Origin of the sequence: Streptomyces sp. NPDC088762 (assembly GCF_044750905.1) — a bacterium.
Classification (GTDB): Bacteria; Actinomycetota; Actinomycetes; order Streptomycetales; family Streptomycetaceae; genus Streptomyces.
Genome location: NZ_JBIVKT010000023.1, coordinates 1 through 57,671 on the forward strand (window position 1 = coordinate 1; position 57,671 = coordinate 57,671).

42 protein-coding genes, 2 pseudogenes and 1 CRISPR repeat array are annotated in these 57,671 nt (G+C 69.0%); of the genes and pseudogenes, 19 read left to right on the forward strand and 25 right to left on the reverse strand.

What is annotated here, in order from left to right; translation table 11 throughout:
• The 3 genes from ACIP5M_RS33660 to ACIP5M_RS33670 all read right to left on the reverse strand — a co-directional run.
• On the reverse strand, positions 1 to 586 hold a 586-nt coding region (locus ACIP5M_RS33660), incomplete at its 3' end, for an NAD-dependent epimerase/dehydratase family protein (protein WP_401204178.1).
• Between the two features lie 83 nt (positions 587 to 669).
• Complete coding sequence (locus ACIP5M_RS33665; RefSeq protein ID WP_401204181.1) at positions 670 to 894, reverse strand: hypothetical protein; 225 nt, start codon at positions 892 to 894, stop codon at positions 670 to 672.
• Entirely contained in the window at positions 891 to 1,061 is a 171-nt protein-coding gene (locus ACIP5M_RS33670; protein ID WP_401204184.1) for a hypothetical protein, read from the reverse strand. Before ACIP5M_RS33670 ends, ACIP5M_RS33665 begins: the two co-directional genes overlap by 4 nt.
• A gap of 244 nt (positions 1,062 to 1,305) precedes the next feature.
• On the opposite strand from ACIP5M_RS33670, the gene ACIP5M_RS33675 reads away from it, so the two are divergent.
• From ACIP5M_RS33675 to ACIP5M_RS33690, 4 genes are all read left to right on the forward strand, one after another.
• Entirely contained in the window at positions 1,306 to 2,667 is a 1,362-nt protein-coding gene (locus ACIP5M_RS33675; protein WP_401204186.1) for a tetratricopeptide repeat protein, read from the forward strand.
• Positions 2,664 to 3,557: a glycosyltransferase family 2 protein gene (locus ACIP5M_RS33680; protein ID WP_401204189.1), complete on the forward strand. Its 894-nt coding sequence runs from the start codon at positions 2,664 to 2,666 to the stop codon at positions 3,555 to 3,557. Before ACIP5M_RS33675 ends, ACIP5M_RS33680 begins: the two co-directional genes overlap by 4 nt.
• Positions 3,558 to 4,275: 718 nt before the next feature.
• Entirely contained in the window at positions 4,276 to 4,446 is a 171-nt protein-coding gene (locus ACIP5M_RS33685) for a hypothetical protein (RefSeq protein WP_401204192.1), read from the forward strand.
• Between the two features lie 2 nt (positions 4,447 to 4,448).
• Positions 4,449 to 5,492: a hypothetical protein gene (locus tag ACIP5M_RS33690; protein ID WP_401204195.1), complete on the forward strand. Its 1,044-nt coding sequence runs from the start codon at positions 4,449 to 4,451 to the stop codon at positions 5,490 to 5,492.
• A 644-nt stretch (positions 5,493 to 6,136) separates the two neighbouring features.
• Here the strand turns inward: ACIP5M_RS33690 and ACIP5M_RS33695 are convergent.
• On the reverse strand, positions 6,137 to 10,036 hold the full coding sequence (locus ACIP5M_RS33695) for a HEAT repeat domain-containing protein (protein WP_401204198.1): 3,900 nt from the start codon (positions 10,034 to 10,036) through the stop codon (positions 6,137 to 6,139).
• Positions 10,037 to 10,259: 223 nt separating this feature from the next.
• On the opposite strand from ACIP5M_RS33695, the gene ACIP5M_RS33700 reads away from it, so the two are divergent.
• Together ACIP5M_RS33700 and ACIP5M_RS33705 are read left to right on the forward strand one after the other, a co-directional pair.
• Positions 10,260 to 10,466: a hypothetical protein gene (locus tag ACIP5M_RS33700; protein WP_401204201.1), complete on the forward strand. Its 207-nt coding sequence runs from the start codon at positions 10,260 to 10,262 to the stop codon at positions 10,464 to 10,466.
• A gap of 659 nt (positions 10,467 to 11,125) precedes the next feature.
• Positions 11,126 to 11,725: a hypothetical protein gene (locus tag ACIP5M_RS33705; protein WP_401204204.1), complete on the forward strand. Its 600-nt coding sequence runs from the start codon at positions 11,126 to 11,128 to the stop codon at positions 11,723 to 11,725.
• Positions 11,726 to 11,826: 101 nt separating this feature from the next.
• Positions 11,827 to 12,162: a CRISPR direct-repeat array (repeat unit 29 nt; unit sequence CTGCTCCCCGCGCACGCGGGGATGACCCC).
• Positions 12,163 to 12,221: 59 nt separating this feature from the next.
• Here the strand turns inward: ACIP5M_RS33705 and ACIP5M_RS33710 are convergent.
• The 6 genes from ACIP5M_RS33710 to ACIP5M_RS33735 all read right to left on the reverse strand — a co-directional run bounded on the left by ACIP5M_RS33710 (position 12,222) and on the right by ACIP5M_RS33735 (position 17,212).
• The gene (locus ACIP5M_RS33710; RefSeq protein ID WP_401204207.1) at positions 12,222 to 12,434 is read right to left on the reverse strand and encodes a hypothetical protein; all 213 of its coding nucleotides are present in this window, start codon (positions 12,432 to 12,434) and stop codon (positions 12,222 to 12,224) included.
• A gap of 216 nt (positions 12,435 to 12,650) precedes the next feature.
• Positions 12,651 to 13,562 (reverse strand): hypothetical protein, encoded by a 912-nt coding sequence (locus ACIP5M_RS33715; RefSeq protein WP_401204210.1) that lies wholly within the window; start codon positions 13,560 to 13,562, stop codon positions 12,651 to 12,653.
• Between the two features lie 369 nt (positions 13,563 to 13,931).
• Positions 13,932 to 15,029, reverse strand: coding sequence for a hypothetical protein (locus ACIP5M_RS33720; protein WP_401204212.1), 1,098 nt, complete (start codon positions 15,027 to 15,029; stop codon positions 13,932 to 13,934).
• A 135-nt stretch (positions 15,030 to 15,164) separates the two neighbouring features.
• On the reverse strand, positions 15,165 to 15,833 hold the full coding sequence (locus ACIP5M_RS33725; RefSeq protein ID WP_401204215.1) for a nucleotidyl transferase AbiEii/AbiGii toxin family protein: 669 nt from the start codon (positions 15,831 to 15,833) through the stop codon (positions 15,165 to 15,167).
• On the reverse strand, positions 15,830 to 16,216 hold the full coding sequence (locus tag ACIP5M_RS33730; RefSeq protein ID WP_401204381.1) for a hypothetical protein: 387 nt from the start codon (positions 16,214 to 16,216) through the stop codon (positions 15,830 to 15,832). Before ACIP5M_RS33730 ends, ACIP5M_RS33725 begins: the two co-directional genes overlap by 4 nt.
• A gap of 126 nt (positions 16,217 to 16,342) precedes the next feature.
• Positions 16,343 to 17,212, reverse strand: coding sequence for a hypothetical protein (locus tag ACIP5M_RS33735; RefSeq protein ID WP_401204217.1), 870 nt, complete (start codon positions 17,210 to 17,212; stop codon positions 16,343 to 16,345).
• Positions 17,213 to 17,557: 345 nt separating this feature from the next.
• Between ACIP5M_RS33735 and ACIP5M_RS33740 the strand changes: the two are divergent.
• A pseudogene (locus ACIP5M_RS33740) lies at positions 17,558 to 18,273 on the forward strand (Tn3 family transposase); the annotation flags it as partial.
• Positions 18,274 to 18,415: 142 nt separating this feature from the next.
• Here ACIP5M_RS33740 and ACIP5M_RS33745 read toward each other — a convergent pair.
• Entirely contained in the window at positions 18,416 to 19,408 is a 993-nt protein-coding gene (locus ACIP5M_RS33745) for a quinone oxidoreductase family protein (protein WP_401204220.1), read from the reverse strand.
• 255 nt (positions 19,409 to 19,663) lie between these two features.
• On the opposite strand from ACIP5M_RS33745, the gene ACIP5M_RS33750 reads away from it, so the two are divergent.
• Complete coding sequence (locus ACIP5M_RS33750) at positions 19,664 to 20,596, forward strand: recombinase family protein (RefSeq protein WP_401204223.1); 933 nt, start codon at positions 19,664 to 19,666, stop codon at positions 20,594 to 20,596.
• Positions 20,597 to 20,645: 49 nt separating this feature from the next.
• Here ACIP5M_RS33750 and ACIP5M_RS33755 read toward each other — a convergent pair whose 3' ends face one another.
• Positions 20,646 to 21,293, reverse strand: coding sequence for a hypothetical protein (locus tag ACIP5M_RS33755; protein ID WP_401204226.1), 648 nt, complete (start codon positions 21,291 to 21,293; stop codon positions 20,646 to 20,648).
• Between the two features lie 166 nt (positions 21,294 to 21,459).
• Here ACIP5M_RS33755 and ACIP5M_RS33760 point away from each other — a divergent pair, with 166 nt between their 5' ends.
• The 4 genes and pseudogenes from ACIP5M_RS33760 (at position 21,460) to ACIP5M_RS33775 (ending at position 28,306) form a co-directional block, all read left to right on the forward strand.
• Positions 21,460 to 21,798 (forward strand): hypothetical protein, encoded by a 339-nt coding sequence (locus ACIP5M_RS33760; protein ID WP_401204228.1) that lies wholly within the window; start codon positions 21,460 to 21,462, stop codon positions 21,796 to 21,798.
• 67 nt (positions 21,799 to 21,865) lie between these two features.
• Positions 21,866 to 22,120, forward strand: a pseudogene (locus ACIP5M_RS33765) (recombinase family protein); the annotation flags it as partial.
• 363 nt (positions 22,121 to 22,483) lie between these two features.
• Complete coding sequence (locus ACIP5M_RS33770) at positions 22,484 to 27,286, forward strand: RHS repeat-associated core domain-containing protein (RefSeq protein ID WP_401204230.1); 4,803 nt, start codon at positions 22,484 to 22,486, stop codon at positions 27,284 to 27,286.
• Between the two features lie 9 nt (positions 27,287 to 27,295).
• The gene (locus ACIP5M_RS33775; RefSeq protein WP_401204233.1) at positions 27,296 to 28,306 is read left to right on the forward strand and encodes a hypothetical protein; all 1,011 of its coding nucleotides are present in this window, start codon (positions 27,296 to 27,298) and stop codon (positions 28,304 to 28,306) included.
• A gap of 164 nt (positions 28,307 to 28,470) precedes the next feature.
• Here ACIP5M_RS33775 and ACIP5M_RS33780 read toward each other — a convergent pair whose 3' ends face one another.
• From ACIP5M_RS33780 to ACIP5M_RS33800, 5 genes are all read right to left on the reverse strand, one after another.
• The gene (locus ACIP5M_RS33780; RefSeq protein ID WP_401204236.1) at positions 28,471 to 29,568 is read right to left on the reverse strand and encodes a tyrosine-type recombinase/integrase; all 1,098 of its coding nucleotides are present in this window, start codon (positions 29,566 to 29,568) and stop codon (positions 28,471 to 28,473) included.
• On the reverse strand, positions 29,565 to 29,810 hold the full coding sequence (locus ACIP5M_RS33785) for a hypothetical protein (protein WP_401204239.1): 246 nt from the start codon (positions 29,808 to 29,810) through the stop codon (positions 29,565 to 29,567). The genes ACIP5M_RS33780 and ACIP5M_RS33785 overlap by 4 nt, the downstream gene beginning before the upstream one ends.
• Positions 29,807 to 30,235, reverse strand: a complete 429-nt coding sequence (locus tag ACIP5M_RS33790; RefSeq protein WP_401204242.1) for a hypothetical protein — start codon at positions 30,233 to 30,235, stop codon at positions 29,807 to 29,809. The genes ACIP5M_RS33785 and ACIP5M_RS33790 overlap by 4 nt, the downstream gene beginning before the upstream one ends.
• Before the next feature lie 482 nt (positions 30,236 to 30,717).
• On the reverse strand, positions 30,718 to 31,134 hold the full coding sequence (locus ACIP5M_RS33795; protein WP_401204245.1) for an SUKH-3 domain-containing protein: 417 nt from the start codon (positions 31,132 to 31,134) through the stop codon (positions 30,718 to 30,720).
• 13 nt (positions 31,135 to 31,147) lie between these two features.
• Positions 31,148 to 38,365 carry an RHS repeat-associated core domain-containing protein gene (locus ACIP5M_RS33800; protein WP_401204248.1) on the reverse strand — a complete coding sequence of 2,406 codons (7,218 nt, stop codon included), beginning with the start codon at positions 38,363 to 38,365 and terminating at the stop codon, positions 31,148 to 31,150.
• A 397-nt stretch (positions 38,366 to 38,762) separates the two neighbouring features.
• Between ACIP5M_RS33800 and ACIP5M_RS33805 the strand changes: the two genes are divergently transcribed.
• The 3 genes from ACIP5M_RS33805 to ACIP5M_RS33815 all read left to right on the forward strand — a co-directional run bounded on the left by ACIP5M_RS33805 (position 38,763) and on the right by ACIP5M_RS33815 (position 45,306).
• On the forward strand, positions 38,763 to 43,019 hold the full coding sequence (locus tag ACIP5M_RS33805; RefSeq protein WP_401204251.1) for a ricin-type beta-trefoil lectin domain protein: 4,257 nt from the start codon (positions 38,763 to 38,765) through the stop codon (positions 43,017 to 43,019).
• A gap of 270 nt (positions 43,020 to 43,289) precedes the next feature.
• Positions 43,290 to 43,703 carry a hypothetical protein gene (locus ACIP5M_RS33810; RefSeq protein ID WP_401204254.1) on the forward strand — a complete coding sequence of 138 codons (414 nt, stop codon included), beginning with the start codon at positions 43,290 to 43,292 and terminating at the stop codon, positions 43,701 to 43,703.
• A gap of 1 nt (position 43,704) precedes the next feature.
• Positions 43,705 to 45,306 (forward strand): hypothetical protein, encoded by a 1,602-nt coding sequence (locus ACIP5M_RS33815; protein ID WP_401204257.1) that lies wholly within the window; start codon positions 43,705 to 43,707, stop codon positions 45,304 to 45,306.
• 360 nt (positions 45,307 to 45,666) lie between these two features.
• Here the strand turns inward: ACIP5M_RS33815 and ACIP5M_RS33820 are convergent, their stop codons facing one another.
• Together ACIP5M_RS33820 and ACIP5M_RS33825 are read right to left on the reverse strand one after the other, a co-directional pair.
• Positions 45,667 to 46,182: a hypothetical protein gene (locus ACIP5M_RS33820; RefSeq protein WP_401204260.1), complete on the reverse strand. Its 516-nt coding sequence runs from the start codon at positions 46,180 to 46,182 to the stop codon at positions 45,667 to 45,669.
• A gap of 22 nt (positions 46,183 to 46,204) precedes the next feature.
• Positions 46,205 to 47,896 carry a type IV secretory system conjugative DNA transfer family protein gene (locus ACIP5M_RS33825; protein ID WP_401204263.1) on the reverse strand — a complete coding sequence of 564 codons (1,692 nt, stop codon included), beginning with the start codon at positions 47,894 to 47,896 and terminating at the stop codon, positions 46,205 to 46,207.
• Between ACIP5M_RS33825 and ACIP5M_RS33830 the strand changes: the two genes are divergently transcribed.
• Positions 47,883 to 48,155, forward strand: coding sequence for a tyrosine-type recombinase/integrase (locus tag ACIP5M_RS33830; protein WP_401204266.1), 273 nt, complete (start codon positions 47,883 to 47,885; stop codon positions 48,153 to 48,155). The two genes, ACIP5M_RS33825 and ACIP5M_RS33830, sit on opposite strands and share 14 nt — an antisense overlap.
• A gap of 40 nt (positions 48,156 to 48,195) precedes the next feature.
• On the forward strand, positions 48,196 to 48,516 hold the full coding sequence (locus ACIP5M_RS33835; RefSeq protein WP_401204269.1) for a hypothetical protein: 321 nt from the start codon (positions 48,196 to 48,198) through the stop codon (positions 48,514 to 48,516).
• A 145-nt stretch (positions 48,517 to 48,661) separates the two neighbouring features.
• On the opposite strand, the gene ACIP5M_RS33840 is transcribed toward ACIP5M_RS33835, so the two are convergent.
• From ACIP5M_RS33840 to ACIP5M_RS33865, 6 genes are read right to left on the reverse strand one after another with little or no spacing between them, the layout of a single operon-like run.
• Positions 48,662 to 50,215 carry a type VI secretion protein gene (locus tag ACIP5M_RS33840; protein WP_401204272.1) on the reverse strand — a complete coding sequence of 518 codons (1,554 nt, stop codon included), beginning with the start codon at positions 50,213 to 50,215 and terminating at the stop codon, positions 48,662 to 48,664.
• Complete coding sequence (locus ACIP5M_RS33845) at positions 50,215 to 51,735, reverse strand: SCO6880 family protein (protein WP_401204275.1); 1,521 nt, start codon at positions 51,733 to 51,735, stop codon at positions 50,215 to 50,217. The genes ACIP5M_RS33840 and ACIP5M_RS33845 overlap by 1 nt, the downstream gene beginning before the upstream one ends.
• A gap of 1 nt (position 51,736) precedes the next feature.
• Positions 51,737 to 53,590, reverse strand: coding sequence for a hypothetical protein (locus ACIP5M_RS33850; protein WP_401204278.1), 1,854 nt, complete (start codon positions 53,588 to 53,590; stop codon positions 51,737 to 51,739).
• Positions 53,580 to 54,365 (reverse strand): hypothetical protein, encoded by a 786-nt coding sequence (locus ACIP5M_RS33855; protein WP_401204281.1) that lies wholly within the window; start codon positions 54,363 to 54,365, stop codon positions 53,580 to 53,582. Before ACIP5M_RS33855 ends, ACIP5M_RS33850 begins: the two co-directional genes overlap by 11 nt.
• Positions 54,362 to 54,703: a hypothetical protein gene (locus ACIP5M_RS33860; RefSeq protein WP_401204284.1), complete on the reverse strand. Its 342-nt coding sequence runs from the start codon at positions 54,701 to 54,703 to the stop codon at positions 54,362 to 54,364. The genes ACIP5M_RS33855 and ACIP5M_RS33860 overlap by 4 nt, the downstream gene beginning before the upstream one ends.
• 16 nt (positions 54,704 to 54,719) lie before the next feature.
• Entirely contained in the window at positions 54,720 to 55,547 is an 828-nt protein-coding gene (locus tag ACIP5M_RS33865) for a hypothetical protein (RefSeq protein ID WP_401204287.1), read from the reverse strand.
• 399 nt (positions 55,548 to 55,946) lie between these two features.
• On the opposite strand from ACIP5M_RS33865, the gene ACIP5M_RS33870 reads away from it, so the two are divergent.
• Positions 55,947 to 56,987: an NlpC/P60 family protein gene (locus ACIP5M_RS33870; RefSeq protein WP_401204290.1), complete on the forward strand. Its 1,041-nt coding sequence runs from the start codon at positions 55,947 to 55,949 to the stop codon at positions 56,985 to 56,987.
• Positions 56,988 to 57,025: 38 nt separating this feature from the next.
• Positions 57,026 to 57,595: a hypothetical protein gene (locus ACIP5M_RS33875; protein WP_401204293.1), complete on the forward strand. Its 570-nt coding sequence runs from the start codon at positions 57,026 to 57,028 to the stop codon at positions 57,593 to 57,595.
• Positions 57,596 to 57,671 lie beyond the last annotated feature (76 nt).

Sequence of the window (57,671 nt, forward strand, 5' to 3'; positions counted from 1 at the left end):
CGAGCGCGGTCTGCTCCTCGCCCCACGCCTTGGTGTTCCCGTACACCGACACCGGCCGCATGCGGTCGCCCTCGTGGAACTGGGGCGGGATCCGCCCGTGAACGGCCTCCAGCAGTTGGCGCATCGTCAGCAGCTCCCGGCTGTGGGTCTCCTCGGGGCTGCCGTCGCCGTAGACGCTCGCGGAGGACACGAACACCATCCGCCGGATGCGGGCACTGGCCGCGACGGCGTCCAGGACGGCCTGGGTCCCCGCGATGTTCGTGTCGATCGCGGCGAGCGGCTCGCGGGTGCAGGCGGCGACGTCCGCGAGGGCGGCCGCGTGGATGACGTAGTCGCACTCCGCCACGAGCTTGCGTACGAGCGGGGCGTCGCGGATGTCGCCGGCGACGACGTCCGGGTCGGTGGGGTCGACACCGAAGAAGTCGGTGTACACGTGCGCGGGGTAGGCGTTCATGCTGCACAGCGAGAGGGGGCGGGCGCCGATGGCGCGCAGCCGGGCGGTGATGCGGGAGCCGATGAGGCCCGCGCCGCCGGTCACCAGGACGGTGGCGCCGGTCAGGGCGGCGAGGGGAGAGCGGTCGTACACGATGCCTCCGTGAGGTGTCGGGCAAGCCTTGGTCGGTGGTGGCCGCGGGCCGGCTGGGAGGCCGGCCGTGCGGGGGGAGCGGCTCAGGCGGCCGCGAGGGGGTGGACGTTGCCCACGGCGGTCGCCAGCTCGGTGCCTCCTGCCGCGGGGCGGATATAGGCGCGGCGGGTCCAGCGGGGGCCCACGAGGGTGTCGACCTCCTCGAGGACGACGGCCATCAGCCGCCCTTCGGTGCCGGAGGCGAGGTCGCGGACCAGGTGGCCGAGCAGCGGGTGTGCTTCGTGTCCGAAGCCGAGGTGGGTGCTCAAGTGTGGTCGTCCCCTCCGCCGGCCTCCTGGCGCGCGAGGTCGTAGCCGCGCAGGAAGCGGGCCAGGCCCCGGCCGGCGCGCGCCAGGAGTTCGGGCGACGGATGGCCCTCCGGCAAGCGGCTGACGGGGGTGTTCGGAGAGTCGTCTGCGTCTACTGGTCCGTTCACTGGCGGCCTCCTCACGTCGGGCCTGTGCGCTCTGGTCAGCCGGGTTCGGTCTGCCGGTCCGGCGACGGGCGCCGGCGCTGCAGGGGGGGTGGGGGCGGCCCGTACCGCTTATCCGGGTCGTCCCCGCGCCCGTCCGACTTCGGCGAGTGCGTGCATTCAGTGAACCCGCGGTCACACAGCGCCGGTACGGTGAAGGTGCCGGAAACCCGTTCAATCCGTTCAAGATCGCTCCAGGGGGCCGAAGATGACGGAGAGCCGGACACCGAACCACGAGCTGGCGGCCGTCATCGCCGAGGCCGGAGTCACGTACTACGCGCTCGCGCGCGAGATCCGGGCGGTGGCGGCCGAAGCCGGGGAGAGGCTGGGCACCGCTCCGTCGGCCATTGCCTACTGGGTCGCCGGAGGGACACCGAACGGTCGGACCCGCTCATACCTCGCCGAAGCCCTGTCACGAAAGATCAGGCGGAACGTGACCGTCGCCGAACTCGGTCTAGGCTGCGCAGACATCGGGGAGGCCCTGAGCGCCGATCCCCTGGCAACTGCCGCCGACCTCGGGAGATCAGCGATGCTCCGCCGCAGGGAATTCCTCAATGCCGCCTTCGCCACGGCCGCCGTCGCTCTGCCCCTCACCTACGACCACGAGGCCGTGGCCGCCACCTTGAAGGCCGCCGGGAACGGCGCCACCGTCGGCCCGGAAGAGGTCGCCGTCGTCCGCCAGCTGACCGAGATGTTCCGGAGCGCGGACGACAAACTCGGCGGCGGCCACGGCCTGACGACGGTCACCGCGTACCTCACCGACACCGTCACCCCCATGCTGCGGGCCCGCTTCCCGGCGGAGGCCGTGCGCAAGGACGCCTTCGGGGCGGCCGCGCAGTTGGCGTGCCTGGTCGGCTGGAAGCACCACGATCTCGGCCGCGAGGGCGCGGCCCAGCAGTACTACCTGCTCGGATACCAACTGGCGTGCGAAAGCGACCCGGCCGGCCACGCCGCGTGGCTCATGCGGGCCATGACACACCAGGCCCTCGACCTCGGCCACGCGGGCTCGTGCGCAGAACTCGCGCAGGAGGCACTGCGCCGGGCTACGGGCAAGATCGACCGGCAGACGGAGGCACTGCTCCTGGTCACCTGCGCGAGGGCGTACGGGACCGTCGGAAAGCGCGCGAAGGCGGCGCAGGCACTTCTGGCCGCCGAGGATGCGCTGTCGGACACCGGGGAGCCGGTCCCCTCGTACGCCGCGGCTTCCGGACCGGTCGCGGCGACGGTCGCCTCGCACACGGGCAGGACGCTGACCGCGATGAAGGACTACTCCGCCGCCGAACGGCACTACCGCACGGCGATGGTGGCCCGCAGGCCGGGCACGTACCAGCGCGGTCATGCCCTGACCATGGTCAACCTCGGAAAGTCGGTCGCCGCGCAGCGCCGCCACGAGGAAGCCGTCGGACTGTGGAACCGCTCGCTCGACTTCATGAACGGCGTGGTGTCCGACCGCGGCCGCAAGGAAGTACTGACCATCCGCACGGTGGCGGCCGGCTACCGCGGGCGCGGAGTGCCGGGCGCGGCGAGCCTGGAACAGCGCGCCACCGAACTCCTGCGGGTCCAGGCATGACGGCTGGGGGCGGCGCGGACGCCGCCGCGGTGGGCGTGGTCGTACTGACCATGGGGGACCGGGAGGCGGAACTGCGCGCCCTCCTCCACTCGGTGGCCTCGCAGGAGGGCGAGGCGGCGAGGATCGTGGTGCTCGGCCAGGGGGTGAAGCTCCCTCCGCTTCCCGACGGGGTGGCCACCGTCGAGCTGCCGGAGAACCTGGGGATCCCGGGAGGCCGGAACGCGGGCGTGCGGTGGCTGCGCGAACACTGCGGAGTCGACATCGTCCTGGTCCTGGACGACGACGGCCTGCTGCCGCGGGCCGACAGCGTGCGGCTCGTACGGGAAGCGTTCGCCGAGAATCCCCGCCTCGGGGTGGTGAGCTTCCGCATCGTCGACGAGGAGGGCCGCACCCAGCGTCGCCACGTACCCCGCCTCGGCGGCGCGGACCCGGCACAGTCGGGGCCGGTCACCACCTACCTTGGGGGCGCGCACGCCATCCGGATGAGCGTGATCGACCAGGTTGGGGCGTTCCCGGCGGAGTTCTTCTACGCGCACGAGGAGACGGACTTCGCGTGGCGGGCGCTGGACGCGGGGTGGGAGATTGACTACAGGGCGGACCTGGTGCTCCGGCACCCGCGCACCGAGGCGACCCGGCATGCCGCCTACTACCGCAACACGGGCCGCAACCGCGTCTGGCTGGCGAAGCGCCACCTGCCGGCCGTACTCGTACCGGTCTACCTCGCCACGTGGGCGGCGTACACGGTGGCGCAGAGACCGCCGCTGCAGGGGCTCAGGTCGTGGTGGGCCGGCTTCTTCGAGGGCATCCGGGTCCCGTGCCCGCCCAGGCGGCCCATGCGGTGGCGGACGGTGTGGCGGATGACGCGCTTGGGCCGGCCGCCGGTGATCTGAACGGGCGCCCGGAACCAATCTGCTTCCCGCGCAGGCGAGGATGACCCCGAGTGGCGCGTAACGAGGGGGGACCCGGTCGTCTGCTCCCCGCGCACGCGGGGATGAACCCGTGACGCTCGACGTGGTCTCGCCGGAGGAGGGCTGTTTCCCGCGCACGCGGGGATGAACCCGCGGACGGGAGCGTCGGCGCGATGTGCGGCAACTGCTCCCTGCGCACGCGGGGATGAACCCCAGTGCCGGGGCGAGTCGGGGTTCGTGGTGCCCTGCTCCCCGCGCACGCGGGGATGACCCTTCATCGCGCTGGCGCAGAAGATTCCTTGCTCTCTGCTCCCCGCGGACGCGGGGATGACCCTTCCTATCGTGCGTCGTCGCGGGGAGATACAGCCCGGCTCCGCACGAATGAGCGGATGACTCCGGGCGGAAGGACAGCGTTCTCGCTGGCTCGACCTGGTGCCCGCTTCTCGTTGCGGATTCCCCGCTCCTGAACCACCAAGCCCGGGGCCGTCCTCACAAGATGGCCGCCCCAGGCCACATTTTGCGGGTTCCGGTACTTCTCAGCTTGAACGGCTTCAGCCCTGGTCTAGCCCCTACCGAAGAAGCAGCCGCAGCCCTCAGCTGCGAACAACCCCGCGAGGTTTCCCCCGGTACGCCTGAGAGGGCATGGCGCCATGGGGATGACTCCGGGAAGACCGGACGAGCACACGGAAGGAACCCGAACGTGAACATCAACCAGCCCGCCCCCGACGGCAGCCCGCACTGGCCTGTGCTGCTCCTGGTGTCGGCCGTCGCCATCGCGGCCGCGCAGAACGAGGTGTGGACAAGCGCCCTGGGAAGTGCGGCTGCCCTCTACTCCGTCCTTGCCACCGCCCACCAGGACCGAAGGAGCTGACCATGGCGCGTACGAAGCCGTCCACTGCCCACCTTGCCCTGGTCCGCGAGATCGAGGAGCACGGGGAGACAGCCACGACGACACAGGTCGAACGCTGGCAACAACAGGGATGGCTGCCCAGGGCATCGGCCTGGTTCGAGTCAGGCTCCTCCGCGTTCCGACCCACAATCGTCTCCCGGGCCGTATGGCTGGCGCACACCGCTCGAGCCGGCCGCAGCATCGGATGGCTCGGCTGGGTCTTCTGGGCAATCGACGACACCCCAGACAGCGCCAAGAGGCTGCGAACCGCCCTGGTCACCACCCTCAAGCGCCCATTGGCCCGGGCAGGCATCGAGCAGATCCCCGCAGGGAACTCCAACAAGGCCTTTCAGGCCCGCCAGGACGCCGCTGCCAGGATGCTGACGAACCGACGCTCACCCCGCCGCGACCTTGACGGAACACTGCGCGATCACGCTGCCGCCGCAGGCATCGAACTGCCCCGCTCGCCGGCGGCCGCCGTCCCGAACATCTTTCACCGGGCGCTCCTGGATCCCGGCGCCCGGCTGATGCTCGGCGGCGCATCCGACGTCGGGTTCGAGGAGCTGCTGGAGAGCTGGGAACGGGCCTGGCCGGACCACGCGGAGGCGATCGAGCACATTCGTGAGGTACACCGGCAGGCCGAGCTCGCCGGAACTGACCTGATGGCGCAGTCCCCCATGGCCGAAGGCCTGACCGGGATGGTGCGCACCATCGAGACGGCCGACGACCCGGACTTGTGCGGTGCGGTGCGCACCTGCACGAAGGCGTCCGGGGCTCTTGCGGTGTTGATGCAGCGCGCGGCGGACGAGCCGGAAATCCTGGCTCAGCTGATGAACGACGTGATGTGGGACCAGTGGGCCCGGGTCGGCGGCATCGCACCGGACGGGGCGGCCGGCGCGGCCGCCGTTGCGATCACCACGTTCCAGTACTTGGCGATGCCTGACTGGGCCGCGGACCTGGAGCGCTACCTGTCCTTCATGGCCAGCCTGCTCGCCTCCTACCCGGAGACAGCAGCCTCGCCAGGCTAAAGAAGACTCGGCAAAGACCCCGGCGGACGCGACCCTCTCCATGACTTCCCTGGAGTTGCAGCAGACCTACCGGCGCTGATTGGTCCTGCCGGACGGAGCCTTGCTGGTGAGAAATGAGTCGATTGCCGGATTCAGTGAAAGTGCTCGAGAACCACGCGATGCCCGCATAGAGTCCCAGGTCAATAAGCCTGCTTCCCGCACACGCGGGGATGACCCCAACGTGACCGCCGGGATGTTCGGCAGGTCCTCCTGCTTCCCGCACACGCGGGGATGACCCCGGTGGTCACGTCGCCGTCCGTCTCGGCGAGGGCTGCTTCCCGCACACGCGGGGATGACCCCGGCAAGCGCCACATCACCACATGGAGGCCGATCTGCTCCCCGCGAACGCGGGGATGACCCCGCGGACGCGGCCAGGCCGGCAATGACCAGCGTCTGCTCCCCGCGCACGCGGGGATGACCCCACCACCCACAGCAGGGTGAGGGCGGCGTGGCCCTGCTCCCCGCGCACGCGGGGATGACCCCTGCTGCTGCCGATCCCGGAGGAGACCTTGGGAATGCTCCCCGCTCACCTGCTCCCCCGCGCACGTGGGGCCTGCCGATCGACAAGTGGATCACCTGCTCCGCCGACGTCGTGATCCGCACCGTTAGGCGGTCCGGTCGCCAGAGGCGGCGGCGAGGAACGCCAAGAGCGGGGAGGTCACCCCGTGCATCCCGGGCGGTTCCATTTGCCGTGCCCGTTCGACGGCCCGGAGGGTTTCCTGATGCTGCGGCCATACCAAGGTGAGCAGCCGCAAGGCGTTCCTCCGTACCGGGCCGTCGAGGCAGCGCTCCACCGCGGAGCGGGTCTCGGGGTCGTCCGGCCACCGCTGTGCCAGTAGACGGAGTGCAGTCAGGACGACCCCGGGCTCCGCGTCGTTCGTGGCCCTGAGCGCGGCTACCCGGACCTGTTCGTTCCGCGGCCAATAGTCGCCCGACAACCTGAGGGCGGTGCCTCGGACGTCGGGGTCGGTATCCTCGAGCGCCTTGAGCACGGCCCGCTGCACTTCCGCATGCTCGGGCCACTGCTCTGCCAGTGCCGCCACGACCGTGCCCCGTACCGCGGCGTCGTCGTCGTCGACGGCGGCGAGCACGATCCGTCGCACGTCGTCATCCTGAGGCCACTGCTGGGCGAGGCTCTCTACGGCGAACCACCGCACCTCTGGGTCGCTGTCCCCTACCCCCGCAATCAGCACGGCGCGCAGCTCGAGATCCCCAGGCCACTCGTATCCGGCAAATTCGAGTGCCGCTTGGCGAACCACAGCCACAGCGTCGGCCGTGGCGGCGAGCGTTGCCCGGCGTACCTCGTCATCGGCCGGCCAGGACTGCTGCAGCACGTCCAGCACCTGCCACCGGACTTCGGGGTCCGCATGGCGGGTGAGCCCGAACAACAGCTGCCGGACCTCGGGGTCTTCCGGCCACTGGGTTCCCAGCACCCACCAGGCACCTCTGAGGTCCTGTGCATGCAGGGAGCCGGCACGAGCGACCTCAAGCAGTGTCTGTCGGACCTCGCTGTCCCTGGGCCACCGTTGCCCCAAGGTGAAAAACACCCAGCTGTCTCCTGTCGTGCCCACAGCAGCGAATACGGCCGACCGGACATCGTCGTCCTGCGGCCAGTGGGCCCCGAGAAAATTCCCTGCGGCCCGGCGTACGGATCGGTCGTGGTCGCCCACGGCCGCCACTGCCAGCGGTCGGAACTCAGCCTCGGCCGGCCAATGCTCCGCCAGTGCGTTCCATGCGGCATAGCGCACGCGCGGGCTCTGGTCTCCGACCGCACCGACCAGGGAGCGTCGTGCCTCCGGGTCCGCCACCCAGTAGCGACCGAGAGCTTCCACCACCACCGTACGCACCCCCTCCCCAGCGCCCGCATCGCCGGCGACACCCAGCACGACCCGTCGTGCCTCCGGGTCAGAGGGCCAGTGCTGTGCGAGGAGGTGCAGCGCCGTGCCCCGGCTGTCCAGGGTCGCTTCGGTGTCGCAGGCGATGCCGAGCAGGAAGGCTCGTGCGTCGGCGTCGGCCCCGTAGCACTCCGTCAGGGTGCGCATCGCTTGGGCACGGACCTCCGCGATCGCGGAAGTGTCTCCTGCGAGGGCGAACACCGTCTCTCTGACCCCGGGCTCATGGGGCCATCGCTCCCCGAGGGCGCGTACGGCGACAGCCCCGGTTTCGTTCCAGGTGATCCGGGCGAATGGCAAGGCCTCCCTGGCGTCGCGACACATCGCCAGCGCGATTCGGGGCCCATTGCGGCTGGCATCGGGCTGGGGCCACAGCCAGCGCCGGAAACGCTCGCGGCCGCTCCACGAACCCGGGAAGCTCGGCAGGGCGGCCATCCCGCGGGGGAAACCCACGCCGGGGAACATGGCGAGCTCCGCCGTGATCGCGTCGATGACCGCGTCGCTCTGCACGGCGAGCGACGACTCGGCCTGCTCCGGCGAGGAGGGCGGTCCGACGGGCGCCCGGCCGATGCGGTGCGCCTCGGCGAGGGCCTGGAGCGCGAAGTCGAGGAACTCTGTGTTCCCGTGGGAACGGAAGAGCGGCGCCCCGCCGCAGTGCCGGTGCAGCCGCAGCACGCGGGCGATGAACTTCGCGTGCAAGGGCTCGGCGTCACGGCTGACCATGCCGAGGAACAACAGCACGACCTCCCGCCAGCTGGGGTCGACCACCCGCTCCATCAACAGGTCGAGCAGCTCCTCCTCGTTCCACTGCCGGTAGCGGTGCGCGAGGTCGCGGGCCGCCAGGTACTCCAGAAGGGTCCGGTGGACGAAGCCGTAGGCCTCCGCGCCGAACGGGTGGATGAGGAAGGCGCGCTCGTGCAGACGCTCGATCATCGCGCGTGAGACCGTACGGGCTACGGGCGTGGCATAGCCCAGCTCGGAGACGAAGTCCCTGATCACCTGCTCGAGATCCTCGACGGTGATGAGCGGGCTGCCCCCGCCGGATCGACCGTCGGCCCCTTGCTGGATGCGGGCGGCGATGCATTCCAGCAGGTCCTGGAGGGTCCGGCCGTCGAGTTCGTCGATGGCGTGCGCGACGTCCGGGTGTGCGGGGCGTGGCAGGCGCAGGTTCTTGGCGTCCCGGTCCCAGCGGCCGGCCAGCACCACCACGGCGTGCTCGTAGACGTCCTTGCGATCGCGGGGGATCGAGGCGCCGAGACCGATGGCCGCGAGGATCGCCAGCAGCAGCGGGTTTCCGGCGAGTTCGGCGACGGAGGGGAAGTCGCGTACGGCGTCCGTCAGGCGGCGGGTGAGCCGGGCCGCCTCGGTCGGGCTTTCGGGGTGGGCGGTCGCGTACCACCGGCCGATGAAGGACTCGACCTGCGCCCGGGAAAGGTCCTCCAGCTTGGCGATCCCGAAATCGGCGCGGGTGAAGTCCCCGGACCGAAACCCGACGAGACGGGAGGTGACGATGACGCGGGTGTGCGGGTGGCTCTGGGCGAAGGCCGCGATCTGTCGGGTGATGTCGGCGCGCCGGGCGGGGTCGAAGACCTCGTCGAGTCCGTCGAACACCATGACCACCGTGCGCTGTCCGCCGGCCAGGAGGTCCTCGAGGACCTCGCGGGGCAGGGCCATGCGTTCGGCGGCGTTGTGCTCCGCCCAGTAGTCCTCGACGGTCGCCCCGATCCAGCGCTCGTCGGCGAGCCGACGCAGTTCCACGACCACCGGAACCGCGTCCTTGAGCGCCTCCAATCCCTGAGGGACGGTGTCCAGGCCCCCGGCGAGGGCAAGCGCCAGGTACTTCGACAGCGTCGTCTTTCCGGCGCCGGGGTCGCCGAGCACCACCAGGCGGCGGCCGTGCTCGGAGCCGAGGACGTCGAGGACGGGTTGCGGCGGCCGTTCGGGCCGTCCGCGGCGCCTCCTGGCGTCGGCCTCCCGCACGGCGTCCTGCCTCACGTCCCCTTCGTCGAGCTCGCCGCGGTCGAGCAGGTCCCGTACCAGCCGCTCCGGGAGCTGCTGACGCGGCCAGTCCCAGGCCAGGAGCGGTGCCTCGAACACCTCGCCCAGGCCGATCTGCGGTTGCTCGCCGGCTCTTCCAGCCTCGCCGAGCACATCCATGTTCAGCCGGCTGTGCGTCTGGACCAGCCGTAGGAAGTATTCGGCGACCGCGGCGTCCGTACGGCCGCTGAGGCCGCCCCTGCGTTCCCGGGACCGCCGATCGTCGTTCGCCTCGGCGGCGGCCGCCTCGTAGCGAACGCGCCAGGACCGGCACTCGGCATGCGCCAGCCATTGCCGCCGCACCCGGCCGTCCGGCTCCAGGGTCGGCCGGCCCAGCCAGGACGACCAGACGGCGACGACTGCCACGAGGACGTCTGCGTTCTTCGGCAGCCGGAAGTCCTTGGCATCGGCGGCCGCCCACTCACTGACCCGCTGCCCGTGGAAGCGCTCGGTCCCGGGGAGCCCCGTGCCGCGGACCTGCCGCTGCAATTCGGCCTGGGTCCGCTCGGACCCCTTCTGGGCGGCTTCCTGTAAATCCCGCAGCGCTCGGCGCAGTTCTTCGCGAGCGAACCCCATGACTCGACCCCCCGGTCCGGTCCTTCCCGCCCTCGCCTGGCTTCCGACGGCGGGACGCCCGAGGCGGGCGATCCGGGAGGCGGCTCTCGGGGGCGCTGAACAGGCAGGATATCCGTCATCCTGCCCGCCCCGCCCGGGTGTCGGGACACAGCGTGCGGTCGAGGCGCACAGTCGGACAGAGCCGAATCCGGCCCGTCATCCACCGCAACGACAGGAGACCGCCATGTCCCGTGCCCGCAAGTCCGCGACCCGCGCCCCCCAGGTGAACCGCCCCCGCCGCGGCCGCCGTCGGCCCCGGCCCACGCCCGTGACCTCGCCGTGGCGTGAGACCTGGCGCCAGGCCGGTCACTGCGTCGCCCTCAGCCTCGCCGGCTCCGTGGGTGGGACCGCAACCGTCGTGCTGGACTGGTGGTTGCGTAGTTACCTGTAGCAGACCAGACCCACCATCCACTCACCTGAGTGGCTCGGCCCCGCCCGCGCGCCGGACCTCTGGAGACGGACCTTGGTACGCCGGGAGGGTCGTGGATGTGATGAGGTCTTGCTCCGCAGTCGTCGCATCTGGTGCCAGGTGGCGAAGAATGAGGGTGGCGATCTGGGCGACCCGGGCGGCGTGGACCGTGCTTGCGCGGGGCTCCTCGTCGTCCTCCGCGCCTCCATACCGAGGGGGTCGGTCGTCCGCAGTAGGTGATGCTCGAGTTCGTCACGAACCTGCAGTTCATGGATGAAGCGGGCAACAACGGACCCCCGACACCTTGCTTCGAGTCCGCCTGACCCAGCGTCCACGTCCATGAGTGGCAAGAGCCGTAACCATCAGGAAGCGCGGTCGCGGCTGTGAAAGTACTCGTCAACAGCCCACGGTCCACCTAGAGTCTCAGGTCACGAAGCCTGCATCCCGCGTACGCGGGGATGGTCCCCTGGAGAACGGCGTCGATCTGACCGGCCCGCTCTGCTCCCCGCATCTGCGGGGATGAACCAGCGAAGTGGTTCTCGCCATCGACTAACACGGCCTGCTCCTCGCGCACGCGGGGATGCTGGCATCGGGGCGGCCCGCCCATCCGGGGCGAGGTGGGAGCGAGACATGATGGGTGCATGAGTAGTCATCAGGCCCTTGTTGTCGCTGCCGCGCAGGCGGCCGGTCCTTGTGTCGCGGGGGAGGAGTCGGCCTGGCAGGCGCGGGTACGGGCGCTGGCCGTCGATCTCTTCGTATTGGGTGACGTGGTGGCCCGCGACATTCAGCGGTTGGGGGCGGCGACCAGGTTTCCCGCGACGCTGCTGGGCGTGGTGATGGAGGAGTCGAGTACGCGAGGTGTGCTGTTGCTGCGCAACGTCTCGGGTGAGGTGGAGCCGGCCATCCGTACGGACCGGGGCGACACGGAGGCTGGAGCGGCGATGATCGCGCGGGCTCAGTCGTTGGTGGGGCGCCGGGTGCTGGTCTACAAGGAGATGGAGGCGCTGGCGTCGAATCCGATGCACAAGGTGCGGGTGGTGGTGCACCTGATGGATCTGGGGCCGGAGACGGAGTCCATCGGTGAGGACGAGGCCAAGGGCCACGTTCTCCAGGCTGCCGCCGGCGACCGCGACCTCGCACTCCGCGGCTGGCAGCAGGCGTCCCTCCCGGACCGCGGCCCAGTGACGGCGGCTCAGCTAGGCGGGGCGCTGGCATGTGTGCAGCAGATGGGCCGAGGGTAACTGCAATTGTTGCTGAAGCACAAAAGAGGGCGTTATGTCCAAATCGATGGAAGTTTGCCAAACAAGCCCTCCGCCGCCTTACAAGTGGCAGGTCAGTCAGTCTGCTCCCCGCGCACGCGGGGATGACCCCCAAGCTGGTGCTGATGCTGTCTGGGAGCCCCGGCTGCTCCCCGCGCACGCGGGGATGACCCCCGTCGCGAGGCGGTCGAAGTCCGGTGGCGCGAGCTGCTCCCCGCGCACGCGGGGATGACCCCTGGCCGTCATGCTGATACGTGGACTCTAGGACCTGCTCCCCGCGCACGCGGGGATGACCCCGCTCCTCCGCACCCGGCGCCCACGGATCGGCCCTGCTCCCTGCGCACGCGGGCATGACCCCCAGTCCTGGCTGTCGACCTGCGCCGCGGACTACTGCTCCCCGCGCACGCGGGGATGACTCATCCCCCACCCTCAGGCCGGCAGCGACGGCGCATATGGAGCCGCCGCTGCCGGGCGGTGTTCAGGGCTTCGGCATCACCGCCCGCAGGACGCTCGGGACGTCGGTGGGGTCGACCAGCACGAGCGCGATGGTGCCGAGCACGAGCACGGACAGGACGTAGGTCGCCGTCTTGAGGACGGCGGGAACGTCGGCCGGCGCCGCGCGACGAAGGGCGTATCCGGCGAGGCCGCCGAGGACGGCGAGGGCGAGAAGGGCTAGGAACAGCGGGTTCAAGGACGTGGTCCGTTCTGGGGCGCCAGGCAAATTCCCGGCTTCCCGCCTTCGCCCTTGAAACCGACTCCGTGACAGCACGGATAGCTAGTGATCTGCGTCATGTCTCTTCGGGGGTTCGCCTTGGTCTGCACGCCCTGGGGCTCCTGTTGCGCGCCCCTGCGTGACGATTCCTGTCGTCCTCCGTCGGTTCGGACCGGCACCTGGATCCAGGCTCGGTCATCGGGACGCCGCCTTGGCGGCCGTGGTACGTGCGGTGTGACTATCGCCGAGGCGCCTGAGCTTGCGCCGTACCCGCTCGCCCAACGCGAATGGGTCGAATCCTGTGAGCTTGGCGGCGTCGTGAGCGATCGCGCGAGTCGCCGCCTCGGCCCAGCTGGTGGTACCGGGGCGCGCCCATTGGAGGGCAACCCGTTCCTCGGGCGGCCGCAGCCGCCGCAAGACGGCCGGGATTCGAAGGTCGGTGAACTCGTGTGACAGCACGGTGTCCTCCGGCGTGGCCGACGTGGCCAGCAGATCACCGACGACCAAGCCGTCGCCCACCGGTGTGCTGAGCAGGACGGTCCGGGTGCCACCGGCCTTGCGCTCCCACAGCGGTTGGAGATGCCGGTGCTCGGTTCGGGCGTCGCGCCGCAGCCGGTCGACGAGGGCAGGGGTGTGGGCTGTGCCGTTGCCGAGTGCACCTACCCAGTCGCCGAGCAGGGCCATCTCCACCGCCGGTCGCCACGCGGCGGGCCGGTCCAGCTTCAGCCAGCTCCCGCTGAAGAGATCCACGCCCTCGGAATCACCTTCGATGGCGGCGTTCCGGGCCGAGAGTGCCTGGTGCAGCGCGGAACGGTCCGGCCAGGGTGTGCACTGGCGGAGCTTCGCTTCCAGGTCCAGCAGGATGCCGGCGAAGGGGGTTGCCCAGGCGCGCTGACAGATGGCGCACGAGGGGTCCACCGGAACATTGAGTTCGGCAGCGACTGCTGCAATCTCGCCTAACGCCCTGAACGCCGCGCACGCGAAGTTACAGCCGAGGGTCTGGTGCCAGAAGTGGACCAACTGCATCTCGTAGTTCGACAGGCGCGGGGGAGGGACTGGCCGCGCCAGGCACTCGATGCAGGATCGGAGAGACGGCGGGATGATCATGAATGTTCCTTGCCGGCGTTGGGTTCGGGATTGAGTTCCTCACTCTCTCGGCTCGGACGGGCCTCGATCCGACAAAAAATCTTGGACGGTCGCAGGGGACGCACCCCCTATGTGATGGACGCTGGCAGAGAGACGTCAGGAAAGGTCTGCAGGCTCCCGGCGTCCCAGGGCGACGCAGCCTGGAGCGGTGGACGCCGAGGGTGGCTGACGGGCCGCCGGCGGCGGGGGCGGCCTTCCGATGCTCCTCAAGCCCCTGCTCCCCGCGCACGCGGGGATGACCCCCGACCCCGAGGTATCTCTCCGGGGCCGCGCTCACGTTGCGGCTCAACCTGAACGAGATCTGGGGACAGCGTGCCGACGGGCCTGCGGTTACGGGGCGCTGCCCCCGCTGCCGAACGGGCCGAGGATGTTGGTCTTCCTGGCGGCACGCCGCCCGTACACGAGCGTCAGAGCAAGCAGGCCGACACCGGCGATGGCCGGGCCCTCGGCGGCGCCGGGCAATGCGAGGAGCGAGACGCCGATGGCGCCGGCCACCGTCAGCAGGATGACCGCCACCACCCGCAACGGCTCGCGGTCCCGGACCGGTTCGACGCCCTCGAGGTCTTTCGCATCGAGGAGGGCGCCCACCTGTCCGTGCGCGTACCGCTCGGCGATCGTCAGCAGGAGCTCGGCCAGTTCCGGAAGGGCGGCGTCGCCGTCCACGTCCAACCGCGCCTCGGCGGCCCGCAGACGCGATGCCACGAGTCGGGCGTGCGCGCGCAGCGGCTTTCGGCGATGCGAACGGAGCGGCACCATGCCCCGCGTGGAGTAGGCCCGGAGAACACCCGTCTCCACGCCTTTGAGTTTGTGCGCCAAGGTTCTGCGCAGAGACGCGGCTCGACGGGATCCACCTGCTCCGTATGCCGACGCGCACGCAGTGATCGCTTCGGCCAGCTTGGCCACCAGGCCGTAGCGGAGGTCCTGGACGTGCAGGGCCTGGTCGGCAATGTCCGGGGGGTACCGCCTTGAGTGCGCCATGTATCCGACGGCAATCGGTGCCATGTAGATGGACGCGAACGCGAACGCGCCCGCGGTGACGGCGAAGGGTGCCCCGACCGCGTACACCCCCACCAACCACCCGGGCTCGTCCGTGATGAAGCCGGCGAGGCGGCCAGGAAGGACCTCCAGCGCCGTCAACGGGACGTTGCTCAGGGAGACGGCGTGCGAGAAGCCCACCCGGATCACGGCACCGAACCACGCGACCCCGATGAGTATCAACGGAAAGCGCACGACCACTCCGGTGTCCTGCATCGCCCAGGCATTGAGCCGAAGCGCCGAGCGCACCCGCGCCGGCACCGGACGCTGCACCCCGAGCCGGGCCAGGGCCAGGGTCATGTCGGCCGTCTGCTTCTCTGCCTCCTCCGCGCCCTTGCGGCGCTTACGTGCCGCGATCCAGGACAAGGGCCATATCTGAATTCGTCGTCCCATGAAGTGAGGGTCGCACCCGCCGATGACAGCGGTGGTGAGTACCCGTCAGATGGGGAGGAGCGCAACGGGTAGCGGCGCGGGCGCTTGAGACGGCCGCCCGGGGCGCCTGCGGTCAGGGGACCCTGGTCGCGCCGGTCAGAGGGGTTCGTCGTGCTCGCTGTCGAGTCTGGGTTCGAGGGCGGTGGCCCAGTCGTGAGCCCATGTCCGTACGTCCGTGATCGCGTTCTGGTCGAGCCCGTAGGCGGCGAACTCCTCGTCGTCGTACCAGTCGGCGCCCACCAGGCGGTCGTGGAGGTCGTCGAGGCGGAAGGTGTCGCGGCCGTGGCGTCGGCCGAGGCGTTCGAGTTCGGTGAGGGTGCGGTGCTGGGCGGCGGCGTGGACGTCGATGAGGTCGCGGACCGCTCCGCGGTCGGCCAGGGCGCGGACCTTCGTACCGATCACGTCGTCGAAGGCGAGGACAGGTCCGTATGGGGTGGGCTCGGGGGCGGCCCAGAGGTTCTCCTTGAGGACGTCGACCTCGCACTGGGCGCCGTCGGCCGGGTCGGTGACCATCAGCCGGGCGGAGAGCGGGTCGACGCCGATGACGGTGATGTGCCAGCCGCGGGCGGTCAGCTGCCGGGCGAGGTCGGCGGCGATGTCCGCCATGGGGGCGGGGTTCTCGGTGGCGACGTCGAGGTCCTGGCTGAGCCGGTCGACGAGGCCGTGGGCCTGGACGGCGTACCCGCCGGTGATGACCAGGGGGTAGGGGCTGCCGATGGCGATCACGTCGGCCAGCAGCCTCCGGTGCAGTGCGGTCAGCTTCACGCAGCGGCGCTCGCCCGGTCCGCCAGCCGGGGGAAGGCGTCTTCCCATACCTGCCGGATGTGGCGGCTGACCAGCGTGCGCAGGACGGGCCACTGCGCGGCGAGGAGACCTGCGTCGAGCAGGGCGGTCAGGTCCTCGCGGTGGCCTTCGGCCAGGACGGTGCGGTAGAGGCTCATGCGCTGGCGCGGCTGGTCGAGGTCGTAGGCGCGCATACCGGACCAGGCGATGTGCAAGGGCAGTTTCACGGTCCCGGAAACCGGTCCGGCCAGATCGGCCAGGGACGCGGGCAGGCGCGCGGCGTAGCGGGCGCGCAGCACGTCGGCGGCGGGAACGCCGGCGGCGGCGGAGACGCCAGAGGCCGGCGGCACGGGCGGGCGGGACATCGTGGCCATGGGTCCAGTATCCCGTGCCCCGCGGGTTCCCCGCAGCACTCCGGCGACGCTGGGCGCACGCTCCTCGCAGGTGGCGTGGTTTTCGCAGGTCACACGGCTACGGGTGCCCAGGGGGCTTCATCCGCTGGCGGGGTCGGCAGGACAGAACTGCTCGAGGAGGAGGGGAGTGCCGAGGGCGAGGGTGACCAGGCGCCGGTGGGCGGCTTCGAGGGTACGGCGGGCGGCGGGGAGGCCGGCGGGAGGTGCGGGGCGGCTGCCGCGGGGGCGGCCAGGGGTGGTGGTGACCCAGAGCTGGTGGACGTCACCGCCCTGGAGGGTCTTACGGTGGCCGGCGGTGAGGCTGTGGTGCGTGGTGTGCCAGCGGGTGAGGGCGTGCCGGCTGACGGTGTCGAGCGGGTACCAGGCGCCGGCGGCGCGTACGCGGGGGAGCGGGCGGTCCAGCTGGAGGTCGTCGAGCGTCATGGGGTGGAGGTGGCCGAGGCCGTGGCCGGTGGTGACGGCGAGGGCGATGAGGGCGGTGGTGCGTTCCCAGGTGGAGGCGAGGATGCCGTCGGGTTGGTGGGCGGTGAGCAGCTTCAGGGTGCGGTGGGCCTCGGTGGGGCTCAGGCGGGGGGCGAACTCCGGCTTGGGGACGGTGAGGGCGAGGGGGTGGCCGACGTGGGCGGAGAACGTGTTGAGGGTGCTGGTGCGGGCCGCCATGGAGTTGGCGGAGGCAGGGGCGGAGGGGCCGCGCAGGCTGTTGCGCCGGCGGGTCAGGCCGCGCGCGGCGTCGGTGAGCCAGGCTTCGGCGCGCGCTGGGTCGAGGAGGTCGGCGCGCGTGAGGTCGGCTTCGGGGCACCGGCGGGCGGTGGCGAGGTGGGCGAGGTACTCCTGGAGGTAGGTGCGCCTCAGAGCGCGGGTGGCTTCGCCGGGGACGGTCGCGAGGAAGGCTGCGACGGCGGCGCGGGCGGAATGCCCGGAGGAACGGGGTGCGGGCGTGCGGCCCATCGGAAACCTCCCAGGTTCGAAACCGTCCTGTCAGAATAAGAGCAAGAAGCTACGGAGCCCCACGCCCCCTGTCACAGCTGGCCTATCGTTTCGGTTCGTGTCGAGCCGATTCGCTTCGTGCAGCCCCGAACCGAACATGACGCACCATGGAGCATCCGGGGTGGGCGGGGGCGGGAGCCGAGGGATACGGATATTAGAGGGGTGCTTCTTGCTCTTATTTTCCACGTGTTGGCACAAGCACGTCGGTCGAGGCTGTCTCGCTCAGTGTCCGTTGGCTCCTTGGCCGACGAGCCGTAGATTGACGAGCGTGATGAACAGTCGTTGGATCTCGTCACAAGTGAGCGGAACCGGCTGGCGACGCTGGCCCGGGTCGGGTTGGGGTCGAAGGCGCCGATCCTGGAGCGCACCCCGGAGCCGCGCCGCACCGCGCTGCTGACCTCGGTGGTGCGGCACCTGGAGGCGTCGGCGATCGACGACGCGCTGGACGTGTTCGCGCTGCTGATGCAGGTGAAGCTGCTGAACGTGGCGAAGCTGGCCACGGACAAGAGTGGCTGGCGCTGGCGTCCCGGCCGCGTCTGGCGAAGGCGTCGCGTACGGTGCAGGCGGTGTACCGGCTGTGGAGCGAGCAGCTGGACCTGGTCGCCGAGACGGGCGTCGACCTGGACGCGGCGGCGATGTTCCGGGCGCTGGAGGCCGAGGTCGGGCCGCGCGCAGAGGTCGAGGCCGCGGTACGGCTGCTGGACGATCTGCTGCCGCCCTGGGACGACGAGGCAGAGGCGGAGATGCGCCGCCAGCTGGCCGGCCGCTACAGCACGGTGCGCCTCTTCCTCTCCCTGTTCGGCGAGTCGAGCGCGCTCGGGGCCGCCTCCGGAGGCAAGCGGGTGCCGGAGGCCGTGAAGCGCCTGCCCGCGCTGGCGAGGCGCAAGGTGAAGGCCAAGCCGCTGCTGCCGAGGGAGATCGACCAGAAGCTGGTGCCGCCGGCCTGGAAGAAGGCGGTGTTCTCCAACCCCGACCTGCCGCCGGGGGCGGTGGACCGCGACGCCTACGCAGTGTGCGTACTGGGGGTGTGACCCAGATACGCAAACCCGCCAGAACTTGATCTTGGCCTGCTGGGTGCCTGACGCTGTCGGGGATCTTGGCGATGATGGTCGGTCATGCCCTCGACATCTCAGTCTTCAAGATCCCCCATCTCGTCACCCGCGATCAGCTCTGCGTCTCCTCCACATCGGGTACGACGAGCAGCTTGCCGGTGGTACGCCGAGCCTCCAGATCGCTGTGGGCCTGGGCGGCCTCGGACAATGCGTAGCGGCCCGTTATGGTGACCTCAAGCGCCTGGGAGCGCACCCACTCGAACACATCGGCGGCCCGTCGGAGCAGTTCGGACCGATCGGCGATGAAGTCCCCGAGGCTGGGCCGGATCAGGGTCAGCGAACCGCCGTGGGCGAGCCGCATCGGATCAAACGGCGGCACGGCACCACTTGCCGCGCCGAAGAGCACGAGATGGCCGCGGGTTCGCAGGCTGGCGAGGCTCGCATCGAAGGTGTGCGCGCCGACGCCGTCGAAGACAACCGGCAGTCCCTGACCGCCGTTGAGCCGCCTCACCTCGGCTGCGAGATCGTCGACTGCGGAGGAAAGGATCACCTCAGCGGCCCCGGCACGCTTCACCAGCTCGGCCTTCGCTGTGGTCGACGTCGTGCCGATCACCCTGCCGCCGAGTTGGGTGATGAGCTGGGTCAAAAGCAGCCCCATGCCACCAGCAGCCGCATGCACGAGCACCGTGTCGCCCCCCTGAACCGGGTAGGCGTCCTTGACGAGATAGTGCGCGGTCATGCCTTGGAGGAGCACGGCGGCGGCTGTCTCGAAGCCGATATCGTCGGGCAGCGGCACCAGCCGGGAGGAGTCCACGACGGCTCGCTCGGCATACGTGCCGGGAATCTCCACCCAACCGACCCGGTCCCCGACTGCCACGTCAGCGACGCCGGGTCCAACTTCGACGACCGTGCCGGCGCCCTCAGCGCCCGGGGTGAAGGGCAGCGGGAGGCTGTACCGGCCTTCGCGGTGGTAGACGTCGAGGAAGTTGACCCCGGATGCGGCGACCTCCACGATCGCCTCGCCCGGACCCGGCCGCGGCTGGTCCACCTCGGCCTCCTGCAGCACCTCGGGACCGCCCACTTCGTACACCTGAATCGCTCTCATGGCCCTCCAATAACGGCTTTTCCCCCACCAACCCCGTGGATGGCGATCCGATTCCCGGCAAGCAGACCAGCCCGCCGCCCCCGCCGAGAGCTCGCCTGTCGGCAAACGATGGCGAGCTCAAGCGGTCGACGCGTCCAATGAACCCCCGCAATCCGGGGGTTCGCGGCGCCGCGAATCCAATCAGATCCGATGCTGATTGCTGACAGGATTTGACGACAGATAGGGTCCGATACTCCGTACGGAAGGGGTCCCTCGGTGGCGAACCTGGTCTACAAGCGGGTCTCGACCAACCAGCAGTCCACCCCCCGGCAGAACCTCGTCCTGGACGAGGCCGGGATCGAGGACCCGGGATCGAGGACCCGGTCGTCTTTCGAGGAGGACCCGGGAACCTCCAGCCGCCTCCACCCCCTCCAGCGCCCGACGTTCCGCGAGCTGCTGACGTATGCGTGGCCGGGCGACACCCTGCACGTCTCCGAGATGTTCCGCCTCGTGCGCGGCACCGGCCACATCCTCGACGTGCTCGACGTCCTCCACCGCGACCAGGTGGCGCTGCGCATCCACGACGGCGCGTTCTCAGCGATGGACCTCACCGCCCGCCACTCGCGCACCGGCGAGCTGCTGTCCACCGTGAAGTTCATGGTGCAGACCCTCGGGGCCGCCGGCGAACTTCAGCGCGACCTCCAGCGCGAGCTGACGTACGACGGGCTGCGCGCCGCCGAGGCCAAGGGCAGCAAGGGCGGGCGCCGCCCCCCGGTTGCGGCCACGAAGACCGACGCCGTACGCACCGCGTACCTGGAAGGGCGCTCCATCGCCGCCCTCGCCCGCGAGCACCGGGTCAGCCGCGGCGCCATCCGCACGGCCGTCGCCGACCTCCTGCCCGACCACACCGCCAACGAGGAGGACGCGTCTGCCCCGGAGCTGCCGGTCACCCTCGACATGCCGGGCAACGTCGCCGACTACCTCCGCACCACCGAGCTGGAGCCCGTCGAGCGTGCCGCGCTCGACCAGGGGACGACCGTACGGCGCGGCCAGGGCTACACCCTGCGCGTCAGCGCCGTCCCCGCCGTGCACCGAGGGCTCCTCGCCCGCTGCCAGCCGCTCGACGGCAGCCAGGACCTTCCCGCGGTCCCGGCCCAGCGCAAGGCCCGCCGCGAGTACGAGAACAGGGTCAGCGCCCTCACACCCTGAACAAGATCGTTCTCACCGATAACCGCTGTTTTCGTTTGACGACACCTTCTCAGCTGAAGGCAATGGCCGCTCCGGTCGAGATCGAGAGTTTCGCAGCGTGGAGGAGTTGCAGGCATACATAGGACTCGACGCCGTAGCGCCGCCACCCCGCGGTGGCCAGCTTCTCGGCATCGGCGGCCTCGAAGACCTCTTCGGAGTGCGGATCGAGGTCTTCCGGAAGACCGAGGGCTTCAGCGAGTCGACGGGCTTCCTCCAGCAGACGCACCGAAGACCCCAGGTAGCCGCCCGGTGCCTTTTTGTCCACGATGACGTGGGCGAAGTCGACGGGGACGTAGTAGCCCTCGCAGTCCGAATGATGGACCAGATGGTCGAACGGTCCAGGAGGATCACTCGGGAGAGCCTCGTACACCTCACTCAGGAGCGGGTCGTCAGTCGCCCGCTGGCTGCCGTCCAACGGCTCGGGCAGGCGCCCGCTCGCTGCAAGGTGGACAGCGAGACGGCGAACGTTGTGCAGGCCCGAGTAACCCCACGCCTCGAACTCCGCGCCCTCCTCCTCATCGAGGTCGGGCTCAGCCCACTGTCGCGCTCCCGCACGCTCCAAAAGCTCGCCGATAGCGACGAAGTCAGTGCGAACCATCGCGGTGTAGTCGTCGTCCTCGGCGTCGACGAGGACCCCGACCACTATGTTCAATCCCATGGCCCGATCTTGTCATCGGCGATCCGACGACCACTCGCTGCCCTGCCACCGAGGTCACGCTGCCTGTCCGTAGCCGTCGGCCTCCGGCTGACCGTGTCCGCGCAGCGGGCTGAAGTCGACGTCCAGGGGCGGGTCGTACGCCTCCGGTTCAAGGCCCAGTTCGTGGGTGGAGTATTCGCCGAAGCGGCGGATGTGCTCGGTCAGGTACGGCGAGCGAGATGCGGCCGGGGCCGCAAAAGCGTCTGCCGCCCTGCTGGAGGACCAGGTGCGGGTGCTGGACCCGGACGACCCCGAGATCCGCGTCACCCTGCACAATCTCGCCCGGTGGCACGGGGAGGCGGGGGATGCGGCCGGGGCCGCAGCAGCGCTTGCCGGTCTGCTGGAGGACTTGCTTCGGGTGCTGGGCCCGGACCATCCCAACACCCTGGCGACCCGGGCCAACTTGGACCACTGGAGGGAGGAGGCGGAGGAACGCGACCTAAAGAACGGTAACGATCGTTCGTGAGACACGAAGATCGACAGGACGTTCCCGCAGGTCGTGACTGTAACGCTTCCCGTGTACGCGGGACCAGCACCCCGAAGCCCAGCAGGACGCCCTCGGCGCGGCCGGCTGCGAGAAGGTTTTCACTGACAAGGTGAGCGGCAAGCTCGCCCGCCGCCCCGAGCTCGACAAGGCCCTCCTGGTCGCCCGCGAAGGCGACCAGCTCGTCGTGACCAAACTCGACCGCCTCGGCCGCGGCTCCCCCCACTGGCCGCCTCTTCCCTCGGCTTCGCCGCGGCGGCGGCCGCGACCGCCCTCGGCTATCTCGTACTCGACCAGCCCCTGACGGACACCGAGGTCGCCGGCGACCTCGCCATGGTCTGCGCAACCCTCCTCGCCCAACCCCGCAGCCCGGGCGCGCCAACCGGCGCACCGGCCAAAAGGAACTCAAAGGAACCCGCCCCTGCCTGACCAGTCAGGGCCCGGCTGCGGGCATCGCTGAGATCCCCACACGCCCGCAGACCGGCGGTTCTTGCGACGGCTACTTGGCCGGACGGCTGGCGGTCCAGGGCAGTTCGTCTGACATCAGCGACGCAGGTTCGCAAGGGCAAATCATCTCTGTGGCCAGATCCCGATTATCCGTCAGATCGTGCACGTGGTATGACTGTTCGAATATTCGATCATGGCTACCACGGGGGGATGGGGTCACGTGGCTGTCACGGTGCCCGACTGGGCGGACACACTGCTGGATCTCATCGGTGTGGCCTGGCCGAATGTGGACGAGGACGCCTACCGGGATATGGCTGACTCGCTCCGCGAGTTCGCCGAGGACCTGCTGGACGACGGGCAGCTTGCCAACAACCACATCGAGCGCCTGCTGTCCGCGAGCAGGGGTGAGTCGATCGAGGCGCTGAACCAGCACTGGAACAAGGTCAAGGGCCAGCACTTCAAGGATATCGCGGATGCGGCCCGCACCATCGCGGGTGCAATGGACATGGCAGCCGGCGCCGTCGAGGCCATGAAGTATGCGGCGCTGGTGCAGCTCGGCTACCTCGCCGCTGAAGCAGGTATCGCGCTCTCTCTGATCCCGGTCACCGCGGGCCTGTCGGCCCTGTTCGGTGCGGCCGCGATGCGTGCCACACAGGAAGTCGTCAAGCGCCTGATCAAGGAGTGCGTCGAGGAGGCCGTCGGCTACATCGTCTCCGCGATGACCGAACCGGCCGTCGCCGCCCTCGAAGGCATGGCCGCCGACCTCGTCGTCCAGCTCGGCTCGATGGCCCTCGGCTTCCAGGACGGCGTCGATCTCGACCAGACCAAGAACGCGGGCAAGGACGGCTTCAAGGAAGGCGTCCAGTCCGGCAAGGACGCACTCCACCTCGCCTCCGCCGGCGGCGGGGGCGCCGGCGGAGGCACCGGTCTGGTCGACCTCCACATCGATCACTCCGAGCACGCGCGCGCGGGTACGAGCCTCAACAGCGTCAGCGTCAACATCCACGGCAAGACCGCCTCCAAGCTGACCAAGGCCAGGTCCCACCACGGCCGCACGCGGGGCCGCGACTCCATAGCCCAGGCCATCGACCCCGTCGCGGACAAAGCCATGGCAGCCCTCACCAAAGCCACCAAAGCCATGGGCGACCACGTCGGCACGACCCTCCCCAAGGCCGTCAAACACATATCCACCGGCCACAAGAAGAACGACGACGCCATCCACGACAGCTTCAACCGGCTGAAGAAGAGGCAAGGCGACGACGACGGCCGTCGGCACGGCCAGGGCGACGGCCCGGCGGGGGACCGGCGGCGTGGCCCAGGGGACGCTGACCGCACCCGCCCCGACCACACTCACAAGGCCAAGGACGAACCTCGCCGCCACAGCATCGAGCTGGGGCGCAAGACCTGCAAGAACGACCCCGTCGACATCGCCACCGGCGAGATGACCCTCGGTCAGACAGACCTGTCATTGGCCGGTGTGCTGCCCTTGGTCCTGCGACGCACCCATCTGTCCGGGTACCGCTATGGCCAGTGGTTCGGTCGTAGCTGGGCTTCGACCCTTGACGAACGCATTGAGCCCGATCCGGTGGGCGGTGGCGCCGTATGGGCCCGAGAGGACGGCTCGCTCCTCGTCTACCCGCGCCTCCCGCGGCCCGGTGACGATCCGGTCATGCCCCTGGAAGGGCCCCGACTGGGAATCCTGCATGACGGCGAAGACCAGGACGAGACCACCTACGCTGTCACCGACCCCCTGCTCGGTACGGTCCGGAGGTTTACCGGCAGCCCGTACCGCCTCTCCACCGCCTACTGGCTCACCGAGATCACCGACCGCAACGGCAACGGCATCAGCGTCTCCCGGGGGTCCGACGGCTGCCCCCGAGCCGTGAACCACGACGCCGGCTACGTCGCCCAGCTCCAGGCCTCCGACGACCGGATCACCGCACTCGCCCTCCGCACGCCCGACGGTCCGGTGACCGTGACGACGTACGGATACGACGACCACGGCAACCTGGCCGCAGTGGTCAACTCCTCCGGTCTGCCCCAGCGGTTCGCCTACGATGGTGACGGCCGGATGACCTCGTGGACCGACCGCAACAACTCGACGTTCACCTATGTCTACGACGCCGAGGGCCGTGTGGTGCGCACCGTCGGCCCCGACGGCTTCCTCTCCTCCACCTTCGCCTACGAAACCGAGCCGCGGGTCACCCGCTACACCGACTCGAACGGCGCCACCACCGTCTTCCAGCTCAACGAGCTGCTCCAGGTCGTCGCCGAGACCGACCCGTCCGGCTACACCGTCAGGCAGACGTGGGACCGTTACGACCGACTGCTCAGCCGCACCGACGGCTACGGCCGGACCGAGGCCTGGACCTGGGACGAGCAGGGGAATCTGACCGCGGTGCGGGAGCCCGACGGTTCGGTGACCACCGCCGCCTACGACGAGCACGGCATGCCCACGTCGGTGACCGGCCCGGACGGCGCGGTGTGGCTGCGTGAGTACGACGAGGCCGGCAACAACACGGCACTGATCGCCCCGGACGGGACGGTGACGCGCTACGAGCACAACGGGCGTGGCGGCATCGTGGCGGTCACTGATGCGCTCGGCAACACGGAGACCTTCCGTCCCGACCTGGCCGGCCTGCCGATGGCCCGCACGGACGCCCTGGGCCACACGTGGACCTTCACCCGCGACGCCTTCGGTCGGCCCACCTCGTTCACCGATCCGCTCGGTGGCACCACCCACCTGGAGTGGAGCGTGGAGGGTCAGCGCCTGCGGCGTACCGAGCCGGACGGCACCGAGCTGAGGTGGACGTACGACGGCGAGGGCAACTGCCTGGAGGAGGTCGACGGCAACGGCGGAACCACCCGCTACGAGTACACCCACTTCGACCTGCTGGTCGCCCGCACCGGGCCCGACGGCGCACGCTACGAGTTCGGGTACGACACCGAGCTGCGGCTGATCGAGGTGCGCAACGCGGCGGGAGCTCGTTGGAGTTACGCGTATGACAGCGCCGGCCGGATGGTCAGCGAGACCGACTTCGATGGTCGGACGCTCACGTACAGGCACGACCCGGCGGGCCGGCTGTTGGCCCGGACGAATCCGCTCGGCCAGACAGTCACCCATCACTTCGACGACGCGGGTCGGCTCGCGGCCAAGGACGTGGACGGACGGGTCACCACATTCACGTACGACCACGCGGGCCGCCTCACCGCCGCGCGGTCGCCCCAGTCGGTCACGACGTGGGAGTGGGACCGGCAGGGTCGGCTGGTCGCCGAGGTGGTCGACGGCCGCGCCATGCGTTATGCGTACGATGCGGCGGGCCGCTGCACCGGCCGCACCACCCCGTCGGGGGTGGTCACGGCGGAAGAGTACGACGCGGCCGGCAACCGTGTCCGCATGGAACTGGCAGGCCGGGCGCTGTCATTCGAGCTTGCCTTCGAGCGCGACGCGCGCGGGCGAGAGGTTGCCCGTACGTACGGCCGACCGGGCGATCCGCGGATCGCCCTCGCAACTGCCTGGGACCCCATGGGACGGGTGCACGAGCAGTCGTTGACGGCGCAGGCGCGGACGCAGCGCTCGCGCAGCTACACCTATCGCGGCGACCATCTCCTCGAAGCGGTGACCGAGGAGGTGAGCGGCGACACCAGGCGGTACCGGCTGGACCCGGTCGGTCGCCCGCTGGGGGTGGACGCGCACGGCTGGCAGGAGTCGTACCAATACGACAGCGAGGGCAATCAAACCGAGGCCTCGTGGCCCGACCGGGCCCCGTACCCGGAATCGCGCGGTGCACGCACCCTGGACGGCACGCGGCTGCGTTCGGCCGGGGCGCTGCGCTTCGCGCACGACGCGGCCGGCCGGGTCGTCGAGCGCCGGCGCAAGAGGCTGTCGCGCAAACCCGACGTGTGGCGGTACACCTGGGACGCCGAGGACCGGCTGACCAGTTGCACGACGCCGGACGGCGTGCTGTGGACCTACGCCTACGACGCCTTCGCCCGGCGCACGGCCAAGCACCGGCACGACACGGACGGCACGATCGTCGAGTCGACGGTCTTCAGTTGGGATGGCGGCAGGATCGCGGAGCAGACCCACAGCGCCACGGGCACCACCCTGACGTGGGAGTACGACGGCTACCGCCCACTGGCCCAGGCAGAAACGCGACGCGCGGGAACTTCGGCGCAGAGCGCGGACGCCGCCGAGATCACGAACGCCGCGACTCAGGACGCGTTCGACGCCCGCTTCTTCGCCATAGTCACCGACCTGATAGGCACCCCGACAGAACTTGTCGGCGAGGACGGCGGGATCGCGTGGTACAGCCGGGCCACACAGTGGGGCACCACGACCTGGAACCGGGACGCCACGGCGTACACGCCGCTCCGCTTCCCCGGCCAGTACGCAGACCCCGAGACCGGGCTGCACTACAACCACTTCCGCCATTACGACCCCGAGGCCGGGCGCTACATCACCCCGGACCCCCTCGGTCTCGAGCCAGACCCGAACCCGGTCGGCTACGTCGACAACCCGGCGACCATGTGCGACCCGATGGGCCTCGCGCCGTGCATGCAGAGCCTGGAGGACATGGCCACCCAGATCAACAACCTCAAACCGGAGGGAAAGGCCCGCAGTCTCCAGACTGTGGCCGTCATCCACGCGCAGACCCCGAAGGGCCCCGTGACCTTCGTAGCCGGCACCAGCAAGAGCAAGCTGGACGCCGCCCAGATCGCCCTGGCCAAGTCCCTCGGGCTGGTCCCACTGCCCAGCAGCGAATACATGAAGGTCCCCAAGGGCGACAAGGGCGGTCACGCCGAGCAGAACATCCTCGCCTTCCTCAGCAGGATGAACGGGGACCAGGCGAAACCCACGTGGCTGCCCTCGCACGGTGCCGCGTCGAACGTCGTCTGCAACAAGTTCTGTGCACCGGTCATCCGGGGCAGCGGCGGAGCCATGTACGGACTGCTCCACCCCCATACCCAGGGGACTCAGCAGAAGCAGTTCTATTGGCCCTCCCGACACAAACCCGTGTAAACAGGCGGCATGGAAATCACACATGTCAACGCGGTGCTGCTGGCCGAGGAGCGTCTTCCCGGGATCGGGGCGGGCTACTTCCGGCCCGACGCCTGGCAGGTGCGCAACGGTGCGGTCTGGATGCTGGGGAGAGAGGACAAGGATCTGGTCCTCGCACGCATCTCCGAGGATCCTTCGCGGGTCTTCGAGGGACAGGAGTTCCGCGCGACACCCGGCGCCTATCCCCGCGCCTCGTTCGCCTCCCCCATCCCGGACGGTGCCCTTGCGGTGGTCGGCAGCGGGTATGTCGCCGTGGTCGAGGCGGACGGACGGACGCGGTGGACGTACGAGCATGCGCCCTGGGCCGACGAGCGCATCGCCACCGGCGCCTGCACCGCCGACGCCTCGGGTCGCCGGCTGCTGGTGACGACACCCGGCCCGACGCACCCCGACGGCTCCTACCCCGGCGACCTGATCGTCGTACTCGACCTCACCGACGGCAGCTTCCTGGGGCAGGCGGTCCTCCCGTCCGCCTCCGCCGGATACGGATTCCAGCAATCTCTGACCGACCCGGCCCAGATCTTCCTGGACGCCCCCCAGGGCGACACTTTCCATGCCCTGCTCGTCACCCTGAACGGCGACACCCCGCACGCGGAGCACGTCGGCTACGAGGACGAGCCGTTCGCCGGCCTGGCCCGCGACGGCGCGTTCCTCAAACTGGACGTGGGCGGCGACTGGCTGGGCCGCTACCAACCCGGACACCCGGACGTCAGCGCGGACTCGGAGGACGTCCTCCCCGACGGCCTGCGCTTCGTGGGCTACCGACCGGGTTTCCTCGACGCGGGCCGCGTCCTGGCGGCCATCGCCGAGGACCAGGACGGCGAGGACAACCGCCACCTCCTCCTGGACGCCCACACCCTGCGCCCCACCGCCGAGATCGCCTACCCGGCCACCACTTGCTGCGACCCCCTGGCCCTGGGGGACGGCACCTGGCTCACGGCCCATTCCGACGACACCCTCCGCCGCTGGCGCACGGCCTGACGGCGACTCCGCACACGTGCGGAAGGGCACGGTAAGTGATGGACGTCTGCCCTAGCCGGCTCGCGAGCGCGGCCTCAGCTGCTTCGATCCGCAGGGGAGGGTCTCCGGCCGTCATCGTCGGCCCCACGGTCAGTGAGGTCGCAGAGCTTGGCTGAAGGCGGCGCTCACAGGCCGATGCCCTGGCTGGCGGTCTCCTCCCAGCGGGCGCCCTTGCGGACGTACTCCCAGAAGACGGCGCTGGAAGGGCTGTGGCCCGACTGGCGGCGCAGCTGGTCCGGGCGCTTGCCGTTGCGGGCGCCGGTGGTGATGAAACCGGAGCGCATGGAGTGCCCGGTGAGCTTCGTACTCAACCCGGCCCGCTGCCCGCTGCGGGTGATGGCCAGTCGGCACCCGTCGGGGGAGAGGCGGCGCGTGCCGAGGTGGCCCCAGCGGTCGACGGCCCGGAAGGCGGGGCCGCTGTCGCCGAGGCCCGCCGCCTCGGCCGCGCCTTTCCAGGCGAGCCAGTTCAGGACGGGGCAGGAGTCGGGGTGTGCGCCCCAGGCGATCTCGACGTCCCGGGCGGGCCGCCCCTTGACCGACGGAACGTGCACCTCCAGGCCCTCGTCCACGAGCACGATGTCGGCCAGGGTGAGGGCGCTGACCTCCTCCGCACGGCCGGCGATTCCGAACGCCATCGTGACCAGCGCGCGGTCGCGGTAAACGGCGAGGTCGGGGAGGCCCTCCGTCCGGTCTGCGCTGTTCATCGCCCGCAGCTGCGCGGGGCTCGCCGGGGCGGCTTGGCCGCGGCCGCGGGCCATGCGAAGGCGGTCGTTCTTCAGCGGCTTGAGCGCGGCGCGGGCGGCGAGGGTGGCCTCCTTGGGCACTTCGACGTTGTACGGCGAGCGCCGGGCGGTGGTGGTGACGCCGGTGATGCGGCGGTCGATGCTGTTGGGCGCCGCCTCCTTCACCTCGTCCAGCCATGCCACGAACGCCACCAGGGTGCCCCTGTCGACGGCCGTCACCGGCAGCGGGACACCGGTGCGTTCGGCGAGCCAGCCGTGGAACTCCTCCCACAGCGCCCAGTCCCGGGCGTACCCGACCCTGGTCTTGCGCGGGCGGACCGTGTCCAGATGCTCCTGCGCGCCATGGTCGAGAGCGCGGAGTACGGCGGCCACGGCAGGGTCGTACGGCGTGACGCCGGAGCCGGCTGCCTGATGCGGGAGGGCCGCCTCGACGAGTTCCGCGTCGATGACGCCGCGGGTGTGCGCGATCTCGCTGGTCACGGCCGCTCCGCACGTGGGGTGATGCCGAGTTCCGCGCAGGTACGGTCGTCGTACGCCTCTTGGGCCGCGTCTCTGAAGAGCATCTTGCGCCACCGCACGTCGTCGTATCCCTTACTTCCCCGCCACGGGCGGACGAGGGCGCAGAGGTCGTCCCACGACTGACTCACGTAGACCGCCCACGCGTCGTCAGCGGTGATGTCCGTGGCATAGCGCGGGGCGGCCCCGGGGCGGCCGGCCGTCACCGGGCATCCTCGCGGCGCTGCTCCGCGGCGGCTTCGGCCAGGCGCCGTTCCCACTCGGCGGCTTCGTCGGCGTCCCAGTGCTTCGCGTTGTGCCACCGGGCAAGGTCGTAGTCCTCGTGCCACGCCCAGGGGGAGACCAGCGCCGCCAAGGCGCTCCAGCTCGTACGGATCATGCTGCGCAGCTGCGCCTCCTCCTGGGGCGGGAGCGCTTCGGGGTCGTAGCGGAGCCAGTGCGTGAGGTTGCCGGCGAGGACGTGCAGGACGGAGTGGACCGAGCGCGCGACGTGCCGCTCGTCGCTTCCCCGCTGAGCGGCCGCTGCGGGAGCAACCCGCGCTTTGAGGAACGCCTCGAGCCCCTCGACGTCGGCGAGCGCGATGTCCTTCGCGTACACCAGGGTGCGATCCGGAGCGGGGTCGGTGCTCATGACTCGGTCGTTACCTCCTCCAGCCGGTCCGGGCGGCCAGCCGTGACCCTCCGTCACGCCTAGTTCATCACCTCGGATATGGCATGTTATCCGAGGGGAGGAGGGGCAGTGGAGCGCGCTTCGGTCGGCGAGGTTGGAGTCGGAGGGGGGCCGCATTGAGCACGACTGGGGATGCAAGATGCTCCATTGTGGGTCCGCAAAAATCGAAGGCACGACCTCGCCTTGAACTGACCGATCGAGAAAATTTCCTGGAGAACACGAATCGGTCGTCACCGCATATACGGTGACGACCGATTCGTCGATTGCAGTGCACAAATGAAAATTCTAACCGGCGAAGCCAGACCGACCCCGGCCCGCGCTCACCACACCGGCCGCGGCATATCCGAGCACATCGACCCAGACCTTCATTCTGACCGACACCCCCCCAGTCGTCCTGCGAGTGACTCCCCAAACCAGACGAATCGCGCTCGCAACACGAACTCTTAGCCGATCCTCTCCGGATTCAGCCCGAGCAGAAGTCGCTCGAACGCTTCTGGCACCTTACCGAAGCTGGCCACCCACGTTTCAATGAGGTAGAGCGTACCGGTCTCGTCAATACCAAGAAAGAATCGACCCGAATCGAGGTGACCGACAGGAAAGAAGGAAATACCAAGCTCTTCGCCCCATTCAATAAATCGATCCTCCTCTCCGTCACACAATTCAGGATCAAGTTCGAAGGGCTCGCGCGCACACTCGATGCCTGGACCAGAAAAGACGAACTTTAGGCCTCCGAACTCAGCCAGAAATTGCCGTGCAGCATCGTGCGCCACGAGCCCTACAGATTCGAATCTTGAAGTCCATTCATCAATTTCCACCAACCTTCCTGGAACCCAACCCGCCGCATAGAGCTCCTCCTCCACATCCCTCGAAAATCTAGTCATCCAACCCTCCGGCAGTCGTGAAGTCCAGATCGAACGCGTCTTCAAGAGAGACACAACTATCACACGGCCCGATCCGATTGCCATGTTTTTCATGAGTGGTTTGGTTGCGCACCATGACAGCAGCCACTCGCGCTCCAGTCGGGTTATGCCCATCTGACAGTGCCTGCGAAATACAGATAGGCAGACCGCACATCCCATGCGCCTTTCCCCGCTCAAGGGGAGGTACAGCATCGAGAATCTCTTTGACGAAGGAATGAAGTTGGGGTGCCTCTCCGGTTACACTCGCACTGCTGTACATCCTGCCATTCGGAAGCTCCAGCGCCTCCGCTGCGGAAGGGCGAGTTCTCGAGGAGAATTCCTTACTATGTGACGTGGCATCTGCTTCTTCGCGCGCCTTGGCGAGAACCTTTCCATCTTCTCTCGGACTGTCCTTGAATCCTCCGTCCGAACCGCCTGGCTCAGCGGACTTGGGTGTGCCCGTACTGGGCGTACTCGGTGCCACCTCGTCGGGAGTGGTGTGCGGATCCGCCTTTGCAGGCGGAGGTTCCGGGTGGTCGCCCTTGATGAGGTTCTTGAGGCTGTTAAAGGCTTCCTTAAAACTGCCAGCAGCCTTGTACAGTCGGTACCCCTGGACAGCGGCAATTCCGAGGCCGACACCGTCGACCAGGAGAGCCCCGACTATACCTGCGATGTAGCCCCACCTGTAAGCGTCAGAGGATTGGTCTACGTCGAAGAGTTCGGCGGTGGGGTGATCGCCCCAAAGGTTGGGTACTTTTTCATCCGGCCCCTCGTAGCCCGTCCATCCATTCCAGGTCTCGTTGTCACCGTTGTAGATATCGGTGAGCTTGTTGAGCGCCCACCCGCCGGGGTTAAGCAGAGGGCCAAAGAAGTTGCCGCTCCCTCCGCCGAAGACGGCGTCGAGTATGCCGGACAGGCCTTTGCCTATGTCGGCCCAGCTCAAGAGCCCGGACGGGTCGCTCATGTTGACCGGGTCGTTGCTGGCGTAGGCGTAGCCTCCCATCTGGTTGGGATCGCCGGCTTCGAAGATGGGATCGACGGTCAGAAACCGTCCTAGGGCCGCGTCGTAGTTGCGGGCGCCGAGGAGGTTGAGGCCACTGGTGGTGTCGACGGGTCGACCGAGGTAACCGCGATTGTCGGCCCACTTGGGCGGTGCGGTGCCTCGGGGTGCGCCGTAGGGGTCGAAGGCGCGACGTGTGACGGTGAGCGTCGCGGCATCGATCTGCAGCTCAGACGTGCTCTGGCGGGTCGTGGGCTGGTAGGTAACGGTGCCGGTCGACGAACGGGTGATGCGAGTTCCGTCGGGGTTGGTGAAGTGGCGAAGGCCACTGACGGTATTCGTCGACTTGGTGAGGTTCAGCTGTTCTGCGCCGGAGAAGAGGTACAGGACATCGCTGTCGGCCGATCGCTGGAGGAGAAGCGCCCCGTCAGCGTCGTACAAGTAGTCAGCGGTCTGGGTGCCACCGCCGGGCTTGGGTGTAGTGACGCTCTGGGTGCGGCCCTGGGCGTTGTAGGTGAAGGTCTGTGTCGTCGCTGTCGCTGCGCCGACCTTGGTGTCACGGCTGGTGGTGTTGCCGGCCCGGTCGTAGTGCGGGGTGAGAGTGGTTATCCCGTCCGGTCCCGTGGTGATGATGGATGTGGCGGTGTTGGGCTGGGCGGCGGGAGCCGTGCCGTCGCCCGGGTAGACGCTGTTCTGGGTGACGTTCTTGAGCGGGTTGCCGCCGGTGTCGTGCTTGACCTGCTGCGTACGGTCACCCAGCCGGTTGTACGTGAAGGACTGCCAGTACGGGCTCGGGCCACCGATGGTCGACGGTGACGGCTTGCGGGTGTTGCATCGGGAGAGCTGTCCGGCTGTCGGTGCGGCAAGCCCCTTCGTGTCCGTCCAGGCTTGGGCCAGGCGGTTCTGTCCGTCGTAGAGGAAGCACTGGGTGTCCGTGCCGGTGACTGTGCCGCCGCTGGACTGAACGGTGCTCGTGCCAGTGAGGTTGCCTGCTTCGTCGTAGGCGTAAGTGGTGGCGTCGATCGGGGATGTGCTGGCCGTCTGCAGACTGGTTGTCGCGGTGGCCAGTCGGCCGGTCGCCTCGTCATACGTCTGCGCTGTACGCAGCTGCTTGCCATAGACACCGTAGGTGGACTGGATGATCTGGCCCAGCGGGGTGTAGATAGCCTTGTTCAGATACGGCGTGGTTGCGGTTCCGGTCTGCGTCAGCTGGCCTTGCAGGTTGTAGCCGTAGCCGATGGTCTCGGCCGGGAGACCGCCATCAGCTCCATAGGTGGTAGAGGCCAGGAGGCCGACCTCGGGGGTGTATTGAGCGGTCGCCTTGTAGGTGCCTGCGAGCTTGCCCTCCTCGGCCGGGATGATCGTCGTCGTTCCGGTGGGCTGGTAGGCGGTCGTATAGCCGTTGATCTTCTTGGTGTAGGCCCGGCCGTTCGCTCCGCCGACGAACCGCGTGGAGGACGTGGGGTATCCCTTGGCGAGGGTGTCGTACGTCCACTCCGCCAGCTTCTTGCTCTGGTCGGTGGTACTCGTGCCCTCGTACTCTCCGGACTTACGCCCCAGGCTGTCGTAGGTGTAGGAGAGGCTCTTGCCCAGGGAGTCGGTGGCGAGGATCTGGCGGCCGAACAGGTCGTAGGCATAAGTGCTGAGTCCGGCGTCCGGGTCGGTTTGCGATGTCTTCTGACCCAGCAGGTCGTACGCATATGTCCATTTGTTGCCGACCGTGTCGCTAACGGAATCGATGTTGCCGGCGGCGGTGTAGGTGTACGTGGTCGTCGTATCCGCCGCGGTGGCCTTGCCGGCAGTGCCAGAGGTCCAGATGCTGGTGCCCGCTGCGTTGTACATCTGCAGGGTGGCATCGGCCTTGACCATGGCGTAGGCGCCCGTCGAACCCGGCGTGCCACTGCCCGAGGACCACAGGACGGTTCCCGTCGTGCTGATGACGGCCAGGCTGCCGTCCGCCCGCACGCTGCCGGTTGCGCCGGGGTTCCCTGCGGTGCCGGAGGCCCAGAGCACCTTGTTGTTGGCGATTCCGGTCAGGACGAGGTTGCCGTCTGCCTGCATGTTCAGCTGCACGCTGCGCGAGGCAACGCTGGTCCCGGACAGGATCGCGGTGCCGGCGGTCAGCTTCTGGTCTGCCGTGGTGTCCCGGGTCTGGGTGGACGTCGTCTGACCGAGCGCGTTCGTGTACGTCGTGGTGGCCTGGCCACCCTTGGGCGGCTGTGTGGAGGTCTTGTCCGCACCGTAGTAGGTGGTGGTCGACTGCCAGAGTTGGGCGCCCTTCGACCACTGCTGGGTAGCGGTGGCCCGGCCCAGGCCGTCGTAGACCTTCCTGGTCTGGGACGGGACGGTGTTCTCCGTCTCGACCCACATGGTGGTGCCAGGGTCGGTGGTCGGGTCCGCGTAAGCCGCGATGCTGGACACGGTCCAGCCGTGGCTGTCGTACGACGTCGAGGCGATCAGGCGACCCGCGGAGTTGTTCGCGGTCGTCGTCTGCTGCTGGCGGACCTGGAGCATGCCGTCGTAGATGGTGACGGACTTTCCGTAGCTCCCGTCCTCACGGAGGGTCTCGGTGGTCACCGAAGGCGGATTGGGACTGTCGCCCGCAATGTTCACGGCATACGTGAACTTACGGTCCGCTGACTGCGTGGCCCTGTCCCGGCCCGGAGTCCACACCTGGGTGCGTCGGCCGAGCGCGTCATACGTGCTTTCAGTGACGCGGTTGTTGGCGTCGACGGTCCGTTTCTGCAGACCTCGAGTGGGTGCCAGGTCGGAGGTAGAGGTCCAGCCAAACGGCTGGGGATAGATCGTGGTGACCTTTGTGGGCAGCGTGCCCGTGGCAGGTGAGTACGTCGTAGTGGTGGCGTTCGACAAAGCGTCGAGCTGCTTCGTGACCCGGCCAAAGTCGTCATAGGTGACGGCACCGTTGGTCTGGAAGACCGGCTTGCCAGCCCCGTCGTACTTGGTGGCGACTTGGACGGCGGTCGTGTAGCCGCGGGAGTGCGTCTTTCCGTCGGCGGCCCATGCCTGTCCCAGCTTGCCGTAGGTGCCGGGGCTGCTGACGGAGCCGTCCCCGTCGTAGAAGAAGCGCTTGTGGCTCAGCGTCGTGCTGGGGCCGGGCGTGGTCGTACAGGGGCCGGCTACTGCGATGGTCTCGCTCGGGTAGATGAGCATCATCGGGTTGTCCGAGGGCGCGGACGCGTAGCTGGCAGTGGTGCAGTTCTCCTGGGCCGGTTGGTCTACATCACCCTTCTCGTTGATCTGGTAGGGACGGCCGAGGCTGTCATACGTGGTGACATTCTTCGTCGTGCGCCACTTGCCAGTGGACAGCAGATTCGACGAGCGGTTGGTGACCGCGTTGACCCTCCGTGCTGTCAGGTCCGGAAGGGTGGAGAGCTTTGCTGGTGCCGGTTCCTTCGACGTCCACGCCGTCTGCGAGCTGCTTGTCGTCACCGTGGAGGAAAGCGGACCGTTAAGGGTTTTGGAAGTGACCGTTCCGTCAGCCTTGGTGTAGACCTGCGTCTCCAACACGGAGCCTGCGAGCCAGCCCTCGTCCGGCGTGGACTCCCCCAGGGAGTTCGCTATGGAGACCGAACGCTTGGTGCCGTCCGCCTTATAGTCGCCGTCCATGCCCTGCAGGTACGTCGACACGGTCTGCGTGATGGGATCGGGCGCCACACCGGATGTCGTGGTGACAGTGCGGTACCCCCGGAAGCTGTTCCACGTCCGGTACTGGTCGTCGGTGAGCTCCGAGTCGTCACGGTGCCAGGCCGCGCCGCCGCCGTACGTGGTCTTCGTGACCTTGGCGGGGGAGCCCGCCTTGGTGAGGTCGCTGTTCACGACCTCGGTGACCAGAGTCTTTACGAACCAGTCTTCCAATGGGGTGGCCGCGCCCGACGGGTACCAGTAGGCCGGATAGCAGGCCATGGTGTTGGCGTCTGCCGAGACCGGCATAGTGCCCTTGACCCGAGAGCACTCCGGGTCCTGGTACTTGACGGAGACGGACTCTCCCATCTCCGTCCGGATGCTTGAGATCCGCGGGTGGTACAGCGGTGGCGCCCCGGGGGTGAGCCCGTCGACGCGGTTGTCCATCTCGATGCCGGTGAACGTCACCGGTTCCAGGGAGACCGCCCCGGTACCCCCGGCGTTCGTGTCCAGGCCCGTGTGCTGGATGGAGGACAGCCACATGATGGACTGGAGGAGCCCGGCGTTCTTCGAATCGACGGTCTTGCCGGTGACGGGGTCGATGACGCCGCCCGCGTCGGAGAAGACGTGCGTGAGGGTGTACCGGTCGACATCCTGCCAGCGTGTATCGAGCTTGATCTGGGTGGTGATCTCCTTGAGGCGATACGTGGACCAGAACGTGGGTGAGCCGGCCTTGCAGACGTCGTCGCCCTCGCCCTTTGTCTTATAGGTGGACGGGCAATTGATGTCGTACGGAACGTCCGGCCAGTTGCTCGCCGTGTCCGACTTCAGGTTTTCGGGCTTACAGACGGCATCAGAGGTCGTGCACCGCTGCCTGACGTCGAAGTTGATCCGCGCTGCCGGATCCCTGCCCGCGGCAGCGTCTGCGAGCTTGTAACCGTACGAGATGCGAGTGAGATAGCCGGAGCGGGTGTACTGGGTCAGGGTGCCGCCTTCGCCATCCTTGGCGACCTGCCCATACCCCATGTTGTAGTAGTTCGTCTCCGTGGCGTAGTCGTACCGCTGGACATTGCCGCTCGGGTCCACGACGAAGTCGAGGTTGAATCGGTAGCCAAGCTGCTGATCGCACTGGGACGCATCGCCCTTGGCCGAGCTGTAGCAGGGGTCGCCGGACTTCGGGTGGTAGACCGGGATGCCCCAAGCGCTGTTGGTGGCGGCGTCGGAAGATGTACCAGGACTGTGATTGAGACCGAGGTAGTAGGCGGTGCCATCGGTCGTGGTGACCTTGAAATGCTCCCCCTCCCACAGCCCGTTCGTTGCGCCGGTCAAGCGCTCGATCTTGGTGCCGTCGTCGGACTCCAGGTGGTAGACACCGTCACTGGCCCGCACCAGCCGCCCGGTGTGTGCGCCGAGCGACAGCGTGGCATTGGAGCCCGCCCAGCACTGGTCACCCGAATCTTCTATCCCGGCCTGCTTGCACGTCTTGTACGAGCGCTCGATGAACCCCGGGGAGTAGCCCCAGCCATCACCGATCCACGAGGACTGTGAGTTGCGCGCTGAGGTCTTGCCGTCGATGGACTGCGAGTCGTAGCCGAGGGCCACCGACGGCCCCTTGCCGCCGAGCGACGGCGGGACCGCGATCGGATAGCTGTACGTGAAGGAGCCGGAGGCCGATTGGGTCCACGACCCAGAGGTGGACAGCGAGGTCGCCGCGTAGTCGCCCTGCGAGCCACCCGTGTCCGACACCGCCGCGACGGCGGTCGACTGGGTCGCCGCAGCCGCAGTCATCAGCGGGGTCGTCGAACCAGACAGGACCGCGTCCTTGAACTGGGGGGTACTACTGGGCATGTCGACGTTGGCGGTGAGCCGCTGGGACGACGGGTCATTGACCGTCTGCAAGGGAGTCTGAACCCGGCAGGCAGCAACAGACGGGGTGGTGAGTGCACACCCGGGCATGGACACGAGGTGCAGGCGGGATGCCCACCCGCCGCCATAGGCGTTCGCCAGCGTGCTGTAGTCGAGCCCTACGGACAGCCGGCCTCCACTGGCCTTCCCGTCGGAGGGCGCGACGCCGACGAGCATGCCGTTGACGTTCGCCGATGCAGCCTGTTTCCGGCTCGCCGTCTGCACCCGGACCGTGGCCGGGCCGTCGGCTGCCGGGGCGCTCTGCGCTCCGACGGTGGACCGTGACGAGCCGGGCGCAGGCGTGGCCTGCGCTATCCATACCGGCGATTTCCCGGCCCGGACGGGCGTGACCGGCGCCAGGGCGGCACTGTCCGGGAAGAGCACGGCACCGGATGCCGCCTTGGCGGTCTGACCAACCGTGACTGTTGCCGTGTCCGCCGTCGGCCACTGGGGAGCCCTGGGGACGTGGGCGCGCAGCTCACGCGCACCCTGCGGCGTACGCGGGGCAGGGGGCTTGGCAGAGCCCTTAGCTGGATGCCCCTTCACCACAGGCATACCCGGCAGTTCGCCATCCGCCCAGGATTTGCCCGTGTACTTGTACCCGACCACCACGTCGGCATTGGCCAACGGCACGACGAGTGACATCGCTGCCGTCATCACTGTGACGAGCAGAGCCCGACGTCTCCAGCCTCTAACAGGCATGCCGACGGATCTGCGCATTGATGAACGCACCTTGACAGTCCCCACCCCAAGTGCGCGGCCCCATGAGGGCCGAAAAGAAACGGCCTGTGACCAGCACCGCAAGATCAACGGAACCGTATTGCCACAACAGTGCGAACCGCAATAGCCTCTTCGCGAATCAGCCCCAAGATTTTGGCGCATGTGCCCCAATAACACCCAATCGAGGTCAGCCGATTCAACTCAAGAAAACCGGAATGAAAGATTCAACTGCAGACACCGCAGCGAATTTTTGACCATTTCCATTCGCACATTGGCTGGATAACGACATCCAGCAGAAGCGCCATGTGGGGGGATACCACGTATGCAAAAACGTAGAATTTCGGGCATCAGACGGGCCACCGTCATGATGGCCGCCCTCGGTCTGCTTTCCGGAGCACCGGGCACCGCACTCGCCAACGCACGAACTGGCGCACCGTCCACCACTTCTGCCACGTCTGCCGAACCATCCGCGGGTTCGATTCCGTACGCGGTCCAGCAGGCGAAGACCCAGGGCGCACCGGTCCCGGTCACCTCCCTGACCACGCCGACCGGTGACACCGTCGCCAACCCGGACGGCTCGCTGAGCACCACAACCCACCTCAAGCCCGTACGGGTCCTGAAATCCGGGAAGTGGAACGAGCTCGATCCCACGTTGCAGCCCAACCCCGGCGGCACCTACTCACCGCGGGCGACGCCCACACAGGTATCCCTCTCTGGAGGGGGCACCGGGCCCCTCGCCACCCTGACGCATCACGACGGGCGCAGCCTCGCACTGTCTTTCCCCGTCCCCCTGCCCACTCCCAAGATCACCGGCAACAGCGCCCTGTATCCAGACGTCTTCCCCGGGGTGGACCTCCAGGCCTCGGTCAATGATCAGGGCGCCTTCAGCGAAGTACTGATCGTCCGCACGGCGCAGGCAGCAGCCAATCCGGCCCTGCGCAGCCTGCGACTGGCGACGAAGGCCGACGGCCTCACCCTGGGCAGTGACAGCGCGGGCAACCTCCAGGCGACCGCACCGGACGGAACCCCGGTGTACACCAGCGCCACCCCGCTCATGTGGGATTCCAGCACATCCGACCAGCAGACCACGCCTTCATTCACGAAGCTCTTGGTCGACCACAACACGGCTTCCGACGAGCATTCCGGCCCCACCGGTCCCCTCCCGGCTGAACTCACCACACCCTCGTCGGCCGACAGCCCTGGCCCCGGCGCCCAGGTCAAGACGATCGGCATCTCGACACAGCCCGATGCAGTGACTCTCACCCCGGACCAGGATCTTCTCACCGGTGTGAAGACGACCTATCCGGTCTACATCGATCCCATGGTCAACCCGGTGAGCTCCGGGACGGGACACTTCGTCGTGGCCCAGGAGGGCTGCGCGAACGCCACCACCTACGACAAGGCGCAGGACTACGGCCAGGGCGTCGGCTATCAGCAGTTCTCCTCCAACTGCTTCGGCATGCAGGAGTCCTTCTACGAGATCAACACCAGCGCGCTCACGCCGCAGATGGTGATCCAGAAGTCCACCCTGTACCTGACCGCGACCTACGGCGCCGACCACGGGTGCTCCAACACGTGGCCCGTCACCGTGAAACAGACGAACCCCATCAGCAGCGGAACGAACTGGAACAACCGCCCTGGGGTCGTCGCCACGGTGGGAACCCAGCAGATCTCCAGTGCCTACTTCGACTGCGGCTACAAGTACGCGGCCTTCGACATCACTGACCGCATCCGGCAAGTAGGTTCGCAGGACGCGGACACTTGGACATTCGGGCTCTACGGAGACGGCAACAAGGCAAGGTCGAACCTCGGCTTCATGCGGTTCGCCAGCAACCCTTACATCACCACGGTCTTCGACATCCCGCCGGCCGCACCGGACTCAGTGAGCACGACCCCCGACTCCGCGAACCCGGGCGGCGCCGCTTGCAACGGCGGGAACGCAGGCTGGATCGGCCGTACCTCCACGAACGGGGGAATGAGCAACATCTCACTCAACGCCCGCCTGACGACTCCGATGGAGGGCGCCAACCTCCAGGCCATCTACACGGTCTGGGACAACATGAAGAACAACGGCACCGGTGGTGCCACCACCGTGTCCCAGCCCCGAAGCCCCTTCGTCGCCTCCGGGACAACGGCACGGACCAACATCGGGACCACCGTCGCCGACGGCCACCAGTACGGCTGGGGGGTCAAGGCCTACGACGGGACACTTGAGGGGCCCTGGACCTCGGACTGTAACTTCAAGGTGGACCTGACGCCCCCGACAGCTGCCGCCTTCGGCGACTCGAAGGCCTACCCCCCGCTCGGCAGCGGTCGCACCCCCACTGCGCACGCAGGCGACACCGGGATCACCATCCCCGTCTCCAGCAAGGACATCCTCCCCACCGGCTGTGACCTAATGGCCTGCCTCAAGAGCGACATCCGCCGCTTCGAGTACGCCCTCGACACACCCATCCAGGCGAGCGGGGCCCAGTCCGTCACCGTCACGGCCGACGCGAACGGTGCCGCCACCGCCAACATCCCCATCAACCTAACGGCCCAACAGTGGGGCACCCACACCCTTTACGTCAGGGCCGTGGACGGAGCCGGCAACTCACGCCCGGCCGCCTACAGCTTCTACGCCCCCTGGAATCCCGCCACCCCGGTGAAAGCCGGAGACCTGACCGGCGACGGCATCCCCGACATCCTCCGGCCCGACCGCACCGGAAGCGGGAACCTGCTGCTCAGCCCCGGCAACACGGACGTCTCGGCTCCTGCAATCACCTCGTCGACAGCCGCGCAGAGCCCGGACAAGACGGGCTGGGACAACTACCTCGTCACCCACCGCGGAAGCCTCAGTCAGTCCGGCGTGGACGACCTCTTCGCCTACAACCGCACGACCCTCAAGATGTACGTCTACGGCAACGACGCCTCCTCCAACGGCACGCCGGGACGTTTCACCCTCACCGAGAACGTCACGCCCATCGCCACCAAGCCTGCCTGCAACCCAGCAGCGCAATGCACCGGCTACGTCACCGACTGGTCGAAGGTCACTCAGGTGCTGGCCCCGGGAAGCTTCGCCAACGCGAGCGGACTCGCCGACCTCGTCACGGTCGAGGACAACCGTCTCTGGTACTACCCTGGCAGCTCCATGGGCAACACCCGGCTCGGTCAGGGCATGCTGGTCGGCTCCGGCGACTGGTCACGCGCCACCCTCCTCGCCCCCGGGAAGGTCGGCGGCACACCGACCCTGTGGGCACGCGACGAGGTCTCAGGCCGCGTGCACAGCTACGCCCTGTCGTTCAGCGCCGGCAACGTTCCCACCGCCGTGTTGACCCCGCCGTCGGCTCAGGCCCCCGCCTCCGCTGTCACGACGATCGACCCCAAGCTGTATCCCCAGGTCGGCTCGTACGGGGACCTCAACGGGGACGGACGCGCCGACATCTGGGCAATCGACACCAACCAGCAGCTCGTGGCCTTCGCCGGCACGAGCACCGGCTTCTCGACCACGCCGATCTCCCTGGGCAACCTCAACAAGCCATCCGCCCAGTGGAAGCTGACCGGCCAGAACGGCACGACGACACCCAGCACCGTGGGCGACTACCCCGCGACCGCATCCGGGATCACCTGGCCGACCGCCGCCATCGAAGGCCGCAGCACGGCCTACGCCGCCTTCACGAGTCCTCAGTCCACCATCACCACCACCGGCCCGGTCATCGACACCCGCAAGAGCTTCACCATCAGCACCTGGGCCAAGCCCGGTACGAAGACCAGCATCGTCGCCAGCCAGGACGGCAACCGAAGCAGCTCCTTCTTCCTTTACGCCGACAGCAACACCGGCAAATGGCACTTCGCCCTGGCGTACGCCGATGTCGACGGGTGGCCCTTCGATTACACCGCCGCCACCAATGACGCGGCACGGTTCACCCCCAACACGTGGGTCCGGCTGACCGCTTCCTACAACGCGGCGAGCGGGCTGATGAGCCTCTATGTCAACGGTGTGCTCGCCGGCAGCGCCCATCACCACGCTTCCACCAGCCCCGCCCCGAGTGGCCCGTTCGTCCTCGGCCGATTCAAAAGCAACGGCGGTCCCTGGGACAGCCTTGAGGGCGGTGGTATCAGCAACCTGGCTGTCTACCCCTATGCCGCGTCGATGACCACTCCCGGAGCCCTGAGCGAGATCTCGATGCCCGCGGCTCCGGGTACGTGCATGGACAACGACTATGCCAGCACCCAGGACGGCAACAAGATCCAGGTCGCCGGCTGCAACGGCACCGCCGCTCAGAACTTCGAGGTCCGCGGTGACGGCTCTCTCCGCATCCAGGGTAAGTGTGTGAACGCCGCCAACGACAGCACAGCCAACCTCACTGTGCTCCAGCTGATGACCTGCAGGGACGGAGGCCCCTCCCCCGCCCAGAAGTTCATCCCCTTTGCCGACGGCGCGCTTTACAACCCGGCCTCCGGCCGCTGCGTCGACCTCGGCAACTTCAACACCACCCCGGGCACGCAGCTCTGGCTCTACGACTGCAACCCCTCGGGCGCACAGCGCTGGTCCATCCCGGCCCTGGCAACGGCCCCACTACCCAACCCCACCCCCTAAGCAACACCACCACGTCACTGGCCGCTCTTCCGTACGGGAGGGCGGCCAGTGACATTCGACTGGCAGAGCGGGCGGTGGACGCCTGGAGCATCCTCTCCAACGGATGACAGTAGCCGACTACAACCAACGCCCCGCCGACTCCTACGTCCTGCCAGGACACCCCAGCAGGGCACTCCCATGGGTATCCACAGGGTGGTTTTCGTCCACAGGACGGCATGGCGGGCGCGTTCGGGGTGGGACGATCTACGGCATTCCGACGTGAAGGAGGGGATGTCGATGTCCGCCCTGAGGGAACTCGACTCACGGCTCGACTCCGAGGACACGGCTGTGGTGCTGGCTGCGGTCTGGGACGTCTTCGGTGTGGCCACCGAGCTCTGCGACAGCATCACCTTCGAAGAGGGCAGTGACGAGCTGCAGGCGATGCTCGCGGCGCAAAAGTGCTCGGCCGGGCGGGATCTGCTTCCGCTACCGGAGGTCGGCGCACCGGTCACGGCGCCGCCGCCAGGGCCCGGGGCGGCCGGACTCCAGCCGTACGTGCGGCTTCTGGAGCACGCGGGGGAATCGCTGCATCGGATCCTCAGCTCGGCGGACAGCGTTGGAGAAGGAGCGGCGCGTGCGCTGAGCGAGGCCACTGCGCTGGCTTCTGGTGCGTCCGTGGCGCTGACCCGCGTACGGGAGCGGTGACGTGACCACACTGGGAGAGCTTTTCGATGTCGCGGTCGCCGAGCTGCGGACGGCGGCGGAGGTGCCTGCGGAGTCCATCGGTCCGCGAGAGCACGTTGCCCTGGCGGAGGGGGTCGACCTGGTCTTGGGGCAGATCAGGAAGGGGCTCGGTCCGCGTGCCTATACGCCTGTGCCTACCACCGAGGAACGGGCCCTGACCATCGGGGAGCGCAATCTGGAGGGCGGGCTGGAGCTGGCGAGTTCGTGGCTGGCCACTGCCCAGGGGTACCTGCGGGCCCCGGCCGTGGTCAGCGCCGGGCCGGCCGATGAGCGGATGGCGGCGGCCGTTCGGGCGTTGGGTGCCGTACGGGACACAATCGGCAGCCATCTCGGTCCGGACCGCGAGCCGCTGACCCCGTACGCCTATCTGCTGCGCCACCAGGCCGCCTTCGACTACCTCACCCACCGGTACTCCGAGGTGGCCTGGGCCAGCGGCCAGGTCTTACACCTGCTCGCCCAGGGTGCCGAGCACCCCGGCGCCATCGAGGCCTTCGAGGCGGCGCGTACCTCGCTGAACCAGGCCTCCGTGCACGCCCGGGCCTCCGCTCGGGACGCCGACCACGCGCTGGCCGCCTTCCCACTGGCCCTCGCCGTCGAACCCGTTCAGGCCGCGGCCACCGACCCCACCAGCGCCATCACGGCCCGGCTGGAGCAGGACAGCGAGCGGCTGTCCCGCGCGGCTTATGGCGCCCTGCACAACAGGGAGCGGCGACTGGGCGGATCGGATCTCAAACAGCTCTCCCACTGGACGGCGATGGCCCGCATCCTGTCCGGCCAGGCCCTGCGCCACATCGCGGCGGACACTCCGGACGGCCCTCTGCGGGCCAGTCTCAACGAGGCCGCGGGCACGCTGCGTACGTCGTCCCGAGCCTGGGCGGCCGCCGCGCAGGAGTGGTCGCAGGTCGTGGACATCGGAGATCCACGGGAGCGACCCAAGCTGCCCCCGCCAGGCTACGAGCTCGTACGCAAGGGCCAGGTCACACGGTTTTCAGCGCCGGATCCCCACCCTGCCGTGGTCATCTCCCGTACCGCCTGCGTTCGTGTCGGGCAGCTGATGTTCGGGGCGGGGTGGACGCCGGAACAGGTGCCGGGCGCACCTCGCCCCGCCGGGGACATCCTCACCGACGCGGGAGGTGCGGGTCGGCTCACCGCATCGCTCTACCGGCTGCCGGCGGCGGGCTGGCAGATGGCCGTCGCGGCCCCCTGGGCCGTTCGACGGGCAGGAGCCGGCCTGGTGACCAACGCCGCCAAGCACCGGCCTGCGCAACTCGAGCCGGGCCGGCACTTCTACCCGGTGCACCTGCGCCAGGTGGAGGCCCTGACCACCGCCTATACGGCGGTGATGAGCGCCGAGCAAAGCTCTGCGGGCAAGCTCCTGGAAGTCGCCCTCCAAGCCGGGACGCCCGTCGCCCGTGCGGTGCTGGACGCCTCCGCGCACCAGACGGTCGCCCGGGAACAGAAGTGGGCCACCACCCAACCGGCACAGGCTCCGCCCCGAAACCTGCCACGGGCACACGTCCCGACCGAGCTGCTGACCGGGCGCCGTCCGGGCATGCGTCGGTGAGCCCGCCCCGATCACGAGCGAGCTCTATAGGGCCAACAGCTGCCACCGTCTCTCCAGCAGTGGCAGCTTCCGATCACCTTCCCCAGGAGGTCAGAACGCGCAGCCCGGAACCACGGTCGGGGCGCAGTTGCCCCGGAGGTTGTCCACCACCGGGGTCGCGGTGAGCGTGACCGTGCCCTCGTTGAAGATGCCGGCCGCGCCCCCAGCGCCTTCCTGATCTGCTTGCGGTGGTACTCCGCGATCCGCCCCACCAGGGCGTACTTCGCGAAGTAGGCGGGCGGGACCTTGACCAGTCCGGCGACGTACTCCACCACGGGCTGCGGCTGGAGCGCTCGATGCCAATGGACACAAAGCGTCCTTCTACAGCGGCGCGTTCAGCTCGGCTTCGCGGCGGTTGAGTTCGGCGGCCGCCGGGTGGGCGGCCTCGGCGGTCGTCGCATCAGAGAGCGTCAGGTACAGCTCGAAGGCCTCGTCGCTGCCGGGCGGCGGGGGGACGATGAGCGGCGGGTCCTGGTGGGTGCCGGTCGCGCAGGCGGCGAGCTGGAGGCGGGGGACGAAGGCGTGCAGGGTGTTGATCCAGTCGGCTTCGGCGAGCTCGCGCCCGGGTGCCTCCTCGCCGGCGTACGTGCGGATCCAGCCCGTGTAGAGGGCAGTGAGGTGTTCGACGACCGCGGAGTGCCGGTACCAGCAGTGCGTGATCGTGTTGTGGAGCTCGAAGGTCCTGCGGAGCCAGTCGACCCATGCTCCGAGTTCACGCATGCGGATCCGCCGCTCCGGAGGGTCCATGGCCGCCCAGACCCAGCGCTGCGGCTCGGTCTTCTGGGGGGCTCCGGGCGGCATCGGCCAGAGGTCTGCGGGGTTCAGCGGGTCGGACACAGGTGTCTCCTGGGCACGGTCGTCATGAGCTCTCCCTCTTGGCGGAGCCGGCCGTGGGCTCGGCGAGGAGCTTTTTGAGGTCCTTGTCGCGGAAGGTGAGGCGCATCTTCACCTTGATCGGCGGCAGATTGGTGTACTGCGCGATGGCGGTGAAGTCGGGCAGTTGTTGGAGGGAGTGGACCGGGGCCAGGTCCGTCTCGGTGGACTGGGTGTTGGTGGAGTGCTCCCCACGGGAGCGGCCGTGGCTGGTCTTCATGACCTCGGTTCGCCCGTACAGCCCGGAGAAATAGCGCAGCGTCTCCAGGTCGCCGCAGCCGGGCAGGAGCATGCGCAGCCCGCTCGCCGACAGAACGGTGTTGGCCTTCTGGGTGCCGAGCGACTCGCGAAGCTGGGAGAGGTCGTGCCACACGGTGAGCACCGTGATGCCCATGCCGCGGCCGGTCGTGAGGATGTTGGGCAGCCGGGGGTAGCGCAGCATGTTGCCGGCCTCGTCGACGAGGACACCGACGCTGGGGTCGATGGGCTTGCCTGTGGAGTTGTAGCGGGATTCCGCCGCGTGGATGGCGCCGGCGATCAGGGAGCTGATGAGCGGGGCAAAGCGGTCTGCGTCTGCCTCGGAGGCGATGATGCAGATGGTGCCGCGCTGGTCGAGCCATTCCACGAAGGTGAAGTCGGAGCGGGAGCAGGTCTCGCGGACTTCCTCGTCGGCGAAGACGCGGGCCAGGACGTTGAGGCTGAACTGGATGGAACCGATGCCGTCCTCGTGCAGGCGCAGCCAGGGCGAGGCGTAGTCGTCGGCTACGTCGGTGAAGCCGTGCGCGAGGAGAACGGCGCGGACGTGATCGACGGCGTCCTTGCCCAGGGAGATCCAGCGGCGCATGTCGGAGATGCCGCCACCGGAGAGGTGGGCAGCGAGCAGGATGCCCTTCAGCACGCTCTTGGCCTGGTCGATCCAGGGAGCGGCCCGTTTGTCGTCACCGGAGGAGGAGGCCTCGGCCAGCCAGGCGGCCATGCGGTCGGCGGCCTTGGCGTCGGTGCAGTACTCGACCGGCGACCAGTGGTCGCTGTCGCGGCCCGGGATGCCGGCCGGGGCAATGACCCAAACGGGGCCGACACCCCGGCGCCGGGCGTAGATGACGTCCAGGTCCGCGGCCTTGGTGGTGGTGACGACCAGGGGTCCCTGCCATTCGGCGGCGTTGGGCAGGACCAGCCCGGTCGTCTTCGACGAGCCGGGAACACCGAACACGGTGGCGCTGATGTTGGGCTGGGCGGCCACGACCATCTTGGTCCGCAGCCCGCGGCCGGCTGTGATCCGGTTGATCCGTTTGCCTGGGTCGTTGTGGGCCGACATCTTCCGCTCGATCTTCGCGCCACCCCACTGGGCACCCCCGGAACTCCCGCCAAAGGACACCGCGCCGGCGACTTTGACGATCACGGCGCCCAGAGCGAGAACGATGAGCACGGTGAGCGCGTAGAACAGCCAGGGGGGCGGGGCGGGCTGGTAGACGGAGCCGGGGCCCTTGACGAGAGCCGACAGCACGGTGACGGGAACGCTGTCCGAACTGCCGACCCAGCCGTTGCCGGACAACAGCCCGGCGAGCGGCCCTGCGAGCAGGACGGCGCCGCCGATCGTGACGGCCAGGCCCGCGCCGTACGCGGCGAGCAGCGTGTTGTCGTCCAGTCCGGCGGTGGACGGGCCGGTGCGCTCGGACACGTCATGCCCCCTTCGCAGTGGGCCCGCTGCGCAGACCGGACAGTGGCACCCCGGCTGGTCCGGCCGTCTGACTCCGCATGTGCTGCGGCACTCCTGTGCCTCCTCGCTCCATGGCGCCGGGACGGACCTCAAGGCCCTCCACGTACTGCTCGGACATGAGTGGCTGTCCACCACGACCCGATACAGGGATCGTGTGTTGAGGCGTGCCCTGCTGGACCGGGCAACGGTCCTGAAGGGTGGGGCGTCTGCGGGAGTGTGAGCCGGTCCTGCGCAGGGCCGGATCTTTTGAGGGGGATCTTGTGGAGAAGGACGTGGATCGGGAACACCACGCGGATGCGGCGCCGAGCGTGTACGAGCGGGTCCTCGCAGAGGATCGGCGGGTGATACGGGAGGCACTGCGTACCAGCCGCCTCGGGGCACACTTCGGCTTGGTGCTGACGGCCTTGGTACTCGGTGCGGTCGGGTACTTCGAGGGACCGAAATGGCCGTTGATCATCGGCGGCGTGTTCGCGGTCTGGTTCGCGCTGGCTTTCGCCGTCGTCCGCCGACGCGGCGGGCGCGGCTGGAAGGCGATCGAGCGCGCGTACATCGCGACCTTCGGCTGGGCCGAGTGGCTCTGACCTGCCCCGTGGCGGGCCTGGCGGTCACTCGTGCACACCTCGACCCACGACGACCCGGCCGGCGAACCCCGGGTTCCCCCGCCGGCGGCCCGACAGCTCTCCGGCACCGCACGCTCGAGGCCTCGGAAATGACGAATCCATGGGCTTAGATCACCATCTTCTCGTCGGTCTCGAAGAGGCGTTCCTCGGTGCGGGAGAGCATCAGCTGGACGGCGTGGCTGCCGCCGCCGCGGCCGACCTTCCACAGGGCGCGGCCGCGCTGGCCGGCTCCCCAGGAGCCGATGAGGTTGCACTCGGAGTCGGTGAGGCCGATGGCCTCGCGGGTGATCTGCAGGGGCCTGGTGTCCTGGGCGAGCTGGATGCGGGTCTCACAGGAAGCGATCAGGTCGCGGGCGATGGCGACGGCCTCGGAGCCGGCCGCGCCCACGCTCTCGAAGTCGGAGAGGCGGTGGGTGGCCAGGACCTGGATGGTGCCGGTCGCCCTGGACAGCCGGAGATCGCTGTCGATCTTCTTCACCATCGTGGCACCGCCGGAGCGCATCTGCCGCCACAGCTCGTCGCGTACGACGATCCACGGCTTCTGACCGGGCTGGTCGATGGCCGACTGCGCCCAGGTCGAGACGCAGGACAGCACCATGGCGACGGTCTCGTCTCCGTATTCCTGGAGCGCGGAGATGTCGACGGACTGGATCGGGGCGTCCCAGTCCAGGTCGATGGAGGTGGCCTCGTCGAAGAGGCCGCCGAGGTGGCCGGTGACCATGCCGCCGAGCGCGGAGCGGATGGAGGCCATCTGCTCGCGGGCCCGCTGGATGTCACCGTCGCGGATGCGCAGCTCGCGGGCCATCGCGTCGGTGGGGTCGCGCAGCCGGTCGTAGACGAGCGGGATGGTGGGCACGGCCAGGCGCGTGGTGCCGTGGAGCTCGCCGGTGACTTCCCGGACCGCGACGTCGAGGGCCTCTTCCTCCTCGGGCTGGAGAGTGCGGCGCAGCTGGAGTTCGAGCAGGGCCTTGAGGAGGGTCAGGCGGCGGCGGTGGATCTCGGTGAGCCGTGACTTGAGCTCGGCCGGGTCCTTGAGGAGGTCCAGGCCGACGCCGAGCGGGCCTGCGTCCAGGGGGTTCAGGCGACCCGGTAGACCGGGCCCGAGGCGTACGGGTTCGACGCCGAGGTGGCGGCACAGGGCCTGGTACTCGCCCTTGACGTCGCCAGCGATGAGCGTGCGGTGCCCGAACGCCATCAGGCGCAGGGCCAACGCCTTGACGTGGGCGGACTTACCCGAGCCGGGGATCCCCGTGATCATGACGTTGGGATTGGTGCACAGTCCCTCCTTCACCCAGACCGCGGGGTGGGCGCTGAAGGCCTCCGTGGTCAGGACGTTGCGGCCGATGTACGCGCCGATGGGCGGCAGGCTCGCCGCGTGCAGGAACGGGTAGAGGCCTGCGGCGTTCGCGGTGTCCGCGCGGACGACTTCGGTGCGCGGCACGGCGGCGGCGCGGCCGGCGAACGGCTGGCTCCAGCCTTTCCTGGGGGCGACCCGCATCGAGGTCGCCGGGTCCTCCAGGAGGCGGGAGCGGCGCAGTTCGCGGGCGGTGCGCTGGGGCGGAATCGGTACGGCCGGGCGGTCGGTGACGCCGGCTGCCTCGTCGATGCCGATGGCCTCGAGGAGGGTGTCGCCGGCCGGGCGCCGGGAGAAGAGGCCCATCAGAATCCCATCCGTCGGTCGGGCAGGCCTTGTCCGAGGGGGAGGGCTCCGGTGGCGAAGCCGGTGTCCTGGGCACCCCACATGCGGCGCACCTCCAGCCCGGAGGCGGCGGCGTCCGCCTGGAGTTCGGCGCAGGCGGTCTCCAGCTCGGCGAGGTCGGTGACGGTCACGGTGAGGACTGCGGTCATCCGCATGACGCCCTGGCCGGAGGCTCGGGCGGCATCCTGCTGGCGGGCGATGGCCTCTTCGCGGCGCTCGTCCTCGCTTTCGTCCCGTCCTGACTTCGCACGCAAGTGGCGGGCGGAGCTTCGCTTGGCTTTGTCCCGGGCCAGTTCCTGGCGGGCGCGGCGGGGGCCGATCGGCTCGTAGAGCAGGCTCATCGCGCGGCGGGCGTTCTGCCGGGGCCGCATCAGGGGCTGGAGGATCGTGGCGTAGACCTCGGCTTGCGGCCAGGTGCGGACCTGGTAGGACACCGACCAGGCGCCGTCGTGCCGGTAGACGCCCCAGGCGGTCTCGGCGGCGGCCGGGCCGGCGAGGTCGGGGTCGACGCCGGGCGCGGTTCCGGTCCAGTCGGGGGCCTGGGCGGCCGCGTTGCGGGTGGCGAGTGCCTGCTGGGCTTCGGGGTCGTACGCGGTCCGTACGGTCTGGGCCACTTTGCGGGGCGGGAGCCACTCGACGACCTGGAGGCTCGCCGTCGACAGGCTCTGGCTCATCGCGTGCAGTTCGCGTACGAGGACGGCCGCTGCGCCGACCTGTCCGCCGCCGGCGCCCTTGATGGCGAGGCGGGCCCGGGCGGCGGAGAGGGTCACCGTCAGGTACGTCTCGCGGGTGGCGGAGGCCGGGCCTGCGCCGTCCATCAGCTCGGTGAGCGCGGTCACTGCGGCGGCCGGCGCGTCTGCGGTCACGTGGCGGGCGGTCCAGGAGGCGAGGGCGGCGCCGTCGTCGGGCAGGCACCGCTGGTGGACGGCGATGCGGGTGACCGGGGAGTCCTCGGTGCAGTAGCTGCGCAGGAACTGCGCCCAGGTGGCCACGCGGGCGGTCTGCTTGTCGGTGTCGACGAGGGCGAGGCCGGGGAAGGTGATGCGGGCGATGGCGCTGTAGGTGCCGGCTACGGGGTCGTGCACGACCCCGAGCTGTCCGCCGAGGCCGTCGGGGGCCTCCAGGATCCTCAGGCGTGCCAGGACGCCGGGCAGGTCCATGGGCTGGCGGCCGGTGTCGGCGGAGCGGGGGGCGAAGGCGCCGGAGAAGAAGAGGTTGCGTCGGGTGGCCACGGAGATCTGGTGCCTTACTGCGAGAGAGATCCATTCGTCGGCGCTGAGCCCCGCGACGCGCCCGAAGGCAAGCGCGAGCAGGAGCAGAGCGATGGGCACGCACACGAAGCCGGCCTGCCAGCCGACGTTGAACGGCAGGAGCGCGAGGAGAGAGGCGGCGGCGACCATCGCGAAGCCGGGCCCGGACAGCCGGCCCATGAAGCCGGTCGTCTCGGACTGCCAGCCTCCGTAGGAAACGGGTTGTGACATCTCATGCCTCGTTTCGTGGGGCCGGGGCGAGCCGCGGGTCGGGGGTCGGCGCCTCGGCCGGCGCCCCCACCGGCGCGGGTGCGGAGGACGGCTGTCGGCGGGGCGGGATGACCACATGGCGGCCGCCTCCTCCGCCCTGGTCGAGACCGGCGTTGGCTGCGGTGCTGCCCAGCCCGGACTCCAGGGAGTCCTTGCCGAGCGCCGCTACCTGAAGTCCGAAAGCGGCCATGGTCAGCGCCCGGCCGCCGAAGCGGCCCGCAGACTTCGCTGTGCCGCCGCCGCCACCGGCCGCAGCCGCGGAGGACGGGGCCGCGGATGGTGTGGTGTTCTCCGACTCCAGGGCTTTGGTGTAGCCGGGGCCACCGCCGACCGAGCCGGCGCCGCTGGGCTCGGGCCGGTAGCCGCCGGTCATGGAGGAGGCGGAGGAGCCCGCGGAGCTGAGCCATCCCGAGGCCATGGCGGCGCCCGAGCCGTTGGTCGTGAACGTCATGAACTTGGCCAGGGCCGGCCAGCACAGCGCGGCCGCGAGGAACATGACGAAGCCGACGAGCATGTTCTGCATGCCCTGCCCTTCCGTCATGGCGAAGACGCCGATGGAGAAGCAGGCCACGATCGCGGGCTTCATCAGGACCAGGGAGATGAAGGCGTTGCGGGCCTTTGGCCACCACTCGGAGGTGGCGTCGGAGAGCTGCCCGGCCAGGGTGATCGGCATCGTCGCGAGGATGAGCATGATGCCGACCTGGCGCATCAGGATCTCCACCCACAGGGCCGCGATGACCAGGATGCAGACGATGCCGACGACGATGACGACCCCGACCGCGGAGGCGGCCAGACCCTCACCGGCGATGATCGCACCGCCGGCGGTTGCGGCCCCGCCGCCACCGGTGATCAGGCCGCCGAAGAGGGTGCCGAGCCTCTCCTGCATGGCCTGCGTCGCCGCGACGCTGCCTTGGCCGCCTCCCTTGAAGGTCTGGTTGATGATCCACGTCGACACCTCGTCGGACCAGGTGAGCGCGCTCTGGGCACAACCCCAGTAGACGGAGGAGATGACGGCCCACTTCGCAAGGCCGGTCAGCGCGGTTGCCGCCGGCCCGCCGTTGTGGCTTACGGCCACCTTCCCGAACTGGATCAGCAGCAGGAACACGGCCAGGACCGCGGACAGGGAGGTCATCATCAGCGTGAACTTGTTGATGCCGACGTCGTCCAGGTTGATGGAAGAGTTCTGGTTGAAGAGCGTCGCGAACTCCTTCAGCAGCCAGACGACACCGTTCCCGATGTAGACGGCGGCTTCCTTCAACGCGTTGGAGGCGAACTCGGAGAACTTCTTTCCGATCCATTCCAACGGCCCCGTTGAGGGCACGCCGTACTCCTCCTCGCCCTCCTTCTGGCACACGCTGAAGGGCCGTTCCTTCTGCACCACGCAGTCGGTGATGAACTTGTTGAGCGGTTCGTAGTTCTTCCACTGTTTGTCGGGGAAGTCCTTGCGCCACCGTTCCAGGCGCCGGATTTCGGCTTCCTTCTGCTCTTCCGGGTTGCACTCCGCCGCCCCGTTGCCGTCCGCACCCTCGCAGGGCGTGGTGCGGCCGGGGAACGGCGGATCGTCCGGTCCGGGCAGGTGGCAGATCTTGTAGTTGCCGATCTGGTCTACCAGGCAGTACTTGCCGTTCGAGTCCAGACCGACGATGTCCTGTTCCCACTCCTTCGGGATGGGGTCGGGCGGGCCGACGGAGGCGTGGAATCTGGGCTCGTCGGCGGCAATGGCGATCGACATGGTGGCGCCCGCGCTGAGGAAGGCGAGCAGGGCACAGAGCATGACGAGGGCACGTGTGACCCTCTTGAAGCGGTCAGCCGGCATGGAGCACCTGAGCCCAGCCGTCTGTCCACGCGAAGCGACTGGTCGGCTCATAGGCGACCGGGAAGTCTCCGAGGGCGTCGTACTGATCGGTGAACCGCCAGGCCCCGTCCTCCCACTTCACGACGAAAGCGATGGTGGCCCCGCGCAGCGGATCGTGGTCCGGGCCCCCTTTCGGGCCGGTGGCAAACCGGTCGTAGGACAGCCAGACCTGCATGACCTCGCCGACGGGCAGGCCGGGAACCTTGAGGGACTTGGCCCGTGCGGCGGTAACGGCGGTGGTGAAGGAGACGTCGGCAGGGATCCCGCCCGAGGGGGGCAGGCCGAGGGCCTCGCGCATCTTCCGGATCTCGGAGACGTTCTTGTCGACGTAGCCGGGCGCACCCTTGGATGCCACCGCGGTGAGCTGCTGAGCGGCCTTCTCGTCGTCGAGCCAGGCGTACTCCTCCCAGAAGTACACCGCGGCGCTGATCCCACCGACCGGGGATGCCGGGAAGCCGGTGGCCACACCGTCCTTGTGCCCGGTGGGTGCGGACAGCGTGATCTTCTTTCCTTTCTCCGGTGTCATCGGACCACCGGAGGACGTACTGCCCACCGGCGCGGGACTGACGGATGCAGAGGCGCTGGCTTGCGCCTGCGGCATGCCCTTGGTGTCGTCGTGCATCAGCGTGGCCGCGGCGAATCCGCCGACGACCAGGAGCGCGGCTACCGCGACGACGATCGCGGCGAGAACCAGACGGGCCTTACGGGCGTTGAGCCCGTTCGTGGACACAGTCACTTGCTCGTCATGGTGAAGACGGCCAGGACCAGCGAGGAGGTGAGCCCGATGCCGCCCGCGCCGATCAGGCTCCACAGCACGCCCTGCTTGCCGCGGGCGGCCAGGGCCGCGCGCTCGGTGTTGTGGCCGACCGCAACCAGGGCCCAGCCCGCCAGACCGCCGAGAACCGAAAGGGCGAGGCCACCGCCGGCGGTCCAGGCCAGGATCGTCTTGACCGGGTCGTTGACATCCGTAGGCAGCGCGGGGTCAAAGTCGGGTACGGGCCCGACCGGGTCGGCCAGAAAGACCACGCCGGGGTCGGTGGCAAGGGTGTGCAGGCTCATCAGGAACTGGCTCATGTTCGGTGATTCCTCGTCAGACGGCAGGGACTGCAAGGGCGGGGAGGGGGGCGGGCTGCGGTGCGTCGGGCAGCGGGTCGCCGAAGGATGCGCGGGCGGCGGCGAGCACGGCGGTAACCAGCTCCCGCGCTGCCTGGCGGGTACGCGTACGGATCCGGGCCGGTTGGGCCTGGAGTCCGTGGGCTCGGATGTCCGCGTCATGGGGCAGGTGCACCACGGCGGCCGCGCGGGCGGAGAGCATGGTGGCCGCGGCCCGGGCCACGGCGGGCGGCCGGCCGTCGGCCGCGGCAGCCAGGACGACGACCGTTCGCTGCAGCGGAAGGCCTTCGGCATGCAGGACCATCACCGCCTGCTGGAGGGCCTGGATGCCGTCGGCGGTCGCCTGGGCGCACAGGACCGGTACGGCGAAGGGAAGTTCGCACCACGCGCGGGTCACGCTCGCGGTGTTCGAGCAGCGGGCCGAGAGGAGGTCATGCGCAATCGGGTGGGCGGTGTCCGCGACCAGGGCCTGCCACCCGCCGGCGGCTGCGAGCTGGTACCAGGCAGTGGCAGCGGTGGGCAGGGAAAGCGGTGCCGCACTCCATTCGCGGCCGTCGGTCAGCGCTGCCCACTCGCCCACGGGGGCTCGGCGCGCGGCTGCGGCGGCGCGGATCCGTGACCGGGTGAGGGGTTCATCGGGCAGGAGAGCGGCAAGCCCTGGGGCCTGCGTCGCGCCGGTCCAGTGAGGCCAGGGCGAGGCGAGGCGGGGTGACAGGTCGACAACAACCGTGTCGGCTGCTGAAGCCAACTCGTCGGCGATCAGGTGCGCGACGGTGGACCGCGCGCTCCCACCTGTCGCAGCCATGACCGGTACGACGATCCGTGAAGTCTCACCTAATCCCAGGATCGCCGCATTGCCCGTTTTACCCACTAATCCCCCCGCATGCGACACACCAAGCCGTCACTAATGTGAATTTCGCACGTTCATCGACTCGTGGTCGAAATGCATCGGCACTTTACACCGACCGTCCGACATTCATTGAGGGGTAATCACAAGTCCTGTCAGGAGCGGAAATGGCATAGTGTCACGATCTGCGACGCGAATCCACGCGGATTTGAAACCGGCCACCATGACTGAATTACATCTTCGTGGCCGCAAATCCGGGGACGGCCGAGGGGGGATTGGGTGGGGGCGAAGAGGTGGCTGGGGCTTGCCGTGGCCGGAGCGGTGGCAACTCCCCTGGCTCTGGGGTTAGGCGTCGTCATGCTCGTGGCCGCGGTCGCGGAGGACGAGGGCAAGAGCCACAACGTTGGTACATGGCCGACAGCCGGTTCGCTGAGGGTCGGCGGAGGCGACGGAGTTCCGGCCGAGTACGCGCCGCTGATCCTCGCGGCCGCCGCGGAGTGCAAGGAGGGCCTGCCGCCGTCCATCCTGGCCGCGCAGCTGTGGGCGGAATCCAACTTCGACCCGACTGCGATCTCCCGAGACGGGCAGGGCCATCCCATCGCGTACGGGATATCGCAGTTCATCCCCGAGACCTGGGCCAGTCAGGGGGTCGACGGTGACGGCGACGGCGACAAGGACGTCATGGACCCGAAGGACGCGATCCCCGCCCAGGGGCGCATGATGTGCGGTCTGCTGAAGACGGCCAAGGCACATCCCGAGTACAGCGGGTCCCCCATCGAGAAGGCCCTGGCCGGGTACAACGCGGGCTGGGGAAGGGTCGAGCAGTTCGGCGGCGTACCGCCCGCGAGCTTCGCCGAGGGGCAGACCTACAACTACGTCAAGGCGATCCTGGCCCAGTCGGTGAAGTACACCGCTTCGGCGGCCGGGGGCGGGCCGGTCGAACTGCCCGCCGGCTTCGAGCTTCCGCCGGAGACCCCGGCCCAGGTACGCACGGCGGTGGCCTGGGCGCTGGCCCAGAAGGGCGGCTGGTACCAGCTCGGCGGCGACTGCACCGACGCCCTGGGCACCAACCCCCAGCACTGGTGCGACTGCTCCTCCCTGATGCAGCAGGCGTACAAGGCGGCCGGGATCACGATCCCCCGCGTCACGTTCGACCAGATCAACCTGCCGCTCGCCGTGGACCTGGACAGCCCGAAGCCCGGAGACCTGGTCTTCAACGCGGGCTCGGACGGCTCGGCGGCCAGTCCGGGGCACGTCGGGATGTACATCGGCTCGGGCCTGTTGATCGAGTCCCCGAGGACGGGGGTCCGCACGCGGATCGTCCCGTACAGCAGCTGGCGCAACTCGACGAACTACATGACCCGGGCGACGGGGATCCGCCGGGTGGTGAGCTGGTGACGACCGGAGTAACGACGGACACGAGCACGGGAAGCGCGATGCACAGCGAACCTCTCTTCCGCCCCTGGGGCATCGTCGACCCGGCCTTCTGGACCGGCAGCGAGGAGGCCGCCGGCAGCCCTTCCCCCGACCTCACCGGGCAACTGGCCGACATCCGATCGACCGCTTCGAAGGACCTCGCTCGCGCGAACGTTCTGGCGGAGGACCTCGACGCCCGGATCACCGCCGCGCACGGTGAGGCACACGCCGAGACGGTCCGCGTCCGCGAGGTCCGCGCCTACCTGGCCCACCTGACCGGGCATCACGACACTGCGGTGGCCTGGTACCTCGACGTCGTCCGCCTGCACGCCGCCCTCCACGGCCCGGAACACCCGGAGACCGCCCTCGCGGTCCGGCGGGCGTACAGCATGTGGAAGGCCTTGCCGCCCCCGGAAGCGACCCGCTTGGCCGACGACCTTCTCGATGCCTTCACCGAGCTCGGGGACGCAGGCCAACAGGCGACCCTCCGCATGCGGAATCACCTCGAGCAGCTCCACCAGCCCCGTGCCGACGCCCTTGCCGGACCTACGCTCAGGCTGCGGACTCCTCCCCTCCGGGGCGGCGAGTAGCGGCTGTCACCCGTACTGGTGCGAAGCAGCACCCGTTCGTCCCCATGTGCATGGGGAGCAGTCCTTCCTCGTCGCG

What these genes read in the sequence shown, in the direction of transcription:
- ACIP5M_RS33675 (WP_401204186.1), top strand. Translation starts at nt 1,306, where the DNA reads ATGACGGAGAGCCGGACACCGAACCACGAGCTGGCGGCCGTCATCGCC.
- ACIP5M_RS33680 (WP_401204189.1), top strand. Translation starts at nt 2,664, where the DNA reads ATGACGGCTGGGGGCGGCGCGGACGCCGCCGCGGTGGGCGTGGTCGTA.
- ACIP5M_RS33690 (WP_401204195.1), top strand. Translation starts at nt 4,449, where the DNA reads ATGGCGCGTACGAAGCCGTCCACTGCCCACCTTGCCCTGGTCCGCGAG.
- ACIP5M_RS33695 (WP_401204198.1), bottom strand. Translation starts at nt 10,036, where the DNA reads ATGGGGTTCGCTCGCGAAGAACTGCGCCGAGCGCTGCGGGATTTACAG.
- ACIP5M_RS33700 (WP_401204201.1), top strand. Translation starts at nt 10,260, where the DNA reads ATGTCCCGTGCCCGCAAGTCCGCGACCCGCGCCCCCCAGGTGAACCGC.
- ACIP5M_RS33705 (WP_401204204.1), top strand. Translation starts at nt 11,126, where the DNA reads ATGAGTAGTCATCAGGCCCTTGTTGTCGCTGCCGCGCAGGCGGCCGGT.
- ACIP5M_RS33715 (WP_401204210.1), bottom strand. Translation starts at nt 13,562, where the DNA reads ATGATCATCCCGCCGTCTCTCCGATCCTGCATCGAGTGCCTGGCGCGG.
- ACIP5M_RS33720 (WP_401204212.1), bottom strand. Translation starts at nt 15,029, where the DNA reads ATGGGACGACGAATTCAGATATGGCCCTTGTCCTGGATCGCGGCACGT.
- ACIP5M_RS33730 (WP_401204381.1), bottom strand. Translation starts at nt 16,216, where the DNA reads ATGTCCCGCCCGCCCGTGCCGCCGGCCTCTGGCGTCTCCGCCGCCGCC.
- ACIP5M_RS33735 (WP_401204217.1), bottom strand. Translation starts at nt 17,212, where the DNA reads ATGGGCCGCACGCCCGCACCCCGTTCCTCCGGGCATTCCGCCCGCGCC.
- ACIP5M_RS33745 (WP_401204220.1), bottom strand. Translation starts at nt 19,408, where the DNA reads ATGAGAGCGATTCAGGTGTACGAAGTGGGCGGTCCCGAGGTGCTGCAG.
- ACIP5M_RS33755 (WP_401204226.1), bottom strand. Translation starts at nt 21,293, where the DNA reads ATGGGATTGAACATAGTGGTCGGGGTCCTCGTCGACGCCGAGGACGAC.
- ACIP5M_RS33775 (WP_401204233.1), top strand. Translation starts at nt 27,296, where the DNA reads ATGGAAATCACACATGTCAACGCGGTGCTGCTGGCCGAGGAGCGTCTT.
- ACIP5M_RS33790 (WP_401204242.1), bottom strand. Translation starts at nt 30,235, where the DNA reads ATGAGCACCGACCCCGCTCCGGATCGCACCCTGGTGTACGCGAAGGAC.
- ACIP5M_RS33800 (WP_401204248.1), bottom strand. Translation starts at nt 38,365, where the DNA reads ATGTCACTCGTCGTGCCGTTGGCCAATGCCGACGTGGTGGTCGGGTAC.
- ACIP5M_RS33805 (WP_401204251.1), top strand. Translation starts at nt 38,763, where the DNA reads ATGCAAAAACGTAGAATTTCGGGCATCAGACGGGCCACCGTCATGATG.
- ACIP5M_RS33810 (WP_401204254.1), top strand. Translation starts at nt 43,290, where the DNA reads ATGTCGATGTCCGCCCTGAGGGAACTCGACTCACGGCTCGACTCCGAG.
- ACIP5M_RS33840 (WP_401204272.1), bottom strand. Translation starts at nt 50,215, where the DNA reads ATGGGCCTCTTCTCCCGGCGCCCGGCCGGCGACACCCTCCTCGAGGCC.
- ACIP5M_RS33845 (WP_401204275.1), bottom strand. Translation starts at nt 51,735, where the DNA reads ATGTCACAACCCGTTTCCTACGGAGGCTGGCAGTCCGAGACGACCGGC.
- ACIP5M_RS33850 (WP_401204278.1), bottom strand. Translation starts at nt 53,590, where the DNA reads ATGCCGGCTGACCGCTTCAAGAGGGTCACACGTGCCCTCGTCATGCTC.
- ACIP5M_RS33860 (WP_401204284.1), bottom strand. Translation starts at nt 54,703, where the DNA reads ATGAGCCAGTTCCTGATGAGCCTGCACACCCTTGCCACCGACCCCGGC.
- ACIP5M_RS33865 (WP_401204287.1), bottom strand. Translation starts at nt 55,547, where the DNA reads ATGGCTGCGACAGGTGGGAGCGCGCGGTCCACCGTCGCGCACCTGATC.
- ACIP5M_RS33870 (WP_401204290.1), top strand. Translation starts at nt 55,947, where the DNA reads ATGCTCGTGGCCGCGGTCGCGGAGGACGAGGGCAAGAGCCACAACGTT.
- ACIP5M_RS33875 (WP_401204293.1), top strand. Translation starts at nt 57,026, where the DNA reads ATGCACAGCGAACCTCTCTTCCGCCCCTGGGGCATCGTCGACCCGGCC.